Below are 56,470 nucleotides of genomic sequence, written 5' to 3' on the forward strand. Positions count from 1 at the left end.
TTTTTGTTTTTTGTTTTTTTTTTTTCTTTTTTTTTCCATTATTTTCCTTTTGACTAGAATTTGCCTCACCAACACCTTACACCGCGTCTTTGTGGCGGTCCGCGCTCGTCTTCAATCACCGATCGTCCGGGCGGCCGGCACGGTTCCCGCCCTCCGCGCCGACAAACGCGATCCGGAGGAGCGCAGGCCAGCCTCCTAGGACGCCCAAGGCGGTGTGTGCGGAGTGACGACTGGCGGGCAGCGAACGGCCCGCGCCCCTGGTCGGGCGCGGGCCGGCGGCTCGGGGTGTCCTACTTGGACGGCTCGGGCAGCTTGCAGTCGACCTTGGGGTTGGCGCCGATGTAGTTCAACGGCCCGGCCACGATGGTGACCAGGATGGTGCCGGCCTCGGCGCAGTTGGTGTCGTCTCCGCTGTAGTAGCCCCGCTGGCCCGCGGCGACCGCGCCGATCACCAACCAGATCACGACGATGACTCCGAGTATCGAGGTGCCGCGCATCGCTGCCTCCTGAAGGAATGTGGTGGATCTGAGGTGTACGCGTTGTACCCAATCGGGTCGCGCGGCTAACGGTGGTCGCCCACGACCCCGCCGGCTCATCCGTCCGGCCGATGCCATCGGCCCGTCGGTACCGCACCGGCATCGGCCGCCCGCACCGCGTACCGGTGCCCGGCTATCGGATCGACGACGGACCTCGCCGTCGCACGGGTCGCTGGACGTAGAACTGCGTCACGGCCTTGCCCAGGAGGACTCATGGACGCCCCGATACCGCCCCTGTACATCGACTGCCCGGAGGACGTCGCGGTCGCCGCCCGCGCGTTGGCCGGCGGCGCGGTCGTCGCGGCGGCGTTCGCCAACTTCTACGCCATCGTCACCCGCCCGGACGCCGCCACGGTGCGCCGGGTCAACCTGGCGAAGGGCCGCCCGATCAACCAGGTCGGCAGCGTCACCACCGGCGTCGGGCGGATTCCGGCGATGTTCGACTGGTCGCGGATCTCGCCCCGGTTGCCGGTGGGCCGGGTGCGGGCCCTGATGGACGCCCTCTACGGCGCCGGGCCGTTCGGCTTCCGGGGCCCGGCCACCGACGGGCTGCCCGAGCACCTGACCCAGGTCGACTGCGGTCTGCGCACCACCCAGGTCATCGCGCCCGGACTGACCTGCCCGTCGAACGCCTTCTTCGAGAGGGCGCTCGCCGAGACCGGCTCCGATCACCTCTACATCACCTCAGCGAACCGGTCCCGGCACCGCACCGGCGCGACCGACGAGCCGGCGCACTGGAAGTCCGGGGCCCTCGCCGCCGACTTCGCCGACCTCGACGACCTGGTGGTCCTCGTGCACCGCGACGAGGCGGCGGCCCGTGCCGCCTACCCCGGCTACCTCACCACCTCGGTGACCCTGCTCTCCTTCCACGCACCGGAGGGCGAGCTGGAGGAGCCGCCGGTGCTCACCGTGGACCGGCACGGCTCGCTGCACCTGGACGACGTACGCCGGGCCGCGGCGCCGCTCGGCCTGCAGGTGCGCCTCGGCGGTGCCGCCGGGCAGCGGCTGCGGGTCCGGGGGTACGCGGGGGCGCTGGTGTGAGGGGGACCGCCCGGCTCAGTGCGGTGGGACCGGCACCTCGGGTGGTCTGCCCCGACTGCGGCGATAGTCGGCGTAGGCGACGAAGGCCAGCACCAGCATGGCGCCGAGCGAGGCGAAGAACGGTGGCAGGAACAGCGCCGGCGACGCGATGGTCAGCAGCGCCAGGATGCCGCCCGGCCGGGACAGCGACACCCGGCTGAACACCTCGTACTCGAAGGCGGACCGGCCGGCCAGGAACAGCGCCGGGCCGCCGAGGATCACCGTCAGCCAGGCCGGTGGCGTACGGCCGGGGTGTTCGCGCAGCAGCAGCTCGAACCCGGAGGCGGTGGCCACCACTCCGGCGATCATCAGCAGATGGGTGTACGGCGCGCTGACCAGGAACCTGCTTGGTGACCGGGCCGTCTGGATGGCCACCGGCAGCAGCTGGCCGGACTTGTGGACGTAGATCCGCCACAGCAGCAGGGTGGTCCCGAACGCCACCGCGAACGCCCCGATGTTCACCGCCTCGGAGTGCGCCAGGCTGAACATGGTGCCGATGGTCAGGATGGCGTTGCCGAGGGCGATGATGAAGAACTGCTGGTACCGCTCGGAGAGATGCTCGGCGGTGACGTTGCGCTGCGCCTCCGGCACCACTCCGAGGCCCGGCACCGGGTACGCGAGCCGGAAGCCGACGTAGTCGATGGCGAGCGCGAGAGCCCAGCAGGCCAGCCGGGCATCACCACTGACGAACGCGCCGACGAGCCAGGGAATCGCCGACACCGCGAACCAGGTGAAGATCCGCGCCGCCCGGCGCTGGAACTGCGGGTCGTGACGCACGGTCGGCATCAGGAACAGCCCGCGCCCGAGGTGGATCGCCACGTAGGCGCCGGCGAAGACGAGACCCCGGGCGCCGAACGCCTCCGGGATCGCGGTCGTCATCAGCAGCGCGCCGAACATCACCGCGCTGATCAGCAGCTTGATCTCGGTTCGTTCCGGGTCGTACAGGTCGGTGACCAGAGTGGTGATCGCCCACGTCCACCAGACGGCGGCCAGCAGAATCAGCGCCTCGCCGGCCCGGTGCCAGTCGAGCCGCTCGACCAACTCGCGGGAGATGAGAGCGAGCGCGACCACGTACACCAGGTCGAAGAAGAGTTCGAGCAGCGTCACCCGGCGAGAGGCCTCCGGGTCGCGTGCCCGCACCCGGGCCTCGCGGGGCCCGGGCTCCGACGCGGAGTGGGGCACTGTCGCTCCTGCGGTGCCGGTCGACTCGGCGGACCATCCGGTCCACGTCGACCGACGCTAGCGAGCAGACGGCCGCGCTGCCCGGACTCGTCCGGTTTCCCCCCGAACGAGGGTGATCCCTCCGGCCTCCTGGACGTCCGGACGGCGCACTGTCCACGGTCGTGCGGCCGAGCCGATCACGGGCAGCGTGCGGTTGCCCGCCCGAACGGGCCGAGCCCCCGGCCGGCCGTCCCGTGGGAACGGCCGCCAGGGGCTCGATGTCACCGTCAGCCCTGGTCGCCGCCGGGCAGCACCGCGACCGCCTCGTCCGCGGCACCCGCCAGCACCCGCGCCTGCTGGGGCCAGGTCGCCAGGCTGGGCGCGGCCCGCAGGCCGGCGGCCCGGATCAGGTCCCGCAGCGCCGCCTCGTCCAGCTCGGCGAGCTGGCCGTACGTGCGGACTCCGGCGGACTGCAACGCCGCCGCCATCTTCGGCCCGACCCCCTGGATCCGGCGGAAGTCGTCGGCCGGGCCGGCGTCCGTGGCATCCGGTGCGCTGTCGGCGACCGAAGGCGCCAGCGGCGTGGCGGCCGGCCGGACCGGCGGCGTGGCCCGCGCCGGCTCGGCGTCGTCGGCGTCCGCCGACGTCGCGCCCGCCGCAACCGCAGCCGTCGTCTCGGCCGGGATGACCTCGGTGTACGCGACCTCGGCCTGCGGGGCGTCGGCCTGGGTGACCTCGGCCTGGGTGACCTCGGCCTGCGGGGCGTCGGCCGGCGTGACCTCGGCCGGCGTGACCTCGGTCTGCGGGGCGTCGGTTTGCGTGGCGTCGGCCTGGGTGGCGTCGGCTGGCGTGACCTCCACCGGCGTGACGTCGGCCTGGGTGGCCTCGGCCGGCGGGGCGTCGGTGTGCGGGATGTCGTCCGCCGGCTCGCGGGGAGCGACGATGGTCGCCGGGGCGGGCTGCTTCTCGGTCGCGGCAGGCTCCGGCTCGGGGCGCACGTCCGCCACGTCCGTGGCCGTCGCGGCCGGGACGGGCGGCGGGGCGTCGGTCAGGGCCATGTCGCCCAGGTCGACGGTGTTCGGGGTGTCCGCCGGGGCGGGATCGTCCGACGTGGTCACCGCGGCCGGAGCGCTGACCGTGTCGACCGGGGCCGGCTCGTCGACGAGCGCTACCGGGGCGGGGTCGACGGTCGCCGCCGGCCGGGCCTCGTCGGTGGTGGCCGGCGCCACCGGAGTGGCCACCCTGGCCAGGCCGGCGACCGGGTCACCGTCCACGATCGACGGACCCTGCCCGCTGGCCCGTGCGTCCTGCCGGCCGCGCAGCAACCACCCTGCGGCCAGGCCCAGCACCAGTGCCAGTACCACTATCAGCGAGTGTCCGATAGACCACTCCACGGCGAACCTCCCTCTCCTGTCGTCGGAAAAGTCACGAGAAAAACTCGCCGCAGCTTCGCACATGCGCTGTGACGACGACAGGAGGGATCGGTCGGGGAGGGTGTGGGTGGGACGAGCACCTCGCGGGGTGCGTGACAGGTGACGCAGCGTCGCGCCGGGACGCCCTCGCGCGGCAACCGACCCGGGCGCGGGGACGCCGTGCCCGGGTCGGTGGCGGCGGGGTTCAGTCCTGGTCGCCCTCGTAGGTGTGGAAGTCGTCGACGAACCGGCGACGCAGGCGCGGGACCCGGCTGGTCACTCCGAAGTAGCCGCGTGCGCCGAGCAGCGCGAGCCGACCCACCACCGGCCGGTACATCCGGTCGTCGCCGTTGGTGCCGCTGCGGTTGAGCGACTCGGTGACCCGCGCGAAGCCGTACGGCACCATCGCTGCCTCGTAGTCGGCCACGGCCTGCACCAGCGTCTTGTCGCCGTCGACGGCGCGGGTGAGCTGCTGGCAGAGCAGGCGGGCGTCGCGCAGCGCGGTGTTCGCGCCCACCCCGCGTCCCGGTGTCATGGTGTGGATGGCGTCGCCGAGCAGCGTGACAGTGGTGCTCTTCCAGGGCGGCACCGGCACGGAGGTGGCCACCCTGATCGGCAGGGCGCTGCCCGGATCGGCGCGACTGAGCAGTTCCCGCAGGTGCGGATGCCAGTTCGGGGTGAGGTCCAGGGCGAGCCCGATCAGGGCGTCACCCCGTAACTGCATGACATCGGCGGGAAAACGGCGGGCGGTGCTCCAGATGATCAGGTTGATGTTGTCGGTCGTGGTGTCGTGGGCCAGGCCGGGCCAGCCGCGCAGCAGAGCGGCGTCGGCGTCACCGACGCCAGGTTTGATCGCCCGGTCGGCGCCCCACTTGAACTCCATGACGTGCAGGACGCCCATCATTCCGCCGGTGCCGAAGATCAGCGAGATGCCCTGACGGACCCGCTCCGGAACGAGGTCGCGGGTGTGCGGGGTCAGCGGAATCCTCGTGGCGATGTTGACGGTGCCGGCGTCCCGGATGACCGCGTGCGGCAGGTACTGCCGGCGTACCGCCGAATGTGTGCCGTCGGCGGCCACCAGCAGGTCGCCGGTGGCGTTGGTGCCGTCGGCGAAGTACGCGGTGACGGTGCCGTCGTCGCGCTGCTCGTACCGGACGAAGGTCTTGTCGAAGTGCACCACGTCGGTCAGGCCGGTCAGCAGGACCTGGCGCATCGTCATCCGGGCCACCGAGTGCTCGGTGTGCACCGGGTCGGCATCCGGTCGCAGCGCGAACGAGGCGGTTTCGCTCAGCTTCTGGGTGACCACGTTGAAGTAGCGCGGCGGCCGGGCGCAGGTGGCCAGGAAGGTGGCGAACAACTCCGGGGGAAGGCACTCGCGCAGCGCCCGGCTACCGGTCGGGCCGATGCCCACCCGGTAGCCGAGCAGCCCTTCGGTGCGGTGGTGGTGCCGTTCGTAGACGGCGACGCTGATCCCGGCGCGGCGCAGGCCGTGCGCCAGGCACAGCCCGCCGGTGCCGGCACCGATGATCAGGACGTGGGGCGTCGTGGCGGACACGTCAGCCGGCCGGGTGCGCCGCGGTCGCGTCGACCGCGTCCCATCGGTAGAAGCAGGCGGCGATCGCGTCCTGTGGGGAGCGCCAGGTCGACAGGTACGGCGACGTGTGCGCGGCGAGCCGCTCGTTGACCTGCCGGAAGAGCGGATGGTTGCGGGCGGCGGCGAGCGCGTCCGGGTCGACGTCCGAGGTCTCGATCAGGTGCACGTACAGGTCGTGCAGGCTGTAGAGGGATCGGTGGACGACACCGGTGAGACCCGGCAACTCGGTCGCGTCGGACTCGGCGAAGATCTGCGCGACCCGACCCTCCGCGCCCGGGACGATCCGGCTGACGATCAGCAGACGACTCATGGAACCCCTTCCGCCGGTGGCCGCTTCCGGCCCTCGGGCCGGCGGTCACGTGCTCGTTTCGCCCACCGTCGCGCAGGGTGTGTCACCTCGCCGTCACGTGCGCCGGCCCGCCGGTGACGGCCGGCCGGAGACCTCCCGGCCGGTGCCCACCGGGCGGGAGGCCGCGCGGATCGGGGCGAGCGTGTCGTCGAGCAGGGCGCTCATCGCCGGGCTGGGCTCCAGCCGCAGCTCGCGGCGCAGCAGGTCGCGGTAGACGTAGAAGGCGTGCACGGCCTCGAAGGCGTTGCCCTCGGCGAGATGGATGCGGACCACCAGCCGGTGTGGCGTTTCGCGGAGCGGCTCGGCGGCCATCGCCTCCAGCGCGGCCTGCAACGCCTCGCCGTGCCGGCCCGCGACGAGGTGCTGCGCGGCCACCTGCTCCAGCATGTGCAGGCGCAGTTGACGCAGTCGCTCGCGTTCCAGCAGCACCCAGTCGTCGTACCAGCCGGGCAGCAGGTCGTGGCGGCCGGCGGCGAGCGCCCCGGCGGTGGTCCGCACGTCGTCGCCGTCGCGGACCCGGGCGGCCGTGCCGACCAGCTCGTCGACGTCCAATCGGACCGTCGGGTGCAGCCGGACCGTGTCGCCGGCGATGGTCATCGGGCAGCACGGGTCCTGTCGCAGCCGCCACAGCGCGGTGCGCAGCGACGACAGCGCCCTCTCCTCCGACGCGTCGGGCCAGAGCAGCCCGGCCAACTGGCTGCGAGGGGCGCCGGGGCGCAGCCCGATCAGCGCCATCACGCGCTGCAGACCGCGCGGCACGACGACCGGTGTGGTGTCGCGCAGGAGCCGGAAGCCGCCGAGCAGGTGCAGCGAGACGTCGGCGGCTTGAGGACCTCCGGCGGTCGGCATGGACGGATCAGCGGTCACGGCGGCACCCCCTGCGGAACGCTCGTCCCGACTGTCTGCTGTGTCCCGGATGGTTGCCCGTGACGCCGCTGTCGACCCCTGCGGTGGGGCGCGACCACGGCCACCCGGGCGCGGCGCCGCCCGCCGGAGCCGCCGGGCTGACCGCGGTGAAGATTATCAATCGCGGTCACGGTGAGTCAACGGCGGCGTCAGCCTTCTGTCGATAGGCAGGCAACCGTGAGATCGGTTCTGAACTGCTCAAACATTGATCGAGGGGCAGCGTGCACATAGCTGACTCACAGGTTGAATCAACGCAGCGTCACCATCCGGCGTCGCTGGCCGGTCGGTCGCGGTGACGCCGTCGTGACGAGGGCTGCCGCATCGTGTCGGCAGTCGTCCAGCGCGCCCGGGGGCTCACCCGCCGGCCGGACGCCGTGGGGGGAGGCCCAGCCATGGACCGATCGTTGATTGTCGCGAAGGTCGTCCCGACCGCCGAGGAACGGGTGGCCGAGATCTTCGCCGAGTCGGACGCGACGGAGTTGCCGCGCCTGGTCGGCGTCCGGCACCGCTCGCTGTACCGACTGCACGACCTCTACGTGCACCTGCTCGAAACCGAGCAACCGGCGCAGGGGGCCGTGGAGGCCGTCCGGGACCACCCCGAGTTCGTACGGGTCAGCGATCGGCTCCGGCCGTACGTCTCGCCGTACCTGCCGACCTGGCGTTCGCCGCGCGACGCGATGGCGCAGTGCTTCTACCGGTTCGACGCCGCGGACGCCGGGCGGCGCTCGTGACCGCCACCGCGCCTCGGGAGGAGCAGCTGTGGTCCCGCTGCGCCGGTTGCGCGAGCCTGCTCTACCGCAAGCGGCTGCGGCGCAACCTGGACGTCTGCCCGGAGTGCGGGAAGCACGCCCGGCTCGGCGCCCCGGAACGGTTGCGGCAGCTCGTGGACCCGGGGTCGCTGTGCCTCCTGCCCGACCTGCTGCCCGAGGTGGACCCGATCGACTTCGTCGACGTGCTGCCGTACCCGCACCGGCTCACCGCCGCGCGGGCCGGCACCGGCCTGCCCGAGGCGGTCGTCTGCGGCACCGCCACCATCGGCGGGCACCCGGCGGCCCTGGCGGTGATGGACTTCCGCTTCCTCGGGGGCAGCCTGGGCTGCGCGGTGGGCGAAATGATCACCCGGACCGCCGAGCGGGCGCTGGACGACCGCATCCCCCTCATCCTCGTCACCGCGTCCGGCGGGGCGCGGATGCAGGAGGGCGCGCTGTCGCTGATGCAGATGGCCACCGTCAGCCAGGCCATCGCCGCGCTGCGCGAGGCGGGTCTGCTCACGGTCAGCGTGCTCACCGACCCGACCTACGGTGGGGTGGCGGCGTCGTTCGCCACCAACACCGATCTGGTGCTGGCCGAGAGCGGTGCCCGGATGGGCTTCGCCGGCCCTCGGGTGATCCGCCAGGTCACCGGCCGGGCGCTGCCCGAGGGGTTCCAGACCGCCGACTTCCTGCTGCGCCACGGCCAGGTGGACATGGTGGTGCAGCGCCGTTCACTGCGCGGCCGACTGGCGGCGCTGCTCGCCGCCGCCGCTCCCGGTGGCCGCCCGGCCCGTCCGCCCGTACCCCGGCAGGAGCCGGCGTCGTACCGCGAGCGCCTGACCGGCGGCGGCCCGGTGGTGGACGCGACGCGCGGGGCGCCCGTCGACGGCAGCCCGCAGCCGGCGGGACGGGACGCGTGGGACACCGTGCGGATCGCCCGTCACCCGGGCCGACCGACCACACTGGACTATCTCGACTCCGTCTTCGACGGGTTCGTGGAGCTGCACGGCGACCGCCTCGGCGGGGACTGCCCGGCCGTCGTCGGCGGCGTGGCCCGGCTGGCCGACCGGCACGTGATGGTGATCGGCCACCAGAAGGGCCACACCACCGCAGAGTTGGTGGCCCGCAACTTCGGCATGGCCAGCCCGGCCGGGCACCGCAAGGCGCTGCGGTTGATGCGCCTCGCCGCCCGGCTCGGCCTGCCGGTGGTCACCCTCGTCGACACGCCCGGCGCCGACCCGGGCGTCAGTGCCGAGGAGCACGGCCAGGCGGCGGCGATCGCGGAGAACATCCTCGCCCTCACCGTGCTGCCCACCCCCGTGCTCGCGGTGATCACCGGGGAGGGTGGCAGCGGCGGCGCGCTGGCCCTGGCGGTCGCCGACCGGGTGCTGATGCTCCAGCACGCCGTCTACTCGGTGATCAGCCCGGAGGGCTGCGCGGCCATCCTCTGGCCGGACCGACCCGCGGCGCCGCAGGCCGCCCGCGCGCTCCGGCTGACCGCGCCCGAGCTGTGCCGCCTCGGCGTGGTCGACGAGATCGTGCCGGAGCCGGCGACGGCGGCGCACGACGACCCGGCGGAGACGGCCCAGCGGCTGCGCGCCGCGTTGCTGACCAACCTGCTGCCGCTGCTGGACGTGCCGCCCGCGATCCTGGTCCGCCAGCGCAGGCAGCGGTTCCGTCGGTTCGGCGCGGCCCGCGCCGGCACCCGGGCGGGTGCCCGGTGACCGCCGGACCGGGCGCCGACGTCGCCGCGACCGACAGCCTCGTCGGCCTCGACGACCGGCTCGGCGGGCACGACGAACCCCGTCGCGACACCCACCCGCCGCGCGACCCGAGCCCCGTCGCCACGACGTCGAACGGCGGCGTCCGCCTCGACGGGCGCCGCCCGAAGGACGAGCCCGGATCCGCCGACGACGCGGTGGACGGCGAGGAGGTGCTCGCCGGGCTGCGCCGGCAGGCACGGCACCTGATCGCCGAGTTGGCCGGGCCGGTGCGCCGCATCCAGTTGCGCAGCGGGCCGACGGTGCTGGAGGTGGAGTGGCACCCCGGCGAGGCGGCGGCACGGCCGGACGTACCCCCGGATCCGCCGCCGAGTGGGACGGCTCCCACCCCGCCGGTGTCGCTGATCCGGCCGCCGGTTCCCGGGCGTACGGCCGTCCGGGCACCCATCGTCGGCACCTTCTACCGGGCGCCGGAACCCGGCGCCGGACCATTCGTCGCGGTGGGCGACCTGGTCCGTCCGGGACAACCGGTCGCCATCGTCGAGGCGATGAAACTGATGAACGAGGTGACCGCCGACCGTGCCGGTCGGGTGGTCGCGATCCTCGTCGAGGACGGTCAGCCGGTGGAGTACGACCAGCCGCTGGTCGAACTGGATCCGGCCTGACGGCGCGGGTGAATGACCATGTTCGAGACCGTGCTGATCGCCAACCGGGGCGAGATCGCGCTACGGGTGCTGCGGGCCTGCCGCGAACTCGGCGTCCGGACGGCGGTCGTCTACTCCGCCGCCGACGCGGACTCGGCGGCAGTTCGCCTCGCCGACCAGGCCGTCCGGATCGGCCCGGCGTCGAGCCGCCGCAGCTATCTCAACGCCGCCGCCATCGTGGAGGCGGCCCGGCAGGTGGGCGCGCAGGCCGTGCACCCCGGGTACGGCTTCCTCTCCGAGGACGCCGACTTCGCCGAGATCTGCGCGGACAACGGGTTGATCTTCATCGGCCCGCCGTCCGCGGTGATGGCGGCGCTGGCCGACAAGTCGTCCGCGCGAGCCCTGATGAGCAGGGCCGGCCTGCCGCTGCCGCCGGGCAGTGTCGCGCCGGTGCCGACCGCCGCCGCGGCGGCCGAGGTGGCCGACGCGATCGGCTACCCGGTGATCGTGAAGGCCGCCGCCGGAGGTGGCGGCCGGGGGATGACCGTGGTGCACGCCCCGAGGGAGCTGGCCCGGGCGTACGCGCGGACCCGCGCCGCCGCGCAGGCCGCCTTCGGCGACGACCGGGTGTACGTCGAGCGGTACCTCACCACGGCCCGGCACGTCGAGGTGCAGGTGCTCTGTGACTCGCACGGCAACGGTGTGCACCTGGGCACCCGGGACTGCTCGGTGCAGCGCCGGCACCAGAAACTCGTCGAGGAGGCACCCGCCCCGACGCTGCCCGCCGCCACCCTCGACACCATCGCCCGGACGGCGCTGCGCGGTGCGCTGGAGGTCGGTTTCGTGGGCGCCGGAACGCTGGAGTTCCTGGTCGACGCGGAGGAGGCGTTCCACTTCCTGGAGATCAACTGCCGGATTCAGGTGGAGCACCCGGTCACCGAGATGATCACCGGGATCGACCTGGTGCACGAGCAGTTGCACATCGCCGCCGGGGTGCCGTTGCGCTGGCGGCAGGAGGAGATCCGGCTGCACGGCGTCGCCGTGGAGTGCCGGGTCAACACCGAGGACCCCGACCGCGACTTCGCACCCACCCCCGGCCGGCTGGAACGGTTCACCCCGCCCGGCGGCCCGTTCACCAGAGTGGACACCCACGCCCGCGCCGGCTACCTGGTCGGCCCCTGGTACGACTCCCTGCTGGCCAAGGTGGTGGTCTGGGCGCCCGACCGGGAGTTGGCGCTCAACCGGCTGGAGCGCGCCCTGGAGGAGTTCGACATCGCCGGGCCGGGCGTGCACACCACCATCCCGTTCGTCCGGCGGGTGCTCGACGACGCCGCGTTCCGCAAGGGCCGCTACACCACCGGCCTGGTCGACCGCCTGCTCGCCACACCACCTCCGACGCCCGCGCAGCGGTCGACGGCCACCACCGCAGCCCGCACCGCGACCGCCGCGGAGCCCGACGTACCCCACAGGAGGACCCGATGACCGTCACCCATGGTCGCCCGATGACCGCCGAGATCACCGACATCCTGGTGGCGCACTGCGGGCTGGACGCGGACGCCGCGGCCCGCGCGCCCGCCGCGTCGCTGGAGGAGTTGGGCATGGACTCGCTCGCCCTGCTGGAACTCTCCGCGGTCGTCGCCGACCGGTGGCAGGTGAGCATCCCGGAGCAGGCCGGGCAGCTGAGCATCCCGGCGGTGGCCGACCTGGTGGCCCGCCGCGCCGACCCGCCCGGGCACACCGAGAACTCCATCGTCATCGACGCGCCGCTGCCTGTGGTCTGGGAGGTCACCAACGACGTGGCGAACTGGACCGAACTGTTCACCGAGTACGCCGTGGTGGAGATCCTGCAGCGCGACGGGCACACGGTGCGGTTCCGGCTCACCATGTACCCGGACGAGAACGGCGTGTCCTGGAGTTGGGTCAGTGAACGAACCGCGGACCCGGTGAGCCGGCAGGTCCGGGCGTACCGGGTCGAGACCGGGCCGTTCGAGTACATGCGGATCCACTGGCGCTACACCGAGGAGGCCGGCGGCACCCGGATGGCCTGGACGCAGGACTTCGCGATGAAGCCGACCGCGCCGGTCGACAACGCGGCGATGACCGAGCGGATCAACACCAACAGCGTCATCCAACTCACGGTGATCAAGGACCGGGTGGAGCGGATCGCCCGGCACCGCGCCGAGCAGAGCGACCCCACCGACCGCGACGAGCCGACGGAGGCCGGCGATGAGTGACCTGAGCACCCGGCCGATCGCCGCCCAGGACGTACCCGCCGACCGTCGGCGCGGCGGTGAGCTGCGGGTGCTGCTCGGCCCTCGCACCGTCGGCAGCACGTCGGGCTTCCTCGGGGTGGCGACGCTCGCGCCGGGGGAGCGGATCGCCGAGCACTACCACCCGTACAGCGAGGAGTTCCTGTACGTGGCGCGCGGCGCGATCACCGTGGACCTGGACGACCAGCCCACGTTGCTGGCCGCCGGTGAGGCGCTGTTCGTGCCGGTCAACGTGCGACACCGGCTGCGCAACACCGGCGTCGAACCGGCCGAGGTGGTCTTCCACCTGGGCCCGCTGGCGCCCCGCCCCGAGTTGGGGCACGTCGACACCGAGCTGGTCGAGGCACCGTGAGCGGGCGTCGCACGGTGGTGACGGGCGTCGGGGTGGTCGCCCCCGGCGGGGCCAGCCGGGAACGCTTCTGGAAGACCATCACCGAGGGGCGTACGGCCACCCGGCGGATCAGCTTCTTCGACCCGTCGGCGTTCCGCTCGCAGATCGCCGCCGAGTGCGACTTCGACCCGGTCGCCGCCGGGCTGACCGACGCCGAGCGACGCCGGGCCAACCGGTACGTGCAGTTCGCGCTGGCCTGCTCGGCGGAGGCGGTCGCCGACGCCGGCCTGGTGCTCACCGACGCCGAGCGGGACCGCGCCGGGGTGGTGCTCGGCACCGCCGTGGGCGGCACGATGGCCCTGGAACAGGAGTACGTCCGGGTCAGCGAGCACGGTCGACGCTGGCTGGTCGACGCGGCGCTCGGTGGCCCGTACCTCTATCAGGCGTTGGTGCCCAGCAGCCTGGCCGCCGACGTGGCCTGCCGGCACGGGCTGCACGGCCCGGCGCAGGTCGTCTCCACCGGCTGCACCTCCGGCATCGACGCCATCGGCTACGCCCATCAGATGATCGTGGACGGCGAGGCCGACGTGGTGCTCGCCGGGGCCGCCGACTCGCCGATCTCGCCGGTCACCGTCGCCTCGTTCGACGCGATCAAGGCGACCAGCCCGGACAATGACGACCCGGCGCACGCCTCCCGCCCGTTCGACGCCGACCGGCACGGGTTCGTGCTGGCCGAGGGCGCGGCGGTGCTGGTGCTGGAGGAGGCCGGGCACGCCCGGCGGCGCGGCGCCCACGTCTACTGCGAGGTCGCCGGCTACGCCAGCCGTAGCAACGGCTACCACATGACAGGGCTGCGCCCGGACGGGCTGGAGATGGGCCTGGCGGTCACCGACGCGCTCCGGCAGGGCCGGATCGCCCCCGAGCAGGTCTCCTACATCAGCGCGCACGGCTCCGGCACCCGGCAGAACGACAGGCACGAGACGGCCGCGTTCAAGCGGGCGCTGGGCCAGGCCGCCTACCGGGTGCCGATCAGCTCGATCAAGTCGATGGTGGGGCACTCGCTCGGCGCGATCGGGTCGATCGAGATGGCGGCCTGCGCCCTCGCCATCGAGTTCGGCGTGGTGCCGCCAACAGCGAACTGGAGCACCCGCGACCCCGAGTGCGACCTGGACTACGTGCCGAACGAGGCGCGGGAGGTCCCGGTGGACGTGGCCCTGTCGGTGGGCAGCGGGTTCGGCGGGTTCCAGTCGGCGATGGTGTTCCGCCGCCTGACCGGAGCGGTGGCGTGACCGCCCGAGCGGTGGTGACCGGCATCGGGGTGGTCGCGCCCAGCGGCATCGGCGCGGACGCGCACTGGCGTACGGTCCTCGCTGGCACCCGCCGGACCGGGCCGATCACCCTGTTCGACCCGTCCGGCTACCCGACCCGCCACGGCGGGGAGGTGCCGGGCTTCGCCGCCGACTCGTACGCCGACAGCCGACAGTTGGTGCAGACCGACAGGTGGACGCACCTCGGGTTCGCCGCCACCCGGCTGGCGTTGGCCGACGCCGGTCTGCCCGACCGTGCACCCGACCCGTACGGCTACGCGGTGACCCTGGCCAGCTCGTCCGGCGGCAACCTGTTCGGCCAGCGGGAGCTGCAACGGCTCTGGGGCGGTACGTCGCGCACCGTCGGCGCGTACCAGTCGATCGCCTGGTTCTATGCCGCGAGCGTCGGGCAGCTCTCCATCCACCACCAGTTCAAGGGCCCGAGTGGGGTGCTGGTCGCGGAAGCCGCCGGTGGGTTGGACAGCCTCGCGCACGCCGCCCGGGCGGTGCGCCGGGGCACCCCGGTGGTGATCGCCGGGGCGACCGAGTGCCCGCTGAGCCCGTACGCGCTGGCCTGTCAGCTGCGCTCCGGGCTGCTCAGCGACGTCGCCGACCCGGCGCGGGCGTACCGGCCGTTCGACGCCACGGCCAGCGGTTACCTGCCGGCCGAGGGCGGCGCGGTGTTCGTGGTGGAGGAGTTGGGGCACGCGCTGTCGCGGGGCGCCCGGGTCTACGGCGAGGTGAGCGGTTGGGGCTCCACCCACGACGCCGCGCACACCACGGCGGACAGCGCCGGCGATCCGGCCCAGTACGCCCGCGCGATGCGGCTGGCCCTGGACCGGGCCGGCGTCGCGGCGGCCGGGATCGACGTGGTGCTGCCCGACGCCCTCGGCGTGCCCCGCTACGACCGCAGCGAGGCCGAGGCGCTGCGTGCGGTGTTCGCGGACCGGCCGCCCCCGGTGACCACGCAGAAGCCGCTCACCGGGCGGGCGCACCAGGGCGGGTCGGCGTTGGACGTGGCCACCGCGTTGCTCGCCTTCGCGCACGACACACTGCCCGCGTCCGCCGGCCCGGACGAGGTGGCCGCCGGGTGCGAGCTGGACTTCCTGCGGGAGCACCGCCGGCCGCGTGGTCGGCTCGCGCTGGTCTGCGCGCGGGGCTTCGACGGGTTCAACAGCGCGCTGGTCCTGCGGGGGGCCGCGCCGACGACGGGAGGAACGTCATGAGCGAGCAGCGGGCGCGGGTGGTTTTTCTGGTGCGGGTGCCGGTGCCGCGCACCGAGGCGTTCCTGGCCGCGTACGAGGAGGTCCGGCATCTGGTGGCCGGTGGTGTGCCGGGGCATCTGGTCGACCAGGTCTGCCGCTCGTCGACGGACCCGGAGCAGTGGCTGATCACCAGCGAGTGGGCGAGTCTCGCCGACTTCGAGAACTGGGAGCGCAGCCCCGAGCATCGGGACCTGGTGCGCCCGATGCGGGAGTGCTTCACCGACGCCCGCTCGCTGCGCTTTCACATCCACGCCCAGACGCCGGCCCTGGCCTGAGGGTCCGCACGCCGCCGAGTCGATCGCGCTCGATCCATGATGTAGTGGCCTCGCCCTCGGGTGGAGGCCACTACTTCGTGGTACGAGCCGGATCGGTACGACCGCGACGCCATCGGCCATCCGGCTCAGGGCGCGCGACGTCTGTACGAGGCGTCATTCACCGATCACACTGTGTCGGCACATCCGCCCGATGCTGCCCGTCGAACGGGCGGTCGGCAATCCGGCCAGCCGCCTCTATTGATCCAGCCATTTGCATCTGGCGATGGCTTTGCGGGCACCGTATGGTTCCCCGCAACACCCCGACAGGCGCACTCTATGGGCAGATTTGCCCTCATTGATGCTGGGCGGTGATCGACAGTGGTGGCAGAAAATCCTCCGGCGGCAGACCCCGGATGGGTGGACGAAGTTCTCCTCACCGGCCGCCCGACGGATGTTTGTCTCCGATTGCCCGAACCGATCGACCGGGCCACCCTGCACCGGCTGGTCACCGCCGCACAGGACCGCCTCACCGAGGCCGGACTGCGCCCCGGCGGCGCCGCCGCGCTGCGGCTGCCGCCCTCGCTGGCGTACGTGGTCAACCTGCTGGCCACCTGGCGCGCCGGCGGGCAGGCGATCCTGCTCGACCACCGGCTGACCGACCACGAGGTGGACCGGGCGCTGGCCCGGCTCACCCCGCAGGTGGTCGTCGCGCCCCTGCGGACCGGCGGCGGCGCGCTGAAGATCTTCGTCGACGTCACCGAGACCATCACCCGGTACGCCGACCGTCCGGCGGTCAGCGGCCACGCCGTCATCCAGCTCAGCTCCGGCTCCACCGGACCCTCCAAGGTGATCGGCCGCACCGCCGCCGACCTGGTCGCCGAGGTGCACCGCTACACCCGGATCGACGGGGTGGCGCTGCCCGGCGAGCGGATCATCCTGCTGCCGTCCATGGTGCACGTTCTGGGGCTGGTCGGAGGCCTGCTCTACGGCCTGCACGCCGGCGTCGAGTTGGTCCCGCCGCAGCGGCTCAGCGGCGACGCCGTGCTGGCGGCCATCGCCGCCGACCCGACGCCCGCCACCGTGCTGGGCGTGCCGTTCCACATCGGCCTGCTCGCCTCCACCCGACCCGCCGGCCCGCTGCCGCAGCTGCGGCGCATGACCACCGGCGGGGAGTTGGTGCCGGCGGCGGTGGCCCGGGCGTTCGCCGACCGGTACGGCGTGCCGCTGGGCAACATGTACGGGATGACCGAGGTCGGGGTGATCGGCACCGACCTGCACGGCACACACCGTCCGTCGATCGCCCCGGCGCCCGGCATCGAGGTCCGCGAGTCCGGCGGTGAGCTGTGGGTCTCCTGCCCGGCGTCGCCGTACGTCGGGCTCAGCGACGAGACCCGGTGGGCCGACGGCTGGCTGCGCACCCGCGACGCCGGCACCGTCGACCCCGACAGCGGCCTGGTCACCGTCCGAGGACGGCTCGACTCGCAGGTCTCCGTGGGCGGCCTGAAGGTCGACCTCACCGAGGTGGAGTCCACGGTCGCCGAGCTGCCCGGGGTGACCGCCGCCGTGGTGGTGTGGGACGACGGCATCACCGCGTACGTCCAACCCGACGGCCCGCTGTCCGAGGAGATGCTGGACAAGCTCCTGGCCGAACGGCTGGCCGGCTTCAAGCGCCCCCGGGTGCTGCGCCTGCTCGATCAGCTGCCCCGCACCACCACCGGCAAGCTCGTACGCTCGATCGACGCCCTGCGCGCGGCGGCCACACCGTGACCAGTCCACTGCACCACCTCGACGTCGACCGACGCCTGCGCCCGCACCGCGACCGCCACGACGAGACCCCCGCCCAGCTCCGGATGGCCGACCCGCAGGGGCTCGCCACCGGGCACCGGCCGCAACGACCGCCCTGGTGGTGGCATCGGCCGGAGCAGCCCGCCGTCGCGCAGACCCCGCCCGAGCGCCTTGCCGACCGCCTCCTTCGCGGTCCACAGCCGCAGGAAGTCCACCGCCCGTCCGGCCTCGGGCCGACCGGCGAGCCAGGCCAGCTCGGTCGGCGGAAACCAGCGGCGGGCCAGCGCGAGCGCCGGCAGCGGGCGGACCCGCTCCACGTCCACGCCGACCGGGCCGACGACGCGGGCGGCGACCACCACGATCCCGGCGGTGCGGCTGACGCTCACCGGCAGGGTCGCCCTCCCGTCGATCCGGACGAGCGGCCTTCCTCCGGTGTCGTGCGTCAGCACCACCTCCGACTCCGCACCGCCGAGCAGCGCGGCACCCGCCCGCCGCAGCAACCCTCCGGCCGGGCCCGGCTGACCGCCGGCGTCCCGACCGACCCACACGTAGGCGGTGTCCCGACCGGACATCGTCAGCTGGCCCACGCAGAGAGGGTATCCATGAGAGCCGAGGTCCGCGCCTTCGTCGTCGAGCAGCTCGCCGACATGAACTACGACGTCGAAGGGCTCGACGACGACACCACGCTCGGCCCGTCCGGCGTCGACCTGGAATCGCTCGCCCTGGCCGACCTGTCCGTCCGTGTCGAGGACCGCTACGGGCTGACGTTCGCCGACGACGAGTCGGAGAAGCTGGCCCTGATGACGGTCGGCGAGTTCACCACCATGGTCGCCGACCGTGTCGCCGAGGCGACGAGCGACAACGCCTGATGACCGGTCAGCCCGACCTGGGGCGAGCTGACCTGCTGACCATGCTCGCCGAACTCACCGCGAAACCCGCCACCGAGGTGCCCGACCGGATCGGGTCGATGGAGCTCGCCTGGCTGGTGCACCTCGTCGAGCAGCGCTACGAGCGGCGACTCGACCTCACCGACGACGACCTGGCCGGTATCCGTACCGTCGACGACGCCCTCGCGGTGTTCCGCGCGTCGTTGACCGCTCCCGCAGATGGCTGAGGCACGCGTCGCCCAGCTCACCGGTGTGCACGCGGTAAGCGCCCTGGGTCGGGGCGCGGACGCGCAGCTCACCGGCGTCCTGGCCGGCGCGGCGGCCTTCGCCCCGGTACGGCGCTTCGACACCGCAGCCCGCCGGGTCACCGTGGCGGCCACCCTGCCCGACGTCGGCACCCTCGCCGACGAGCTGGCCGCCGCGATCGACGCGGCCTGCGCGGCGGCCGGACTGGACCGCCCGCGACGGGCCGAGTGCGCGCTGCTGCTCGCCGTGCACGGCGGGCCGGTGGCGTCCGTGCTGGCCGGTCAACTGGCCGACCACTGTGGACTCGGCGGTCGTACCCGGGTCTACACCAGCGCCTGTGTGTCGGCCAGCACGGCGGTGGCCGACGCGGCGGCACTGATCGGCCGTGGTGACCTGGACCGGGTGGTGGTGGCCGCCGGTTACCTGGTCGAGCCGGACCAGTTCGCGCTCTTCGACGCCGGCCGCGCCCTCGCCGACGACGGGGCGGTACGCCCGTTCAGCGCCGGCCGGCGCGGGCTGCTGCTCGGCGACGGGGTGGCCGCGGTGGTCCTCGAATCCCGCGCGGTCAGCCGCCGCCGTGGCGTCGAGCCGCTGGCCACCGTGGTCGGCTGGGGACGCGCCGGGGACGCCTTCCACCCGTGCCAGCCGGACCCCAGCGGCACCGGGCTGGCCCACGCGGTCAGCTCCGCGCTGCGTCGGGCCGGGCTGCCACCGCAGGCCGTCGGCTACGTCAACGCCAACGCCACCGGCACCGCGCAGAGCGACGCGGCCGAGGCGGCGGCGCTGCACCGGGCGCTCGGCGGTCACGCCGCGCGGGTCCCGGTCAGCTCCACGAAGTCGGTGCACGGGCACGCCCTGGAGGCGTCCGGGTTGCTCGAACTGGTGGTCACCGCGTACGCGCTGCGTCACGGCGAACTGCCGGTCAACGCCGGCTGGCTGGCCCCCGACGAGGCGTGCCCGCTCACCGTCGTCACCGACGCGTCCCGCCGGTCGACCGCGACCCACGCCCTGACCCTCAACGCCGCCTTCGGCGGCGCCAACACCGCCCTGCTGGTGGGCACCCCGTGACCGCCCCCCACCACCCCCCGCGATCTTGCACTTCCTGCCCTGGCGAAGACGACAAAAGCCCCGATTCGGCGACCGAAACTGCAAGATCGCCGGGGGAGGGGGTGGGCGTGCGGGCGTGGGCTCGGTGGCCTGAGGTGGGCGACGGGGAGGCGCCGGGGGTGCCGGGGTTCGTGCACTCGGGGTTCGCGCCGATGGTGGTGGCCGTGGCGGAGCGGTGTCTGCGGCGGCGGTACGGAGCTGGGCCGGTGCCGGCGGGGGTGCGGACGGGGGTCGTGCTGGTCAGTGCCAGTGGGGACCTCGTCAGCGCCGAGCACGTGCGGGCCACGGTGGAGACCGGCGGGCGGGTTGGTCCGCTGTTCTTCTTCCAGTCCGTGCCCAACAGCGTCGCCGGGCACATCGCCGCCCGCTGGGGGCTGCGCGGTCCGGTGGTCTGCCTGAGCCCGACCGGTGACCCGTACGCCGACGGTGCTGCCGAGGCGGACCTGCTGCGGTACGACGGCGACGCCGACGAGGTGTTGCTGATCCTGATCGAACAGGCACCCGACACGCCCACCGAGGCGGTCGCGGTGCTGCTGGGTGAAGGAGCACAGCCATGAGGACCAGGGGACTACGCGGCGCGTTGGCCGCCGACACCGAGCTGGGCGCGGGCAACATGCTGGCCCGGGTGCTGGCGCACGGCGCCGACCCGGACGGACCGGGGTTGACGTTCGACACCGCCGTCGACGGGCACCCGGCCGAGGCGCCGCTCACGCTGGGCCGGCTCGACGAGCGGGTCGCCGCCCGCGCCGCCTGGCTGCACGAGCGCGGCGTACGCCCCCGCGACCCGGTCGCCGTCTGGGCCACCGCCGCCGCCGACATGGTGCTCAGCTTCCTGGCGCTGGCCCGGCTCGGGGCGATCCCGGCGCTGATGAACGGCAAGCTCCGTCCGGAGATCGCCGCCGAGTACATCCGCCGCCTGCGGGGCGTCGGTGTGCTCGCCGACGACGAACACACCGCGCTGCTGGCCGGGCACGATGTCGGCGTACCGCTGCTCGGCACGCCCGCGCGGGCCGGCACGGGCGACCCGGCCGCCGCCCCGGCGCACTACCGGCACCACCCCGACGACCCGATCGTGATCACCCACACCTCCGGGACCACGGGGGTGCCCAAGGCGGTGCTGCACTCACACGCCAGCCTCTTCGCCGCCACCCGGCACCTGCTCACCATGCCGCAGGCGCAGGGCACCAGCCGGATCCTCAACGCGCTGCCCGCCCCGCACACCGCGACGGTGCTGATGGTCAACCAGGCGCTGGGCAACCGAGCGGAGATGTTCCTGCTGTCCGAGCAGGGCGGTGAGCGGGTGCTGGACGCGATCCAACGGTGGCGTCCCGACGGGGTGTTCGGGTTCTCGGTCACCTGGGCCGAGCTGGCCCGGTTCGACCTGTCCGGGTACGACCTGGAGTCGGTGCGGCTCTGGTTCAACACCGGCGACGCCTCGCACGAGCCGCACATCCGCCGCCTCGTCGCGGTCGGCTCCCGGGACACCGTCACCCGCGACGGTGTGGTGCGGGTGCCCGGCTCGGTCTTCATCGACGGTCTGGGCTCCAGCGAGATGGGGCACTCCATGTTCCACATCACCCACCGCGCCGACACCGACCGGTACGGCCGCTGCATCGGTAGGCCGTACCGGTTCACCCGGGTCGCGGTGCTGGACGCCGACGGTGAGCCGGTGCCGGTCGGCGAGGTGGGTTTCCTGGGCATCGACTCGCCGTCGCTGTTCCGGGGCTACTGGAACGACTCGGTCACCACCTACCGGTTCCGCCAGCGCGGTTGGTACCTCACCGGCGACCTGGTCCGCGCCGACGCCGAAGGTCGCTACTACCACCTGGACCGGGCGGTCGACTCGGTCGACGTCGGCGACGGTCGGCGCTTCTACACCGCGCTGTCGGAGGAGCGGATCCTGGCCGCCTGCCCGGACGTCACCGACTGCACGGTGGTGATCGTCGCCGAGGCCGCCGGTGTGGTCACCGACGTGCTGCTGGAGTTGGCCGCCGGCGCGGACGACGCCGAGGACCGCACCGAACGGGTTCGCGCCGCGCTCGGCCCGGACGTCGGCGCCACGCTGCGCCGGGTGGTGCCGGTCCGCTCCGCCGACATCCCGGTCACTGTCACCGGCAAGGTCCGCAAGGTCGTCCTGCGCGAGCGCTACCTCACCGAGGCGTCGTCGTGACCGGGCGGTCCGGAGCGCCGTCGTGACCGCCCTGATCACCGGGATGGGCCTGTTCACGCCGGTCGGACGGGGCGTCGAGGAGACCTTCGACGCGCTGACCACCGGCCGGTCCGGGCTGACCCGCCCACCCGAGGGGCACCCGGCGCGCGAGTCACTCGACGTCGCCGGCCTGCTGCCCGACATCGACCCGCGCACCGTCGCGTCCGGGCCGGAGACCCGGGTGCTGGACCGGATCGTGGTGCTCGCGTTGCTGGCCGCCGCCGACGCGCTCGCCGACGCCGGCATCGAGGTGGGCCGCGACGTCGACCCCGACCGGATCGGGGTGATCGTCGGTGGTGTCGGCGGGATGGCCACCCTGGAGTCGCAGGTGCTGGCCCGCGCCGCCCGGGGCCGCGCGGCGGTCAGCCCGTACCTGCTCACCGGCATCCTGCCCAACATGCCGGCGGCGCGGATCGCCATCGCGCACGGCATCCGGGGCTACAGCTCGTCGGTCGGCACCGCCTGCGCCTCCGGCGCCCAGGCCATCGCCGACGCGGTCCGGCTGATCCGGGCCGGGGAGGCCGACGTGGTGGTCTGCGGTGCCAGCGAGGCCCCGCTCTTCCCGACCTTCGCCGACACGTTCGGCAACGCGCGGGCACTGGCCCGCGCCGGCGGCGACCCGGCCCGGGCGAGCCGGCCGTTCGACACCTCCCGCAGCGGGTTCGTGCTGGCCGAGGGCGCCGCGCTGCTGGTTCTCGAAGCCGCCGAGCACGCCGCCGCACGCGGCGTCACCGGGTACGCCGAGGTGGCCGGCTACGGGGCGACCACCGACGCGTACCACCCGACCGCGCCCCGCCCGGACGGCGCCGGCGCGGCGGCGTGCATCCGCCACGCGCTGCGCGGCGCCCGCGTGCCCGCGGCGGCGGTCGGCTACGTCAACGCGCACGGCACCGGCACCAAGCTCGGCGACATCGCGGAGACCACCGCCCTCGCGGACGTCTTCGGCGTCGGCGGCGTGCCGGTCAGCTCCACCAAGGCGCTCACCGGCCACCTGCTCGGCGCCTCCGGGGCGCTGGAGGCGGCGGCCACCGCGCTGGCGCTCGGTCGGGGGCTGCTGCCACCGACGTACCACCTCGACGACCCGGACCCGGCCTGCCCGGCGGACCACATCCGTGGCACGCCCCGCAAGGCCGACCCGGAGTACGCGCTGACCAACTCGTTCGGGTTCGGCGGCCAGAACGTGAGCCTGCTGCTCGCGCGCGTCGCCGAGCCGAGGAGGTGATCGACGCGGCATCCCGGGCGGGGCGCGTCCGGACGGCAACACGGGGGATCCGTGGGAAGGGCACAGGAGACATGGACATCCGTGGCATTGACCACATCGAACTCTACGTGGGGGACGCCCGGCAGGCGGCCTTCTACTTCAGCACCGCCGTCGGCTTCCAGCTCTGCGGCCAGGGCGGCCCGGAGACCGGGCTGGCGGGGCAGCGCTCACTGCTGCTCTGCCACGGTGACATCCGGTTGCTGCTCACCTCCGGGCTGAGCGCCGAGCATCCGGCGGCCCGGTACGTGCAGCGGCACGGCGACGGCATCGCGGTGATCGCGGTCGAGGTCGACGACGTCGCCGACGCGTACGCCGAGTTGGTGGGTCGGGGGGCGACCGGGGTGACGCCGCCGACCACCGTCACCGGCGCGGACGCCGAGGTGGTGACCGCCGAGGTGAACGGCTTCGCCGACGTGCGGCACCGCCTGGTGCAGCGTCGTGGCGACCGGAGCGACTTTCTGCCGGGCGTCATCACACCGTCCACGACGGACGCGCCACCACCGGTGCTCGTCGAGGTCGACCACCTGGCCGTCTGCGTGCCGCCCGGCGAACTCGACGAGACGGTCCGGCACTTCGAGCGGCTGTTCGACTTCTCCCAGATCTTCGAGGAGCACATCGAGGTCGACGGGCAGGGGATGAACTCCAAGGTGGTGCAGAGCCCGTCCGGGCGGGTCACCGTGGTGCTGCTGGAACCGGACAACACCCGCCGGCCGGGGCAGATCGACGCGTTCCTCGACCAGCACGCGGGCGGCGGCGTGCAGCACCTGGGGCTGCGCACCGACGACATCGTCGCCGCCGTCGAGGCGCTGGCGCGGCGCGGGGTGCGCTTCGCGGGCACCCCCGGGAGCTACTACGACTCCCTCGAAGCGCGGGTCGGCCGGGTCGACGGGCCGCTGGACCGACTGCGTGAGCTGGGCGTGCTTGTCGACTCCGACCACGGCGGCCAGCTGTTGCAGATCTTCGCCGAGTCGATGCACGTGCGCCGCACGCTCTTCCTGGAGCTGATCGAGCGGCGCGGCGCGAGTGGCTTCGGCAGCGGCAACATCAAGGCCCTCTACGAGGCCAAGGAACGGGAACTGGCCGCGGCGGCGGCCACACCACAGGGGGTGGGGGCATGACCGCGACGGAGTACGAGCCGACGCTGACCGCGCAGGAGCGGGCGCTGCTGCCCTCCGACGACGACGTGCGGCACTACGCCGAGCACGGCTGGTACCTGTCGAAGAAGCTCTTCACCGACGACGAGGTGGACGCCCTCACCGCCGCCGCGCGGCGCTACTACGACGGGGAGCGCGACCGTCGGCTGCCCGTCCGGCCGCCGAAGCTCGCCTACTGGGAGCCGTCCCGGGGGCCGGTGCAACGGCACAACGACTACGTCCACCACGAGCACGACGGGTTCGGCGCGATCCTGCGCAAGCCGCTGATCGGCGCGGTCGCCGCCCGGCTGGCCCAGGCCGACGAGATCCGGATCTTCCAGTCCACGCTGATCTACAAGCCGCCGATCTCCGGCGAACCGAGCAACATCGTGCCCTGGCACTTCGACAAGCACTACTGGGCGGCGTCGTCGTCGGAGAAGATGCTCACCGCGTTCATCCCCTTCCACGACTGCGGGGAGGAGATGGGCACCATCACCATGGTCGACGGTTCGCACCGGTGGAGGGAGTTCGGCGCGGACGACACAGTGGTGCGGCACTTCGCCGACCGCGACCACGGCCAGTTGGAGGCGATGCTGGCCGAGAACGCGGCGCACAACGACGCCGAAATCCGCAAGATCCCGATGGTGATCCCCAAGGGACACATGAGCTTCCACCACTGCCGCACCTACCACGGCAGCGGCCCCAACGTCAGCGGTCGCCCCCGACAGGCGATCTCGCTGCACCTACAGGACGGCGACAACGCCTGGCGGGAGTTTCCGCTCTCCGACGGCACGTTCGCCTCGTACAACCACGACGTGCTGGTCCGCCGCACCCACGACGGGCGGCCGGACTACGCGGACCCCGACTACTGCCCGGTCATCTGGCGCCACCGCGCCCAGCAGGGAGGCTGACATGTCACGGTACGACTGGGGTAAGACGCACCCGGGCATCGAGCGGTTGGAGCGGGCGGTGACCGAGCGGCGCGACGTCGTGGTCAAGCACCCCCTCTACGCCAACCTGGACACCCACGAGGCGCTTGTCACGTTCATGGAGCACCACGTCTTCGCGGTCTGGGACTTCATGTCCCTGCTGAAGTCGTTGCAGCGGCAGCTGACCTGCGTCAGCGTGCCGTGGATCCCGACCGGCCCGACCGGCAGCCGCCGCCTCATCAACGACATCGTCATGGTGGAGGAGAGCGACGAGCTGGACGGGGGCTACATCAGCCACTTCGAGCTGTACGTGCAGGGCATGGCCGAGGCCGGCGCGGATACCACCGCCGTGAACACCCTGATCGACCTGCTGCGCGCCGGCCGGCCCGTCACCGACGCCCTCGCCGAGGCCGGGGTGCCGGCGGCGTCGACCGCGTTCGCCGCCACCACCTGGCAGATCATCGAGTCTACCCCGGTGCACTGCCAGGCGGCGGCGTTCGCGTTCGGCCGGGAGGACCTGATCCCGGACATGTTCACCCAGGTCGTCGCGGTCAACGAGCGCAGCAACCGGCTGCACACGTTCGTCGACTACCTGGAACGGCACATCGAGGTCGACGGCGAGCAGCACACCCCGATGGCCATGCAGATGCTCGCCGACCTGTGCGGCGACGACGACACCAAGTGGCAGGAGTGCGCCGACACGGTGAACACCGCCCTCGCTGCCCGCGCCCGACTCTGGGACGACATCCTCGCCGCCATTGAGGGACCGGCGTGACCGACGCCGACCCGGTCCGGCTCTACCGCACCGTCCGGCTGATCCGCCGGTTCGAACAGCGGGCGGTGGAGCTGGTCCACGGCGGGCAGATCGTCGGCGGCATCCACCCGTACCTCGGTCAGGAGGGGATCGCCGCCGGCATCTGCGCCGCCCTCGGCGCCGACGACGTGCTCGCCGGCACCCACCGCGGGCACGGGCACGTGCTGGCCCGCGGCGCCGACCCGGCCCGCATGCTCGCCGAGCTGTGCGGCCGGGTCACCGGCCTCAACGCCGGGCGCGGCGGCTCGATGCACGCCGCCGACCTCAGCCTCGGCGTGCTCGGCGCCAACGCGATCGTCGGCGCATCCGGGGCGATCATCACGGGTGCGGTCTGGGCCCACCGTCGCCGGGGGCGCGACACCGTCGGGGTGAGCTTCTTCGGTGACGGCGCGGTCAACGAGGGGATGCTGCTGGAGGCGTTCAACCTGGCCGCGCTCTGGCGGGTGCCGGTGCTGTTCGTCTGCGAGAACAACGGTTACGCCACCACCATGCCGGTCGCCGGCGCGGTCGCCGGCAGCATCGCCGGCCGCGCCGTCGCGTTCGGCATCCCGGCGGTCCAGGTCGACGGCCAGGACCCCGAGGTGGTACGCGCCAGCGCGGCCGCCGCCGTCGACCGGATGCGCGCCGGCGGCGGCCCCGAGCTGATCGAGGCCCTCACCTACCGCTTCGACGCCCACCACACCTTCGAACACGCGGTACGCCTCGACTACCGCGCCCCCGACGAGGTGACCCGGGGCCGGTCCCGGGACCCGGTGCTCATCCAGGGCGAACGGCTCACCGACACCGACCGCGCCGCCGTCGACGCGGAGGTCGAGGCGACCCTCGACGCGGCGGTGCGGTACGCCCTGACCAGCCCGGAACCCGACCCGGCCGACGCGCTGGCGTACCTGTACGCCAGCGGCCTGACCGCCCGCACCGGAGGTGGCTAGTGCCCCGACTGTCGTACCGCCGGGCGTTGACCCGGGCCCTCGCGGACGAGCTGGCCCGCGACGAGGCGGTGTTCCTGCTCGGCGAGGACATCCAGGTCGGTGCCTCGCTGGTGACCACCGGGCTGGCCAAGCGGTTCGGCGTCGACCGGGTGCGCGACACCCCACTGTCGGAGCAGGCGTTCACCAGCTTCGCCACCGGGGCGGCGCTGGCCGGGCTGCGGCCGGTGATCGAGTTCCAGATCCCGTCCCTGCTGTTCCTGGTCTTCGAGCAGATCGTCAACCATGCCCACAAGTTCCCGCTGATGACCGGTGGGCAGTGCGCCGTGCCGGTCACCTACCTGGTGCCCGGCTCCGGCTCGCGTACCGGCTGGGCGGGGCAGCACTCCGACCACCCGTACAGCCTCTTCGCCCACGTCGGGGTGGTCACCGTCGTGCCCGCCACCCCCGCCGACGCGTACGGGCTGCTGGTCACGGCGATCCGGCACGACGACCCGGTGGTGGTGTTCGCCCCGGCCGGCGCGATGGACGTACGCGAGGACGTCGACGCCGTCGATCTGGCGTCGGTGCCGCTGGGTCGCGGCCGGATCCACCGCGCCGGCGACGACGTGACAGTGGTCGCGGTCGGGCACCTGGTGCACGACGCGCTCGCCGTGGCCGAGGACCTGGCCGACCAGGTCTCGGTGGAGGTGTTCGACCCCCGCACGCTCTACCCGTTCGACTGGGACGGGTTGGCCGAGTCGGTGGCCCGCACCGGGCGCCTGGTCGTGTTCGACGACGCCAACCGCTCGTGCGGGATGGCCGCCGAGATCATCGCGTCGGTGGTGGAACGGGTGCGGCTGCTCGCGCCGCCGCGCCGGGTCACCCGGCCGGACGGGGCGGTGCTCCCGTTCGCCCCGGCGCTGGACCGGGCGGTGCAGCCCGGCCGGGACCACCTCGCCACCGCCATCCACCTGACCATGAAGGACGGAACATGATCGACCCGAGCTACTCGTGGCCGCCGGCCGACCGCGCCTGGGCCGACCTGCCGGAGCCGGCCCGCCAGGCCATGGTGGCCAGTGGCGCGGCGGCCTGGGAGTCGGTCTTCCACGGCCGGGCGACCTACAACAAGCAGTGGCGGTTGGCCCGGCCCCCGGTGCTCAGCGCCGACGCGTGGCGGGAGCTGAACGAGGTCTGCGACCGGCTCGCCCACCTGATCCTCGACACCTGCCGCCGTCGGGTGGGCACCGCCGGGGAGCTGCGCCGGCTGCTCGGCGTACCGGCGGGGGAGACCCGGCTGCTCGACGAGTCCGAGCCGCTGACCGAGGCGTTGCTCGCCGCGTACCGGCCGGACGTGCTCTTCACCGACGGGGTGCCGAAGTTCGTCGAGTACAACATCGACAGCAGCCTCGGCGGCGGCTTCGACGCGGACACCGTGATCCAGCGGTTCGCCCAGCTCTACCGGGAGCGGGGCATCCTCGACGACCTGCCGGTGCGGGCCGCGCCGTCGCTGCTGGACCAGCGGTTCGTGGCGATCCGCGAGGAGTTGCGGCTGCCCGACGGTGCCCGGGTGGCGCTGCTGATGGACTTCGACGCCGACTACCCGGGCCTCGACGACCCCGAGACGTTCATCCGCATCCTCAGCCCTCTCGCGGTACGCGCCCGGGACTTCGGCATCGACCTGGTCATCGCCCCGGTGTCCACGGCCACCCTGGACGCCGACCAACGCCTCGTCGTCGACGGCGCGCCGGTCGACGCGCTGTTCCGGCTCTTCGTGCCCAACCGGGTCACCCCGACCGACGGCCTGGAGGCGGTGGCCGGGGCCCTGGCCGCCGGCACGCTGCCGATGTTCGTGTCGACGGCGGCCTGGCTGCTCGGCAACAAGACCACGTTCGCCTGGCTGTGGGAGGACGTGGACGGACTACCCGTCGCCGACCAGGCGCTGATCCGCCGTCATGTGCCGTACACCGTGCCGTTGACCGCCGCAGCGCTCGACCGGGCGATGGCCGAGCAGGCCGGGCTGGTGGCGAAGCCGGCCGACGGCTCCGCCGGGCACGGGGTGCTGATCGGCCCGGAGCTGAGCCCGGCGGACTGGGCCAACGGCCTACGCGCCGCCGTGGAGCAGGGCGGGACGATCCTGCAGGAGTACCTGCCGACCGACCGGGTGCCGATGGACTTCGTGCAGATCGAGACCGGCGAGACGGTCACGGCCGACGTCCCGTACACCCTGGCCCCGTACCTGTTCGGCCGCCAAGCCTCCGGCGCCCTGGCCCGGGTCGGCTACCCCGGCTGCGACGGAATCCTCAACCTGGCCCACGGAGTCCTCCTAACCGGAATCCTCCTCAAAACCTAACCCACCCCCACCCCCGGGCCGGCCCCCCGGTGATCATGGAGTTATTGCCACGACTCGCCGAGGTTGGGGGCAACAACTTCATGATCACCGGGGGGTCCGGGGGTGGGGTGGGGGCGGGTGGACAGGGCGCGGAGGGTTTCGGCTGTTGCTATGGCGTCGCTGCGGGCGCTGCCGTGGCGGCCGTCGGTGCTGTAGAGGGTCGGGTCCGCCGTCAGGGGATGGTCGGTCAGGTGGACGTGCAGGGTGCTCAGCCGCTCGGCCAGCCTTGCGGTGTGGGCGGACAGTCGGCGCATCCGCTCGGCGAGGCCGGCGCGCAGCGCCTCGGGGACCGCCGGGCTGTGCGACACGTCGAACATGCCGACCGTGATGACGTCGGCACCGGCCCCGCGCAGTGCGCTGATCATCGCGGTCAGCTCGGCGTCCACCGCATCGGCGTCGTAGGCCGGGTGGAAGGCGTCGTTGCCGCCGCAGACCACCAGCGCCAGGTCCGGCTCGAAGGCCAGCGCCGGGGCGAGCTGGGTGGCCCGCACCTGGTGCGCGCGCAGCCCGCGTCGGCCCAGATTCCGGTACGCCAGCTCGGGGCGGACGGCTGCCAGCTCGGCGGCGATCCGGTCGGCCCACTGCACGTCCGGGTAGCCCGGCGTCGGCTCGCACATGCCCTCCACCACACTGTCGCCGAGCGCCACGAACCGCCGCCACGGATGCCCGCGCAGCAGCTCGGCGGCCTCGCCGGGGCGCAGGCAGTACGGGTCCGTCGATTCGGTGAGCGTCGATGGCATGTCGGCACGCTAACCGACGCGGGACGCCTCGGCCATGGCCCGCTCAGCCGGTCACGGTGACCTCGGCCAGGTAGACGCAGGTCCGCTCCTCGTGGGAGGAGTAGTAGCTGACCCACAACAGGTCGTCGTGCCAGACCAGACCGGGATAGCTGGTGTCGCCGCCGGAGGGCAGCGCGACGAGTTCGGTCAGCTCGCCCCGTCCCGGGTCGACGGCGCAGATCGCGGTACGTACGTCGCCGTCGAGCAGGCGTACCCCGGCCAGCAGGCGTCCGTCGGGCAGCCGGAGCAGCGCCGGGCCGCCCACCTGGACACCCAGGTCGGTCCAGCACCAGTCCCGGTACGGCGGCACGGACCGGCCGAGCTGGGCGGTGGCGCTGTCCCCGTCGCGGCGCAGCAGGCAGAGGGCGGTGCCGTCCGGTTCGAAGACGAGCCCCGACTCGTTGGGATAGCCGGCCTCGAACAGGGTCGGCACCCACGGCTGAAGGTCGATGCCGTCGGCGCTGCGATAGAGGCGGGCGAGCCGGGGCTCCCGGGTGGCGTAGCCGACGCCGTACATCGCATCGTCGTGCCAGGCGGCCCGCCACACCCAGACACCCGGCTCACCGACCGGGATCGGGTCGCCCCAGGCGCGCCCGTCGCCGGAGAGCCAGGTCAGCGTGTCGAACGTCCTGCTGCTCGCGCCGGTGACGGCCGCCGCCAGGAGTTGCAGGCGTCCGTCGGGCCGTACGACGAAACGCGGGTCGCGCAGGTCGGCGCCGGCCTGGCGGATCGTCGTGGCGTCGGTCCACGATCGCCCGTCGGTGGAGGTCAGCACCCGGATCACGCCGTCGTCGAGGAGGTGGGTCCGACCTTCGCGGAAGGCGCAGAACCACCGTCCGTCGTGCCGGACGAGGTCGGTGAACGCGCTGTGCGGCGCGCGGTCGCCGATCCGGTGGACGGCGGCGACCTCGGCGGTGGTGCGGCGGGTGGGTGACGACGTCATGGGCGACTGCCTCCTGGCGCTGGGGGAGCGCGACGACGCTAGCCGCCGCCGACGACGCCCACACGGCCACGAGACGAACGCGCGTCGAACTCCCCGCCTGTCGGATAGGCGTCGCCGGCCCAACGGTGTCGGCGCGCTGAGCGGGGAAGGTGGTGTCGGGCGGTCACGATGGTGCAGAGGGCTCGCACCGCGTCCGCCGTGGATGCGTTCGTGCCGGTCACGTCGGTGCGGAGGTGGCAGCCGTGCTCAGTTCGTTCCTGCAGTCTTTGGCGACCAAACTGGTCGAGGAGATCCTCAAGCGGGTCGTCGAGTGGCTCGCGCCGAAGGCGCTGCGGTCCGTTCCGCATTCCGCCTCGCCGAACTGCCCGCGCTGCGGCGGGTACGGCGTCGCCCGCTGGGCGCCCGGTCGGGTGCGGCTGCTCTTCGTGCCGTCCCTGCTGGTCTTCACGTGGGGCTTCGCGGCCCTTCTGCTCGGCGTGCCGGCGACGGTGCTGGTCGTGGTCGGCGCGGTGTTGTCCGACGGCGTCGGCGCGATGACCGTCCTCGTCGCGCTGCTGGGTCTGCCGTTCGCCGCCACCGTCATGATCGCGGGGGCGTTGGGGCTGGCCCACTACCACAGCTACCCGCCGAAACGGTGCCACCGTTGCCAGGGCAGCTGGCCACGGCGTGAGCGCGACGAATATCTGCGGTCGACCCGGCCGGTGTTCACCTGTGGTTGCGGCCAGCGGCTCCGGGTGCCTCGGGCCGCCGGGGCGCGGCTGCGCTGCCCGCGCTGCGGCGCCGAACACGCCGTCCCGACCCCGGCGGGCCGCTGACGCGACGGGGGTGGAACCGACGATCACCTGCGTATCCTCGGCGGCGATCAGCCGCCGTCGGTCGCCGCAGCCGGGGTGGTGGCGGGGGTGGGGCGTCGTGGAGGGCTTGAGTCGTCCACACGGGTCAGCAGAGAGAACGCGCTGACCAGCAGGCTGGCCACGGCCATGGCCAGCAGCGCCGGGGTGAACCCGAGCGCGTCCACCGACCAGCCGCCGAGCAGCGCGCCGACCGGCAGCCCGACGAAGGCCAGCGAACCGGAGATGCCGATCACCCGGGTCTGCAGATCCGGCGGCACCCGTTCGTAGAGCGCCACCCCGAGCAGCGGGTTGACGGCCGCGATGCCGATTCCGGACAGGAAGGTCACCACGAGCACCACCGGCAACTCGTCGCTGATCGCCAACGCGACCAGCCGGGGTGCGCCGCCGACCATCGCGCCGATCAGGAACGTCAACCGGCGCGGCAGTCGGGGCCCGAGCGCGGTGAACAGCACGTTGCCCAGCAGCGCGCCCGCCGAGAACGTCGCCAGCACGACGCCGAGCCCACTCGGGCCGTGCAGTTCCCGGGCGACCCAGAACGGGATGTAGACAGCCACGCTGGCGTTGGTCACCATGTTCAGGGCCGAGACGACCCCCAGCATGCCCAGCAGGGGCCGGTCCCGCCCGAGGTACCCGAACCCGGCACGCAGCGCGCGCAGGTAGCTCACCGGCTCGGCGGCCTGCGCCGGGGCCGCCGGTGGCCGGACCAGGACGCCGATCAGCAGCGCGCAGATCCCGAAGCTGGCCGCGTCGATGAGGAGCGCCTCGGTCACCCCGAACGCGGCGATCAGCACGCCACCCACGGCCGCGCCGAAGAGGGTCACCACCCGGCTCAACCCGTCGTACGCCGAGGTCAGCCGGATCAGCGGCACCCCGGCGGCCTCGGCGACCGGCCGGAACATGACGTTCTTGACCCGGTCCCCGATGCCGCGCAGCGCGCCGGCCACCGCGACCAGCGCCACCAGCGGGGCGAACCCCAGCCACGGAGTCAACGCGACGACGACCATGGCCACCGCGCTGCCCGCGTCACAGATGATCGAGGTGCGGCGCAGCCCGATCCGGTCCGCCCACGGCGTGCCCAGCGCACTGGACAGCAGGTACGGCAGCGTCTCGGCGAACGCGACCAGGCCCATCTTGGTGGGGCTGCCGGTGGTTACGAGGACCAGCCACGGGATGGTCACCACCGAGATGCGGGTGCCCAGGTTGGAGATCAGGTCCGCGCTGACCAGGACGGCCAGCTGCCGACGGGGGGTCACGCCCCGACCGTCGCCGCCCGACGGGCGGCGTAGTCCTCGCGCAGCGCTCGTTTGTCGATTTTTGCCGACCGGTTCAGCGGCAGCCGGTCGGTGAACTTCACCCCGGCTGGCGCCCACATTTCGTTGAGCTCGGTGGTGACCAGGTCGATCAGCTCCGCGGCGGTGACCGTGGCGCCCGGGGCCGGCACCACGTACGCGTACGGGACCTCGCCGACCGCGTCGTCCGGCACGCCGATGACGGCGGCGGCCCGTACCTGCGGATGCCCGGCCAGCACGTCCTCGATGGGGCGGCAGAAGATGGCCCAGTTCCGACGATGCGTGACGATCATGTCGTGTGCCCGGTCGACGAGGTAGAGGTAGCCGTCGTCGTCCAGGTGGCCGATGTCGCGGGTACGCACCCAGCCGTCGACAAGCGTCTGCGCGGTCAGCTCCGGTTGACCGTGGTAGCCGGCGAAGCTCAGCCGGGTGTGCACCCACACCTCGCCGTCGCGGCCCGTCGGCAGCACCGCACCGTCGTCGTCGCGGATCTCGATGCGTACGTCGCCGTAGGGGCGGCCGCAGGAGCGCAGCCGCTCCGGGTGCTCCGGATCGTCGGTCAGGCCGGGCAGCGCGGTGATCACGACGGCCTCGCTGAGGCCGTACACGATGCGCAGCACCGGGCCGAACCGCGCGATGGCCTGGCGCAGCCGGGCGGGCGCGGCGGGCCCGGCGCCCACGTTGAACATGAACATGGCGGAGAAGTCGGCGCCGACCAGCGCCGGGTGGTCCAGCAACTCGTAGAGCATCGGCGGGGTGACGAACGTGGAGTTGATCCGCTCGCGCCGCACGGTGTCCACGAAGGCCACCGGGTCCCAGTCGTCGCGCAGCACCAGCACCCCGCCGGTGAAGAGGTTGAACAGGGTGGTGATCTGGCCGCTGGCCAGCCACATCGGCGAGTGCGACAGGTGCCGCAGCAGCGGGAACCCGGCGGCGCGGAAGTCCGCGGCCAGCGTGAGGATCTGGTCGTAGAAGCTCTCCCGGTGGTGCACCAGCTTGGGGCTGCCGGTGGTGCCGCTGGTCTGTAGGAACGACTCGGGCGCCGGCACCCGCGCCGGCGGCGCCACGGCCTCGCCGGCGTCGGCGGTGAGGTCCGGGCCGGCGCCTCCGGGGCCGAGGCAGCACACCGGGGTGCCGGGCAGGGCGGCGGCCAGCGCCGGACCCAGACTGGCCGGGTCCCGCGCGTCGTAGACCAGGGCGTCGGGGCGGGCCAGCCCGATGAACTCGTCGACCTCCCGGCGGGCCGTGACCGGGGCGACCCACATCGTTCGGCAGCCGATCAGGTGCAGGGCGAGTTGCAGCAGCGGCCCCTCCACGGCGTTCGCCACGGTCACCAGCACCGCCGCGCCCGGCCGCACGCCCTGCCGGGTCAGCGTCGCGGCCATCGCGCGCACCAGCGCGGCAGCCTCAATGTACGTGAGGCGACGGCCCCCGCCGACGAGCGCCTCCCGGTCACCGAAGCCGGCGAAGAGGTCCAGCGCCCTGTCCACGTAGGTCGTCCCGTGCCCGGGTCCGTCAGTCATCCGGCAGCCCCCATCCACGAAAGCGGCGGTCTCCGGGCAGCACCCCGGTGACGACGTGGCGGTGGGCACCCCTCGGGCGACCGCACCGTCGCCTGCGAGCCTAGGCCGGCGAGGGCCGCCCGGGACCGGGCCGACGGGCGGTCCAGCAGGCCCGGCGGACATTTGATGGCGTCGATCAGGTCGATTGACGCTCATCATCGGCGGCGGCTAGGTTTCTGGACCATCGTCCAGGCAGGAGCTGTCAGCGGACGGCCCTGGGCTTCCACACGATGGAGGTTCGATGTCAATCCCGAAGAGATGGCACGTCATCGCCGCCGCGGCCGTACTGCTGGTCGCCGGAACACCCGCTGTCGTCGCGAGCGCCGGCCCGTCCGGGACCGCCGGCCGACCTGACCAGGCCGTATGGGCGGGCAGTTGGGCCGCCGCGGTCACCCGGGGCAACTCGGTCGGGCTGACCAACACCGGCCTGAACGACCAGAGCGTCCGGATGGTCGTGCACGTCTCGGTGGGCGGCCCGGCGCTGCGGGTCCGCCTGAGCAACCTCTACGGCGAGCAGGCGGTCGAGGTCGGTCGGGCCACCATCGCCCGTCCGAACACCGCGACCGTCGACGACGTCTCCGACATCGACCCGGCCTCGCTGCGTCCGCTGCGCTTCAACGGCGGCGCCTCGGCGACCATGCTCCGGGGCGCGGAGCTGCTCAGCGACCCGCTGACCTTCCCGGTCGCGGACGACAGCGACCTGGTGATCACCCTGCACTTCCCGACGCCGACCGGACCGACGACCTTCCACGGTCAGTCCCAGCAGAACAACTTCATCGGCGCGGGCGACCTGACCGGTGCCGCCGACGGTGCGGGCTTCACCATCCGGCCCACCTGCTGCTGGTTCTTCCTCTCCGGAGTCGACGTGCAGCGCAAGGCCAGCCCCGGCGCGCTGGTCGTGCTCAGCGACTCCATGGGTGACGGCAACGGCAGCACCGTCAACGCCAACCGGCGCTGGCCCGACCTGCTCTCCGACCGGCTGCTCGCCGACCGGCCGGACAAGCGCACCCCGGGCGTGCTCAACCTGAGCCTGGCCGGCAACCGGCTCAACCACGAGGGCACCGAGCCGGGCGACGGCAACTACCCCGGTTACTTCCAGCTCGGCCCGAACGCGGCGGCCCGCCTCAACGAGGACGTCTTCGCCCAGACCGGCGTGCGGACCGTCGTCACCCATTTGGGCATCAACGACATCTGGATGTCCAACGACTCACCCGAGGCGATCATCGCCACCCTGCGGCAGATCAACCAGCAGCTCCAGCAGCGCGGGCTGACCAGCCTGGTGGCCACGCTGACGCCGTACGAGGGGCACGGCGCGCCGGGCGTGTGGACGCCGCAGAAGGAGGCCACCCGGCAGGCGGTGAACGCCTACCTGCGCGGCAGCCGGGAGTTCGACGGGCTGCTCGACTTCGACCGGGTGCTGCGTGACCCGGCGCGACCCAGCCAGCTGCGGCCCGCGTACGACTCGGGGGATCACATCCACCCGAACGACGCCGGCAACAAGGCGCTGGCCGACTCCGTGCCGCTGCGGCTGCTCGGGCTGTGACACCGGCAGGGGGCGGCGGATGACGCGCCGCCCCCTGTGCCGGCATCGGGAGAGGATCCCGGTTGGAGGGACCACTCGCGATGCCCCGGCTGGCAGTCACCGAGAAGCCGCCGTACAGCGGCAGTCTCTTCCTGCGTGGCATCGACAAGCTGCTGGTCAGCACCGGCGGATAGGAGACCCGCATGGCCCTGCACCCGGAGGTGGCGGCCTACCGGGCCGCGCGTGCCGCGGCCGACACGCCGCCGCTGTACACCCAGACCCTGCCCGAGGCACGCGCCGCGGACCTGGCGGCGATCCGCGCCGGGGGCGGCGCGGTCGAGCCGGTGACCGAGGTACGCGACGAGCTGATCCCCGGCCCCGCCGGGGACCTGCCGATCCGGGTGTACCGGCCGGCCGGCCGGGGACCACTGCCCACCCTGCTGTACTTCTTCGGTGGCGGGTGGACGCTCGGCAGTGTCGACACCGCCGACGGCATCTGCCGACGGCTGGCCAACGCGGTGCCGTGCCAGGTGGTGACCGTCGGCTACCGGCTGGCTCCGGAGCACCCCTTCCCGGCCGCGGTGCACGACTGCCACGCGGCCACCGCCTGGATCGCCGACAACGCCGACCGGCTCGGCGCGGACCCGGATCGGTTGGCGGTGGGCGGGGACAGCGCGGGCGGGAACCTGGCCGCCGCGGTGACCCTGCTCTGCCGCGCGGACGGGCCGGCCCTCGCCGCGCAGCTGCTGGTCTACCCGAACACCGACCAGAGCGGCGAGCCGGAGGGCCCTGTCGGCGACGACCCGGCGCTGTTCAACAGTCGGTCGGTGGCCTGGTACCGCGCGCACTACCTGACCGATCCGGCGCACGCCCGGGACCCCCTCGCATCGCCGCTGCTCGCCGACGACCTGTCGGGCCTGCCCCCGGCGCTGGTGGTCACCGCCGAGCTGGATCCGCTCTGCGCCGAGGGGCAGCGCTACGCCGAGCGGCTGCGCGCCGCCGGGGTGCCCACCCGCCTCGACCACTACCCGGGGATGATCCACGGCTTCTTCGCCATGCCCGGCACGTTCACCGACGGCCGGCGGGCACAGCGCGTCGCGGCGACGTTCCTGCGCGAGGTGTTCGGGCTGCCGCCCGAACCGGCCGACGCGGCGGGGGTGCGTGGTGCCTGAGCGGGTACGCGCCGAGACGCCGCCGGTGTCGTTCGACGACTACGCCGGGCGCGCCCGCGCGGTGCTGGCCCCGGACGTGTGGGACTACGTGGCCGGTGGCAGCGCGGCCGAGGTGACCCTGGCCGCCAACCGGACCGCGCTGGACCGGGTCGCGGTGCTGCCCCGGGTGCTGCGCGCCAGCCACACCGTGGACCTCGGCACCCGGCTGCTCGGCCGCCCGTACGCGATGCCGGTCGGGGTGGCGCCGATGGCGTACCAGCGGCTCGTGCACCCGGACGGGGAGCTGGGCCTGGCGGCGGCGGCCGGCGCGGCCGGGGTGCCCTACCTGGCGAGCACGTTGAGCAGCACGCCGATCGAACAGGTCGCGGGCGCGGGCGCGGAGGTCTGGTTCCAGCTCTACTGGCTGCGCGAGCGCGCCCTGGTCCGCGACCTGCTGGACCGGGTCGTCGCGGCGGGGTGCCGGGCGCTGGTGGTCACCGTGGACGTCCCGGTGCTCGGCCGGCGCCCCCGTGACCTGCGCAACGCGTTCCAGTTGCCCCCCGACGTGGTCGCCGCGAACCTGCCGCAGGGCCGCGACGCGCTGGCGCACAGCGGCGCGCCCGGCGTGTCCGCGATCGCCGCGCACACCGACGCGTCGTTCGAGTCGGCCCTGCGGTGGACGGATCTGGCCTGGCTGCGCGAGCACGTCGACCTGCCGCTGGTCGTCAAGGGGGTGCTGGACCCCCGGGACGCGATCGAGGCGGTGCGGGTCGGCGCGGACGCGGTGGTCGTGTCCAACCACGGCGGTCGGCAACTGGACGGGGTGCCGGCCAGCGTCACCATGCTGCCGGAGGTCCTCGCTGCGGTCGGTGACCGCTGCCAGGTGCTGCTGGACAGCGGCATCCGCGGCGGCACCGATGTGCTGCGGGCGCTCGCGCTGGGTGCCGCCGGGGTGCTGGTCGGCCGGCCGATGCTCTGGGCGCTGGCCGTCGGGGGGCAGCAGGGCGCGCGGGACGCGCTGGCGTTGCTCGCCGCCGAACTGCGCGACGCCCTCACCCTGGCCGGCTGCGCCGACCCGGCGGCGGCGGCCGATCTGCGTACGCTCGGGGCGGGTTGAGCGGGCGTGACCACCGAAGCGGTCGACCTGCTCGTCGCCGACCTGCACCCCGCGCTGGGTGACCCGGCGCTGACGTCGATGAACTTCCTCAACGAGGTGTCCGAACGCTATCCGGCGGCGGTGTCGCTGGCCGCCGGACGGCCGTACGAGGAGTTCTTCGACGTGGCGGCGGTGCACCGGCACCTGGAGACGTTCCACCGGCACCTCGTCGACGATCTGGGCCACCGGCCCGAGCAGGCCCGGCGGCTGCTGCTGCAGTACGGCCGGACCAAGGGCATCGTGCACCACCTGATCGCCCGCAACCTCGCCGTCGACGAGCAGATCACGGTCGACCCGGAGGCCGTGGTGGTGACCGTCGGCTGCCAGGAGGCGATGTTCCTGGTGCTGCGGGCGCTGCGGGCCGGGCCGGCCGACGTGCTGCTCGCGGTCGCCCCGACCTACGTCGGGCTGACCGGCGCGGCCCGGCTCGTGGACCTGCCGGTGTGGCCGGTCGCCGGTGGACCAACCGGGGTGGACCTGGCGGACCTCCGGGCCCAGGTGCGCCGGGCACGCGAGCAGGGCCACCGGCCGCGGGCCTGCTACGTCATGCCGGACTTCGCCAACCCGTCCGGGGTCAGCATCGACACCGCCGACCGGCGGAGGCTGTTGGCGCTGGCCGCCGAGGAGGACCTGCTGCTGCTGGAGGACAACCCGTACGGGCTGTTCCCCGTCGACGACGGGCCGCGCCCGCCCACCCTCAAGGCGCTGGACACCGACCGGCGGGTGGTCTATCTCGGCTCGTTCGCGAAGACCGTGCTGCCCGGCGCGCGGGTCGGCTACGTGGTGGCCGACCAGCGGGTGGCGGGTACGGACGGCCGGGTCGGCCCGCTCGCCGACCAACTCGCCATGATCAAGAGCATGGTCACGGTGAACACCTCGCCGATCGCGCAGGCGGTGATCGGTGGCCGTCTGCTGGAGCACGGGTGCAGTCTGGTGCCGGCGAACACCCGGGAGCGGGCCGCGTACTCCCGGAACATGCGCCACCTGGTCGCCGGCCTGGCCCGGCGCTTCCCGGCCGACCCGGACCGGCCGGCGGCGGTGCGGTGGACAGTGCCCGCCGGTGGGTTCTTCGTGGTGGTGACCGTGCCGTTCGAGGTCGACGACGCGCTGCTGGATATCTCGGCGCGCGACTACGGGGTGCTCTGGACGCCGATGGCGCACTTCTACGACGACACCGTGCCGGTGCGTGCGCTGCGGTTGTCGGTCAGCGCGGTGACACCGGAGCAGATCGACGTGGGGCTCGACCGCCTCGCCGCCCTGATCACCGACGTGCTGGCCCGCTCTGCGGATTGACACACCGCGTTCACCGGATAGCAATGTGCGACGGCCGATTCACCGCCGTCCTTGTTGGACGGTCATAATGGGACGCATGGTTGCCTGGGAGTACGCCTTGCTCGTCCGTCGCTATCAGGGACAGGGCCGCAATTTTCACGTCTCGTTCGTCTGGTACGGCCCTGACGGGTCACGCAAGGACATCACGGCCTTCGGGGACACCGCCATCGCGCACCTCAACCGCGCCGGCCGGGAGGGCTGGGAGCTGGTCTCCGCCGCCGAGGACGTCAACAACGTCCAGGGCAGCACCGAAGTCCACCGCTACCACCTAAAACGCCCCCTAGCCTGACCGCCCCCGCCCCACCCCGCCGCCTGCCCGCCCCACCCCTGCCCGCGTCGATCATGGAGTTGTGGTGGTGGACGAAAGTCGCCCACCGGCCCTTATCGGGCACCACAACTCCATGATCGACGCGACTGGCTGGTTGGGGCAGCGCTTTAGGACAGGTTGATGCTGGGGTAGAGGGGGTGCGGGGCCAGCAGGTCGGTGGCCTGGCGGGACACCTTGTCGGCCAGGGCCGGGTCGAGGGTGTACTTGGCCTTCGATCCGGTGCCGTCGGCGTTGGCGCCGGCGGTGGTGTGGGTCAGCACCGTGTGGATCAGCTCCGCCGTCTGGTCCATCTCGGCGGTGCCGAGCCCCCGCGTGGTCAGCGCCGGGGTGCCGATCCGGATGCCGGACGTGTACCAGGCGCCGTTCGGGTCCTGCGGGACCGAGTTGCGGTTGGTGACGATGCCCGAGTCCAGCAGAGCCTGCTCGGCCTGCCGGCCGGTGAGCCCGTAGCCGGACACGTCGATCAGCACCAGGTGGTTGTCGGTGCCGCCGGTGACCAGCTTCGCGCCGCGCCGCAGCAGCCCCTCGGCCAGGGCCTGCGAGTTGGCCACGATCCGGGACGCGTAGTCGGCGAAGTCGGGGCGGCGGGCTTCGGCGAGGGCGACCGCCTTGGCGGCCATCACGTGCGGCAGCGGACCACCGAGCACCATCGGGCAGCCCCGGTCCACCTGGTCGGCCAGCTCCGGCCCGCAGAGCACCATGCCGCCACGGGGGCCGCGCAGCGACTTGTGGGTGGTGGTGGTGACGATGTGCGCGTGCGGCACCGGGTCGAAGTCGCCGGTGAAGACCTTGCCCGCCACCAGGCCGGCGAAGTGCGCCATGTCGACCATGAAGGTCGCGCCGACCGAGTCGGCGATCTCCCGCAGGATCCGGAAGTTCACCTTCCGGGGGTACGCCGAGTAGCCGCCGACCAGGATCAGCGGCTTGAACTCGCGGGCCGCCTCGGCCACCCGGTCGTAGTCGATCAGGCCGGTCGTCGGGTCGGTGCCGTAGCTGCGCTGGTCGAACATCTTGCCGGAGATGTTCGGCCGGAAGCCGTGGGTCAGGTGACCGCCCGCGTCCAGCGACATGCCGAGCATCCGCTGGTTGCCCAGCTCACGGCGCAGCGCGAACCAGTCCGCCTCGGTGAGGTCGTTGACCTGGCGCACCTGCGCCTTCTTCAGCGCGGGGGCCTCCACCCGGTCGGCGAGCACCGCCCAGAACGCGACCAGGTTGGCGTCGATGCCCGAGTGCGGCTGCACGTACGCGTGCGCGGCGCCGAACAGTTCGCGGGCGTGCTCGGCGGCGAGGGCCTCGACGGTGTCGACGTTCTGGCAGCCGGCGTAGAAGCGGCGCCCGACGGTGCCCTCGGCGTACTTGTCGCTGAACCAGTTGCCCATGGCCAGCAGGGTGGCCGGGGAGGCGTAGTTCTCGCTGGCGATGAGCTTGAGCGACTCTCGCTGGTCGGTCAGCTCGGCGCCGATGGCGTCGGCGACCCGCGGCTCGACAGCCCGGATCACCTCAAGGGCACTCCGGAATGCGGTGGACTCGGCGTTGTGCGACATACGACCTCCTACAGACGTGCGGAAGGCCCAGGCGCTCGGCAAAAACGTCCTCGTGACGGGGCCGCTCCCTGATGGTTGTCCATCCCCACGCGCCAGTAACGGCCCGCGCCGATCCTACCGGGCCGGCCACGGCCCACCCGGCCGGCCTCCGGACGTGACCACCGAAGGTGCCCGGACGACTGCCGAGCCGGTGGGGACGAGGCAGCCGTCCGGTCAGACGGTGGCGAGGGTGCGGGGGATCTCGTCGAGCAGTTCCCGGGCCAGGAAGCCGATCCGCCCGTACCGGGGGATCAGCCGTTGACCGCTCACCGCGTGCGCGAAGGCCCCCCAGCAGGCGGCCTGCGCCGGGTCGGTTCCCCGGGAGAGCAGCCCGGCCAGCAGGCCGGCGAGCACGTCCCCGCTGCCGGAGGTGCCGAGCCCGGCGTCCCCGCTCTCCTCCCGCCACCCGCGCCCGTCCGGGGCGGCCACATGCCCGTAGAGCGACACGACGGCCTCGTACCGGGCGGCCAACTCGGCGGCCTCGGCGTCCAGGTCGTCGCCCGGGTCCCGGCCGAGCAGGTGCCCGGCCTCGGTGACGTTGGGGGTGAGCACCACCGGGCGGCCCGAGCCGACCAGCAGCGTCGGCTCGTGGCTGAGCGCACCGAGGGCGTACGCGTCGAGCACCAGCGGGGTGCGCGGCCCCGCCGCGCCCAGGACCAGGCCGAGCAGCTGGACGGTCTCGTCGATGCCCGTGAGGCCGGGGCCTAGGGCCACCACGTCGGCCTGGCCGACCAACTCGTCGAGTTGGCCGCCCCGGTCGGCGACGACGGCGCCGTCGGAGGTCTCCGGCAGTCCGACCACCAGCGCCTCGGGCACCTGGATGCTCAAGGTGGCGGCGGTGGACTCGGCGGCGGCGAGCTGGAGCACCCCGGCGCCGGCGCGCAGCGCGGCCACCCCGGCGAGCAGCACCGCGCCGGGGGTGAAGCGGGAGCCGCCGACCACCAGCACGGTGCCCCGGCTCTCCTTGCCGCCGGTCGGCACCGGCAGCGCCCACTCCCGCAGCAGTCCCGGCGTGATCACCTGCACCTCAGACCGGCTCGGCATGGACCTCGTCCTCCCTGGTCGGCTCGGCGCCCTGCCGGCGCAGGTGGCCGATCTCGTTGAAACCGCCCAGCGTCAGCCGGCCCTGGGCGTCGGCCGACCAGTCGGTGATCGAGCAGTTGGCGATGACGTGCTCGCGGGTCAGCTCCATCAGCTCCGGCTCGGTCAGCCCTTCGACCAGGTAACGCAGCAGGAACACCAGCGCGTCGTGGCCGAAGAGCAGCACCCGCTGACCGGCGTGGTCCCGGCGCAGGTCACCGAGGAGGCCCCGCAGGCGCAGCGCCACGTCGGTCCAGGCTTCGCCGCCGGGCGGCCGGTAGTAGAACTTGCCCAGCCGGGCGCGGCGCTCGGCCTCGTCCGGAAACCGCTGACGCACCCCGTGCCCGGTCAGGCCGTCGAGGATGCCCAGCTCCCGGTCGCGCAGCCGTTCGTCCCGGCTGACCGGGACCCCGGTGTCGTGCAGCGCCAGCTCGGCGGTGGAGACCGCCCGCAGGTACGGCGAGACCACCGCCACGTCGGGGCGGCGGTCCTCGGGCAGCCCGGCGAGCCAGCGGCCGGTCGCCCGGGCCTGCTCCTCGCCGGTGGGGGAGAGCGGCACGTCGGCGTCGCGGTGACCGAGCCCGATCAGCTCCGCGCCGGTGGCCTCGGCCCGGGTGGCCGCCACGTTCGCGGTGCTCTCCCCGTGCCGGATGATCCAGAGCGTCGACAGTTCCGCCATGCCCGACCCCCTACCCGGGTGCCGCCGACGGTAACCGTGTCACGGCCGGCACCGCGCCGGCCGTCGTGTCGCTCAGCCGCGCCGTTGCAGCAGTGCCACGGTCAGCCCGGTCACGTGTGTGACGCGGACCACGTCGTAGCGCTCGGCGAGCGCCGCCGACTGCTTCTTCGGCAGCCCGGTCAGCGGTGCGTCGGTGACGGTCGGCAGCAGCACCCACAGTCGGGGCTCGTCTCGCAGGCAGCGGGCCGGGTTGGCGCAGTCCGCGCCGAACAGTTCGTCGCGCTGGGCCGCCGACCGCTGCTGGAAGACGTTGCGGGGGGAGACGTCGTCAGGGAGGTAGTAGCGCACCCCGGGCTCGTGCATCCACCACCACGGGCCGCCCGCGACGAGGCCGTCGCCGGGCTGGTAGCCGGCTTCGATGACGCGCGCCGCCTCGGAGTAGGACAGCGGCGTGAACGCCCGCGCCTGGGGGTACGTGTACCAGCCATGCGAGAACTCGTCGCGCAGCGCGAGCTGACCGGGCACGGACAGGGCCGCGAGCACCACCAGCGACGCCGCCACCAGCGGCGCGCGGCGCAGCGCGGCGATCCCCGCGCCGGCGAGCACCGCCCAGGCCGGCACGAGGAAGAGCAGGTACTTGGAGAAGAAGTAGTTGATGTCGCCGGTCGAGGCCAGCAGGATCACCGGCAGCGGCAGGACGGCGATCACCGCCGCCATGACGGTCCGGGACGCGGCGTCGCGCCGCAGGTGGGTCAGGACGCCCACCACGGCCAGCGCGGTCACCGCGACGGCCAGCAACGTCGAGCCGAGGACCTGCTCCCAGACCGTCCAGGGCGCGCTGTCCGGGATCCAGCTGATCTGCCGCCCCGCCTGCTTCATGCCCCGCAGGATCACCGGCGCGGCGATGCCCGCCCCGGCGGCGGAGGCGAGCACGAACCAGGCCAGCGACCACCAGCGGCGCTGGCGCCAGCAGTGCAGGAGAACGGCCACACCGTGCCCGAGCAGCAGGGTGAGCGCCACCACGTTCACCAGGCCGATTCCGGCCACGGCGAGCACGTACGCCGCCCACCGCAGCCACCCCGGCCGCTCCAACGCCCGGAGCAGGAACAGGGTGGCCACGGCCCCGGCGAGGACGACGAAGGCGTACGAGCGGGTCTCCTGGCCGAACCGGGTGACGGTGGGCACCAGGGCGAAGACGAAACCGGCGGCGACCCCCGCCGTCTGACCGAAGACCCGCCGCCCGACAAGCGCCACGCACGCGGTCGCCAGGATCATGGCCAGCGCCGACGGCAGGCGCACGGCGGCCGGCCCGGTGCCGAACAGGGTGGTCCAGCCGTGCATGAACAGGTAGTACGCCCCGTGCACGGCGTCGACGTTCGCCAGCATGCCGATGATCTGCCCGGTGGAGCGGGTCGCCACGTCGACGGTGACCAGCTCGTCGTGCCACATCTCCGGGCTGCCGATGCGCCAGCCGACCGCGAGGGCGGCGAACGCCGTCGGCCAGAACCAGACGCTCAGCGCCAGCCGACGCAGGAGTGGCAGTGACCGGCCGTCCGGTCCGGTGGTCGGCGAGGGCGAACCCACGTCGGTCTGCGCGGGAGGCGCGTCCGTGGTGACGGCGCGGTCTGACATCGGCATCCGATCGGGGGGCGTGCGGAGCGGGCGCGACGATGATAGCCGTCACCGGGCCCGCCGTCGGACCCCTCACCGTGGCGTGGCCCGCAGCGGTGTCGCGGCGCGTCGCGTCGGCGGTTCGCCCGTCACCGATCCGGACGGGATGCCTGATAATGTGGCCCGCGCCTGTCGCGCACTTCCACCACGCACAGTTAGGCCTGCGGACCGATGATTGTCGACATCATGCTGCCGTACTACGGGAGTGTGCCCCTCATGCAGGCGGCGGTACGCAGCGTGATGGCACAGAGTGACCCTGGTTGGCGCCTGACGGTAGTCGACGACGGCCGGGAGCCGGGGGTGCCGGAGTGGTTCGCGGGCATCACCGACGAGCGGGTCCGCTACCAGCGCAACGAGCGCAACCTCGGCGTCACCGGCAACTACCGCAAGTGCGTCGGCCTCGCCGAGCACGAGTACCTGGTGATGATGGGCACGGACGACATCATGCACCCCAACTACGTCGCGACCGTGCGATCGGTGATCGAGGAGTACCCGGGCGTCTGCATGATCCAGCCCGGGGTCGAGATCATCGACGCCGACGGCAACGTGGTCAACACGATGGTCGACGAGGCCAAGCGGCGGCTCTACGCCCCCCGGATCGAGACCCGGGAGCTGATGGGCGGCGAAGACCTGGCGGCCAGCCTGCTGCGCGGCTGCTGGTTCTACTTCCCGTCGATCTGCTGGCGGACGGACGCGCTCAAGACCGTCAACTTCCGCGACGAGTTCCAGGTCATCCAGGATCTGGCCCTGGTGATCGACCTGGTCCAGCGGGGCGAGCAGATGGCTGTCGACAGCACCCTCTGCTTCCAGTTCCGCCGACACGCGGTCAGCAAGTCCGCCGCCGACGCGGTCAACGGCTCCCGGTTCACCGAGGCACGGGCCTACTTCGTCGACGTCGCACGGCGGATGGACGAGCAGGGCTGGCCCCGGGCGGCCCGGGCGGCCCGCCGCTACACCTCGTCGCGACTGCACGCCATCACGCTGCTGCCGGCGGCCGTCCGGTCGGGCAAGATGACCGGCGTGCGCAGCCTGTCGCGGCACGCGTTCGGGCCGGGCCGATGAGCGACAGCCAGGGGAGCGGCATGAGCGTCAGACCATGGCACCGTGGCGAGGACGCCGGGCCGTCCCTGCGGGTGGCGGTGCTCGGCGGTACGGGCTTCCTCGGTCGTCCCATCTGCCGTGCGCTGGCCGACCAGGGGCACGCCGTGGTCGCCGTCGCGCGCCAGCCGAGGGACCTCGGCCCGGGGGTGGTGGTCCGCGCCCTGGACCTGGCCGCCGCCGACGTCGACGAGATCACCGACGTGCTGCGGGAGCTCGACTCCGACGTGGTGATCAACGCGGCGGGTGGGATGTGGGGGCTGACCGACGAGCAGATGCTCGCGGTCAACGTCACCCTGGTCGAGCGGCTGATCGAGGCCGCCGGCCGGTTGCCCCGGCGGGTCCGGGTGATCCAGCTCGGCAGCGTGCACGAGTACGGGCTGGTCCCGGTCGACACGTCGATGCCCGAGACGCTGCCCGCCGCCCCGGTCATGCCGTACGGCGGGTTCAAGGTGCGCTGCACCACCGCGGTCGCCGAGGCCGACCGGCGGGGTCTGATCGAGGGCGTCACGCTGCGGGTCGGCAACGTCATCGGCGCCGGCCAGCCCGGGCACAGCCTGCTCGGCGTGGTCGCGGGAAAGCTGCGCGATGCCCAGCGGGCCGGTGAGCGGGCCCGACTGGAGTTGGCCCCGCTGGGTTCCCGCCGTGACTTCGTCGGGCTCAGCGACGTCGTCGCCGCCGTGTTGCTGGCCGCGGTCCGACCCCAGGCGGCCGGTCGCGTGATCAACATCGGTCGGGGGGTGGCGGCCAGCGCGCGTGATATGGTCCAGCTTCTCATCGATGTGAGTGGGGTCCCGACCGACCTCATCGAGGGCGAGCGCACCGGCCCGGCCGAGACGACCTGGCAGCGGCTGGACGTCGGGTTGGCCGCCGAGGTGCTCGGCTGGGCGCCGAGCGATGATCTGCACACCGAGATGAAGCAGTTGTGGGAGCACGCCGGCGCCGAGGTGCCCGCCTGATGGTCGAGAGGTTCCTGGCCGCATGACTATCCCCGCCCTCGTCCGGTCCCGCGGCACGCTGGCCGACATGCTCTCCGGCCGCAGCAACGGCATCGGGCTGATCCGGCTCTGCCTCGCGGTGGGCGTCGTGCTGTCGCACTCCAAGCCGCTCGGCTTCGGCGCCAGCGACCTCGGCTACCACCTCACCGGTCGGCAGACCAACGTCGGCACCATGGCCGTGTACGGCTTCTTCGTGCTCTCCGGCCTGCTGATCACCCGCAGCGCCCGGCGTACCGGCATCATCCGCTACACGTGGCACCGCGCCCTGCGCATCTTCCCCGGTCTCTGGGTCTGCCTGCTGATCACCGCGTTGGTGGTCGCCCCGCTGGTCGCGCTGCGCGAGCACGGCACCACCGGCGGCTTCTTCGACAACGCCTGGGACCGGGGCGGCCCGCTGGCGTACCTGCAGGCGAACTGGTGGACCGGCGTCCGTCAGTACGGCATCCAGGACCTGCTCAAGGAGACCACCCCGTGGGGTGAGAAGAGCAATTCCAGCGTCTTCAACGGCGCGCTGTGGTCGCTCAAGTACGAGATGTTCTGCTACGTCGTGGTGGGCGTGCTGGCCGTGACGGCGGTGCTGCGCAACGCCCGCCGGTTCGTGCTGTTCCTGACCGTCGCCCTCTACCTGAGCATCCTGCAGGACTGGGTGAGCTCGGGGCGGGTGAGCGGCCCGGTGTCCACGGCGGCCTGGACCTTCGACTCGCCCCTGGTGGGCGTCATGAGCTTCCACTACATCGTCTACCTGGGCTTCCTGTTCGCCTTCGGCGCGACCCTGGACCTCTACCGGGAGCGGGTGCCGATCAACGACGCGCTCGGCATCGGCTCGGCGCTGGCACTCGGGCTGTCGCTGCTCTTCGGCGGCTTCTTCGTCATCGGGCTGCCCGCGTTCGCGTACCTGCTGGTCTGGCTGTCGGTGCGGATGCCGCGTCAACTGCACTGGGTGGGTCGCAAGAACGACTACTCGTACGGCATCTACATCTACGGGTTCATCTTCCAGCAGGTGATGGCGAGCCTCGGCTGGAGCCGCTGGGGGTACGTGCCGTTCGCGGCGATGTCGGTGGCGGCGGCCTTCGCCGCGGCGTTCGTGTCCTGGAAGCTGGTCGAGCGGCCGGCGTTGCGGTTGAAGGACTGGACGCCGGGCTTCGTGGCCCGCCGGTCGTCGCAGACGGTGCCGGTCGAGCAGCAGACCGCGGTTGCCGAGGAACCACCGTCGACGCCGCCGGTGTCGGTCGGCGACGCGACGCAGGAGTTGCCGCAGCAGCGCGCCACGCTGGTCCCCGGCCGGTAGCCCGCCGGCCGGCAGTCGGCGTCGTACCCTCGGGGGCGTGGCCACGGCGGCGGAGGAGATCCGGGTGGGGGAGCGGCTGGTCCGCGTCTCCAGCCCCGACAAGCCGTACTTTCCGGAGCGTGGGCTGACCAAGCTCGACGTTGTCCGCTACTTCCTGGCGGTGGGCGACGGCATCCTGCGCGCGTTGCGCGACCGGCCGACCATGCTGGAACGCTGGCCGCGCGGCGTTTTCGAGGGCGCGACGATCGCCACCCGGCAGACCAACCGGGGCGACGCCTTCTATCAGAAGCGGCTGCCAGCGGGCGCGCCCGACTGGGTGCGCACCGCGCACATCACCTTTCCCAGTGGCCGCACCGCCGACGAGGTCGCGCCCAGCGAACTGGCCGTGGTGATCTGGGCGGCCAACCTGGGCACCCTGCGCTTTCACCCGTGGCCGGTGACCGCCGCCGACGTGGAGCGCCCCGACCAGCTGCGCATCGACCTGGACCCGATGCCGGGCGTCGGCTTCGAGCAGGTGGTGCCGGTGGCCCGGGAGGTGCGGGCGTTCCTCGCCGAGTTGGGCCTGACCGGCTACCCGAAGACCACCGGCGGGCGGGGCCTGCACATCTACCTGTCGATCGAGCCGCGGTGGAGCTTCGGCGAGTGCCGCCGGGCGGTGCTCGCGCTGGGCCGGGAGATGCAGCGCCGGCTGCCGGAGCTGGTCACCACCACCTGGTGGCGCGACAAGCGGGACCGGCCGGTGTTCGTCGACTACAACCAGATGTCGCGGGACCACACGATGGCCTCGGCGTACTCGATCCGGCCGACGCCCCGGGCGTTGGTGTCGGCGCCGCTGGACTGGGCGGAGCTGGACGACGCCCGGCCGGAGGACTTCGACGTGCTGTCCGTGCCGGCCCGGTTCGCCGAGCGGGGTGACCCGCACGCCGGCCTCGACGGCGAGCGGCACTCGTTGGAGCCGCTGCTGGCGCTGGCCGACCGGGACGGCGTGGAGGCTCCGCCGGAGCGCTGAGCGGTCACGCCCAGGGGCTGCCGGCCCCGTCGAACTCCTCGTAGACCAGCCAGGTGCGGGTGGACAGCACTCCGGGGATGCTCTGCACCCGGCCCAGCACCACGTCCCGCAGCGCGGCATTGTCCGGCGCGCGGACCAGCGCGAGCACGTCGTGGTCGCCGCCGAGCAGGGCGGCGTGCTCGATGTAGCGCACCTGGGCCAGCTCGGCCGACACCTCCCGCCAGGTGTTCTGCTGGATCGTCAACGCGATGTACGCCGAGGTGCCCAACCCGGCCGCCTCGGGCGCCACCTGGGCCCGGAACCCGGTGATGACCCCGTCGCGCAGCAGGCGCTCCACCCGGGCGTACGCGTTGGTGCGGGAGATGTGGATCCGTTCGGCCAGGGTCCGCACCGAGGTCCGCCCGTCCCGGGCCAACTCGTCGAGGATCCGGCGGTCCACCTCGTCCAGCGCTCGGGCCGAACGTCCCGATCCGATGGCGCGGCCCACCCCGTCGGCGGCCTCCTGGCTCACCGAAGCGCCCTTTCCATGCCGATCGTCCCGCCTTCGCCGTGGATCTTGAGTCAATCATCCGATGGCGGAAGCATAGGCCCACCACACGTCCCAGGAGGTCCCGCCGTGACGACCACACCCCAGGCGGTCCGCAGGGCATCCCCGCGCACCCGTCGGGCGGCCACCCCGCCCGACCCGGCGCGCCCGCTGCTGCCGACCGCCGAACCGGTCCGCCTGCTCGACCAGCGCGGCACGCCGCTGCCCGCCCGCACCGACTATCCGGAGCCGCCCGTCGAGGCGCTGCGCGAGCTGTACCGCCGGATGGTGCTCGGCCGCCGGTTCGACACCCAGGCGACCGCCCTGACCAAGCAGGGCCGGCTGGCCGTCTATCCGTCCTCCCGAGGCCAGGAGGCCTGCCAGGTCGCCGCGGTGCTCGCGGTCCGGGACACCGACTGGGTGTTCCCCACCTACCGGGAGTCGATGGCGCTGGTCGCCCGGGGCATCGACCCGGTCGAGGTGCTCACCCTGCTGCGCGGCGACTGGCACTGCGGCTACGACCCGACCGAGGTGCGGACCGCGCCGCAGTGCACCCCCCTGGCGACGCAGTGCGTGCACGCCGCCGGGTTGGCGCACGGTGAGGCGTACCAGGGCCGCGACACCGTGGCGCTGGCCTTCATCGGCGACGGCGCGACCAGCGAGGGCGACTTCCACGAGGGCATCAACTTCGCCGCCGTGTTCAAGGCGCCGGTCGTCTACTTCGTTCAGAACAACCGGTACGCCATCAGCGTCCCGCTGTCCCGGCAGACCGCCGCGCCGTCGCTGGCGTACAAGGGCGTCGGCTACGGGGTGCCCAGCGAGCAGGTCGACGGCAACGACCCGGTGGCGGTGCTCGCCGTGCTGACCCGCGCGGTGGAGCACGCCCGCGCCGGCAACGGGCCGTTCCTGGTGGAGGCGCACACCTACCGGATGGAGCCGCACACCAACGCCGACGACGCGACCCGCTACCGCGACAGCGCCGAGGTCGACGCCTGGCGTGACCGCGACCCGGTCGCCCGCCTGGAGACCTACCTGCGGGCGCGCGGGGTGCTCGACGACGCGGCGGTCGCCGAGGTCGCCGAGGTCGCCGAGGCGTACGCGGCGGACCTGCGGGCCCGGATGAACACCCAACCCACCGTCGACCCGCTGAGCCTCTTCGACCACGTCTACGCCGAGCCGACTCCGCAGTTGGTCGAGCAGCGCGAGCAGGTACGCGCCGAACTGGCCGCCGCGAGCGACGAGGACGGTGCCGCCTGATGGCCACCACCATGGCGAAGGCCCTCAACACCGCGCTCGCCGACGCCCTCGCGGCCGACGATCGGGTCGTCGTCTTCGGTGAGGACGTCGGCCAGCTCGGCGGCGTCTTCCGGATCACCGACGGCCTCCAGGCCCGCTTCGGTGAGAAGCGCTGCTTCGACACGCCCCTCGCCGAGGCCGGCATCGTCGGCTTCGCCGTCGGCCTGGCCATGTCCGGGCTGCGGCCGGTCGTCGAGATGCAGTTCGACGCGTTCGCGTACCCGGCGTTCGAGCAGATCGCCTCGCACGTGGCGAAGCTGCGCAACCGGACCCGGGGGGCGCTGAGCGTGCCCATCGTCATCCGGGTGCCGTACGCCGGCGGCATCGGCGGGGTGGAACACCACTGTGACTCGTCCGAGGCGTACTACGCGCACACCCCCGGCCTGAAGGTCGTCACCCCGGCGACCGTGGCCGACGCGTACTCGCTGCTGCGCGAGGCGATCGACGACCCCGACCCGGTGGTCTTCATGGAGCCCAAGAAGCTCTACTTCGCCAGCGCCGAGGCTGAGCTGCCGACGCGCGCCGAACCGTTCGGCCGGGCCGTGGTGCGCCGGCCGGGACGCGACGCCACCCTGGTGGCGTACGGGCCGGCGGTGCCGGTGGCGTTGGAGGCCGCCGAGGCCGCCCGCGAGGAGGGCTGGGACCTGGAGGTGGTGGACGTACGCACCATCGTGCCGTTCGACGACGCCACCATCACCGCTTCGGTGCGGCGTACCGGCCGGTGCGTGGTGATCCAGGAGGCGCCCGGGTTCGCCGGTGTCGGCGCGGAGATCGCCGCCCGCGTGCAGGAGCGCTGCTTCCACGCGCTGCACGCGCCGGTGCTGCGGGTGGCCGGGCTGGACATCCCGTACCCGGCGCCGATGCTGGAGCACACCCACCTTCCCGGGGTGGACCGGGTGCTCGACGCGGTGGCCCGGTTGCAGTGGGACGACCAGCCGGACGCGCGCTGGTCGACGCAGGGCAGCGCGGCATGACCACGGTCGAGCGGACGCAGGTCTTCCTCCTGCCCGACCTGGGCGAGGGGCTGAGCGAGGCCGAGATCGTCGAGTGGCGGGTGGCCGTGGGTGACGTGGTCACGGTCGACCAGAGCGTGGTCGAGGTGGAGACCGCCAAGGCGGTCGTCGACGTGCCCTGCCCGTACGCCGGACGGGTGGTGACCCTGCACGGCGCGGCCGGTGAGGTCCGTCCGGTCGGCCAGCCGCTGATCACCATCGCCCCGCTGGACGGCGACGGCGACGAGCCGGCCGGGCACGCCACCTACCGTGAGGAGGAGCGGGCCGGCTCCGGCAACGTGCTGATCGGGTACGGCACCGGGCACGGCGGCGCGACCCGCCGTCGACGCCGGCCCCGGCTGGCGGTGGCGCCCGAGCCGACCGACTCCCCGCAGGGCGCGGCACCTGACACGGCCGCCGGGAGCAGCCCGGCGGACGGCACAGGCCCGGCCGCACGCGCCGCGGTGCCGGGCGCGGCGCTGGTCATCTCGCCGATCGTCCGGCGGCTGGCCCGCGACCGGGGCGTCGACCTGAGCACGGTACGCGGCACCGGCCCCGGTGGAGTGATCCGTCGCGCCGACGTGGAGGCGGTGCTGGCCCCGCCCGCGGCCCGGCTCGCCGCCGCTCCGGACCCGCACGTCGCCCCGGCGACCGCCGGGGACAGCGACGTGATCGTTCCGCTCACCGGCGTGCGCAAGGTGATCGCGGACAAGCTGTCCCGCAGCCGGCGGGAGATCCCCGAGGTGACCATCTGGGTCGACGTGGACGCCACCGGCCTGCTGGAGACCCGGGCCGCGATCAACGCGGCGACCCCGGACGCGCCGGTGAGCATCCTGGCCCTGCTGGCCCGGATCTGCCTCAGCGGGCTGCGCAGGTTCCCGCAGCTCAACGCCCGGGTCGACACCGAGGGGCAGCGGATCGTCCAGTCCGCAGGCGTGCACCTGGGTATCGCCGCGCAGACCGACCGGGGTCTGCTCGTTCCGGTGCTGCGCGACGCCCAGCGGCTCACCACCGCCGAGTTGGCCGCCGAGCTGGCGGCCACCACGGCGCAGGCGCGGGCGGGCACGCTGCCGCCGGCCCGGCTGACCGGCGGCACGTTCACGCTCAACAACTACGGGGTGTTCGGCGTGGACGGCTCCACACCGATCATCAACCACCCGGAGGCGGCCCTGCTCGGCGTGGGCCGGATCGTGGACAAGCCGTGGGTGGTCGACGGGCAGTTGGCCGTGCGCAAGGTGACGCAGCTGAGCCTCACCTTCGACCACCGGGTCTGCGACGGCGGGGTGGCCGGCGGCTTCCTGCGGCACGTCGCCGACTGCGTGGAGCGCCCGGCGCTGCTGATCGCCGCCGTCTGAGACGACGTACCCCGGCCCCGGCGCCGCCCTGTGCGGGCGCCGGGGCCGTCCGCGTCCCGGGGGTTTCCCGGACGTCGGATCGGGAAGTCGGCTCCGCCGGAGCGCACCAGGCGCGTCGAAGGGAGTCGGTCCGTGACGTACCAGGAGCTTCGTAATGCCGTCCGGGAGCGACGACCCGCCTCGGCCGGCGCTCCACTGCACTGCGACGCGCGGGAGTACGGCCTGCGCGGCGACGGCGAGACGAACGACCAGCCGGCGCTGGCCGCCCTCGTGGACCGCCTGGGCGCCGGCTACGCGTCGGACGGGCGAGCCCGGGTCATCTACTGCCCACCGGGCATCTACTCGATCCGGGACGCCGGCACGGTGTGGCGCAGCGGCGTCTCCCTGATCGGGGCGGGCCCGGCGGCGACCCGGTTCCTGCTCAGCAACGAGGGCAACCGCACCGACCCCACCCCGTTGGCGTTCTGGACCACCCTGCAGCACGGCGCCGACCGGGACCGGCACATCGCCGACTGCACCTTCGCCGACTTCGAGATCGACGGATCCGGCGTGGCGATGGCCGAGTACAACTACCTCGCCAAGGGCCTGGGCCTGCAGTACATGGTGCGCGGTGTTTTCCGCAACCTCTTCATCCACCACACCGCGGCCACCGGCCTGGGCTGCGACTTCCTCCAGGACAGCCTGATCGACGGCGTGGTGGTGGTCGGCTGCGGCCGGCTGGACAACGGCGAGCAGATGGGCGGCGCCGGCATCGGTGTGGGCATCGGCGGGTGGGGCGACATGGAGCGGTTGACCATCGCCAACTGCACCACCCTGGCCAACGGCACCAACGGCATCTTCCTGGAGCTTCAGAAGGACTACTGGACGCCGCCACGCGGCTACCGCATTATCGGCTGCCACAGCCAGGGCAACCGGTTCGGGATCTCCGACTGGGGCGCCGACGGTCTCATCGTCTCCGCCTGCACGATGGTCGGCAACCTGGAGGCCGGCTTCGACATCTCGGCGCAGGGCACGGCGGGCGTGGCCGGACGGGGTGGGCTGCTCAGCGACTGCGTCATCGACGGCAACCTCCGCGACGGCGTCAGCATCGGCAACAGCCCCGGCCCGTACACCATCCGGGGCAACCGGATCAGCGGCAATGGCCGGCACGGCTATCACGGGCACGACCTCGGGCGTGGTTACCTGGGCCCGATCCGGGACGTGGTGATCGAGAGCAACGAGTTCTGGAACAACGGGCTGGACGCCGTCCGGATCGACCACCAGATGACCGACGCGGTGCTGCTGAACAACCGGATCCGCAACAACGGCCAGCAGCGCGCCGACGGCACCGGCGGCGCCGGCGAGAGCGTCCGCTACGCCGAGCGGTCCGTGGTGGACCGGGCCGCCCACTGGCCAACCGACGGGCACCGGGGAAAGGTCCTGCGGGTCGGGCGGTCGGTGGCCGTGGTCGCCTCGAACACCGGCGAGGAGCTGGTGCTGGCACCGGTCCGGCCCGACGCGATAAGCGCGTGGAGTGGCGACGTCCCGCCACCGGGCTGCCGGTACGAGCTGTCCGCGGCACCCGGGCGGCGGGCCGGCATCACCATCGACGCGGCGTTCGACTCGGCCACGATTCGCGGCAACCGGATCTGGGACAACCACGAGGACAAGACCCAGACCCACGGGTTGTGGATCACCGAGCGGGGCAGTTGCGTGGACTGCCGGGTCGAGGACAACGACCTCGCCGGCAACGCCGAGGACGGGATGCGGCTGGACACTCCGCCGGTGGGCGGACGCTGGCGCGACAACCACGTCGACAGCGACTGGGCCTGAGCGACTGGATCTGGGCGGGCTGCTCGGCGGCAGCCTGGGCCTGAGCGGGCGTCCGGTGGCGGCGACCGGAGTGGTCCGGCCGCCGCCACCGTCAGTCCGCGTCGGTCAGCCGGCCAGGCCGGCCACCGGGTCGGGATCCAGCACGACAGTCGCCGTACCGGTCTGCGCCGGCACGCCGGGATCGGTCGGCGCGTCGGTGTACTCCGCGACGAAGACCGCGGTCAGGTTGTCGGCCCCACCGTGCCCACCGTCGACGAAGGTGGCGATGGTCCCGGAGCACCCGGTCGCCGAGGAGAGCGGATGCCCGTGCTCATCGTGGCCGAGCACGTAGGTGACCTTCACCCGCGAGCAGTCCACCGGCAGGTCGTCGGTGACCCGCACCTCGTACGCGACCGTCTGCCCGAACTGGAAGGGCTGCCCGGCCACCGGGGCGACGAACTCGACGACCGGCGCGCGTGGCCCGACCAGCAGCGGCAGGGTGGCCGCGGCCGACCGTCCGGTGCGGTCGGTCACCTTCACCGTCGGGGTGTACGCCCCGTTCTCCTGGAACGTCCAGGTCGGGTTCGCCGCGGTGCTGTCCACCGAGCCGTCCGCGTTGAAGTCCCACGCGTAGCTGAGCCGGTCGCCGTCCGGGTCCGTGGTGCCGGCGCTGGAGAACGCCACGGTCAACGGCGCCTGCCCGGCGGTCGGGGTCGCGCTGATCTTCGGGATCGGCGTGCGGTTGCCACGGACGAAGTCGATCCGGGACAGCTGGGCGTCCGGGTTCTCGGCGAAGTAGCCGTCGCCGTACTCCAGCACGTAGAGCGCGCCGTCCGGGCCGAACTCCATGTCCATCGGGTTGTCCACCACCAGGGACGGCACCACCGACCGGATGTCCTTGACGTCACCGCGCGAGTCGAGTCGGAACTCCTTGATGT

Annotated in this window: 54 protein-coding genes, 1 pseudogene and 1 riboswitch (1 of these 56 cut by a window edge); of the genes and pseudogenes, 38 read left to right on the plus strand and 17 right to left on the minus strand. The window is 73.2% G+C overall.

Annotated elements, in window-relative coordinates; genetic code table 11:
* The coding region (locus ABZ780_RS30345) for a hypothetical protein (RefSeq protein ID WP_357488231.1) at positions 1-199 on the plus strand (199 nt) is incomplete at its 5' end.
* A gap of 91 nt (positions 200-290) precedes the next feature.
* Here ABZ780_RS30345 and ABZ780_RS30350 read toward each other — a convergent pair.
* Positions 291-497, minus strand: coding sequence for a hypothetical protein (locus tag ABZ780_RS30350; protein ID WP_306271566.1), 207 nt, complete (start codon positions 495-497; stop codon positions 291-293).
* 252 nt (positions 498-749) lie between these two features.
* Here ABZ780_RS30350 and ABZ780_RS30355 point away from each other — a divergent pair, with 252 nt between their 5' ends.
* Positions 750-1,577: a hypothetical protein gene (locus ABZ780_RS30355; RefSeq protein WP_357000644.1), complete on the plus strand. Its 828-nt coding sequence runs from the start codon at positions 750-752 to the stop codon at positions 1,575-1,577.
* 15 nt (positions 1,578-1,592) lie between these two features.
* Here the strand turns inward: ABZ780_RS30355 and ABZ780_RS30360 are convergent, their stop codons facing one another.
* The 5 genes and pseudogenes from ABZ780_RS30360 to ABZ780_RS30380 all read right to left on the minus strand — a co-directional run bounded on the left by ABZ780_RS30360 (position 1,593) and on the right by ABZ780_RS30380 (position 6,999).
* Complete coding sequence (locus ABZ780_RS30360; RefSeq protein WP_357488232.1) at positions 1,593-2,798, minus strand: low temperature requirement protein A; 1,206 nt, start codon at positions 2,796-2,798, stop codon at positions 1,593-1,595.
* A 266-nt stretch (positions 2,799-3,064) separates the two neighbouring features.
* Positions 3,065-3,382, minus strand: a pseudogene (locus tag ABZ780_RS30365) (helix-hairpin-helix domain-containing protein); the annotation flags it as partial.
* Positions 3,383-4,394: 1,012 nt separating this feature from the next.
* A complete protein-coding gene (locus ABZ780_RS30370; protein WP_357488233.1) occupies positions 4,395-5,744 on the minus strand; it encodes an NAD(P)/FAD-dependent oxidoreductase in 1,350 nt (449 codons plus the stop codon).
* Between the two features lies 1 nt (position 5,745).
* Positions 5,746-6,093, minus strand: coding sequence for a TcmI family type II polyketide cyclase (locus tag ABZ780_RS30375; RefSeq protein WP_357488234.1), 348 nt, complete (start codon positions 6,091-6,093; stop codon positions 5,746-5,748).
* A 93-nt stretch (positions 6,094-6,186) separates the two neighbouring features.
* Positions 6,187-6,999: a BTAD domain-containing putative transcriptional regulator gene (locus ABZ780_RS30380; protein WP_357488235.1), complete on the minus strand. Its 813-nt coding sequence runs from the start codon at positions 6,997-6,999 to the stop codon at positions 6,187-6,189.
* Positions 7,000-7,430: 431 nt separating this feature from the next.
* On the opposite strand from ABZ780_RS30380, the gene ABZ780_RS30385 reads away from it, so the two are divergent.
* From ABZ780_RS30385 to ABZ780_RS30430, 10 genes are all read left to right on the plus strand, one after another.
* Positions 7,431-7,769: a TcmI family type II polyketide cyclase gene (locus tag ABZ780_RS30385; protein WP_357488236.1), complete on the plus strand. Its 339-nt coding sequence runs from the start codon at positions 7,431-7,433 to the stop codon at positions 7,767-7,769.
* A complete protein-coding gene (locus tag ABZ780_RS30390) occupies positions 7,766-9,514 on the plus strand; it encodes an acetyl-CoA carboxylase carboxyltransferase subunit alpha (protein ID WP_357488237.1) in 1,749 nt (582 codons plus the stop codon). Before ABZ780_RS30385 ends, ABZ780_RS30390 begins: the two co-directional genes overlap by 4 nt.
* Positions 9,511-10,176 (plus strand): biotin/lipoyl-containing protein, encoded by a 666-nt coding sequence (locus tag ABZ780_RS30395; protein WP_357488238.1) that lies wholly within the window; start codon positions 9,511-9,513, stop codon positions 10,174-10,176. The genes ABZ780_RS30390 and ABZ780_RS30395 overlap by 4 nt, the downstream gene beginning before the upstream one ends.
* An 18-nt stretch (positions 10,177-10,194) precedes the next feature.
* A complete protein-coding gene (locus ABZ780_RS30400; RefSeq protein ID WP_357488276.1) occupies positions 10,195-11,637 on the plus strand; it encodes an acetyl-CoA carboxylase biotin carboxylase subunit in 1,443 nt (480 codons plus the stop codon).
* The gene (locus tag ABZ780_RS30405) at positions 11,634-12,389 is read left to right on the plus strand and encodes an SRPBCC family protein (protein ID WP_357488239.1); all 756 of its coding nucleotides are present in this window, start codon (positions 11,634-11,636) and stop codon (positions 12,387-12,389) included. The genes ABZ780_RS30400 and ABZ780_RS30405 overlap by 4 nt, the downstream gene beginning before the upstream one ends.
* Positions 12,382-12,777: a cupin domain-containing protein gene (locus tag ABZ780_RS30410; protein WP_357000665.1), complete on the plus strand. Its 396-nt coding sequence runs from the start codon at positions 12,382-12,384 to the stop codon at positions 12,775-12,777. Before ABZ780_RS30405 ends, ABZ780_RS30410 begins: the two co-directional genes overlap by 8 nt.
* Entirely contained in the window at positions 12,774-14,045 is a 1,272-nt protein-coding gene (locus ABZ780_RS30415) for a beta-ketoacyl-[acyl-carrier-protein] synthase family protein (RefSeq protein ID WP_357488240.1), read from the plus strand. Before ABZ780_RS30410 ends, ABZ780_RS30415 begins: the two co-directional genes overlap by 4 nt.
* Positions 14,042-15,289 carry a beta-ketoacyl synthase N-terminal-like domain-containing protein gene (locus tag ABZ780_RS30420; protein WP_357488241.1) on the plus strand — a complete coding sequence of 416 codons (1,248 nt, stop codon included), beginning with the start codon at positions 14,042-14,044 and terminating at the stop codon, positions 15,287-15,289. The genes ABZ780_RS30415 and ABZ780_RS30420 overlap by 4 nt, the downstream gene beginning before the upstream one ends.
* The gene (locus tag ABZ780_RS30425) at positions 15,286-15,603 is read left to right on the plus strand and encodes an antibiotic biosynthesis monooxygenase family protein (RefSeq protein ID WP_357000675.1); all 318 of its coding nucleotides are present in this window, start codon (positions 15,286-15,288) and stop codon (positions 15,601-15,603) included. The genes ABZ780_RS30420 and ABZ780_RS30425 overlap by 4 nt, the downstream gene beginning before the upstream one ends.
* A 357-nt stretch (positions 15,604-15,960) precedes the next feature.
* On the plus strand, positions 15,961-17,349 hold the full coding sequence (locus tag ABZ780_RS30430) for a class I adenylate-forming enzyme family protein (RefSeq protein WP_357488242.1): 1,389 nt from the start codon (positions 15,961-15,963) through the stop codon (positions 17,347-17,349).
* On the opposite strand, the gene ABZ780_RS30435 is transcribed toward ABZ780_RS30430, so the two are convergent.
* Positions 17,277-17,939 (minus strand): 4'-phosphopantetheinyl transferase superfamily protein, encoded by a 663-nt coding sequence (locus ABZ780_RS30435; protein WP_357488277.1) that lies wholly within the window; start codon positions 17,937-17,939, stop codon positions 17,277-17,279. The genes ABZ780_RS30430 and ABZ780_RS30435 overlap by 73 nt on opposite strands.
* Positions 17,940-17,969: 30 nt before the next feature.
* On the opposite strand from ABZ780_RS30435, the gene ABZ780_RS30440 reads away from it, so the two are divergent.
* The 12 genes from ABZ780_RS30440 (at position 17,970) to ABZ780_RS30495 (ending at position 29,211) form a co-directional block, all read left to right on the plus strand.
* Positions 17,970-18,236, plus strand: a complete 267-nt coding sequence (locus ABZ780_RS30440; RefSeq protein ID WP_007460627.1) for an acyl carrier protein — start codon at positions 17,970-17,972, stop codon at positions 18,234-18,236.
* Positions 18,236-18,481: an acyl carrier protein gene (locus ABZ780_RS30445; protein ID WP_357000681.1), complete on the plus strand. Its 246-nt coding sequence runs from the start codon at positions 18,236-18,238 to the stop codon at positions 18,479-18,481. Before ABZ780_RS30440 ends, ABZ780_RS30445 begins: the two co-directional genes overlap by 1 nt.
* On the plus strand, positions 18,474-19,568 hold the full coding sequence (locus ABZ780_RS30450; RefSeq protein ID WP_357488243.1) for a beta-ketoacyl synthase N-terminal-like domain-containing protein: 1,095 nt from the start codon (positions 18,474-18,476) through the stop codon (positions 19,566-19,568). Before ABZ780_RS30445 ends, ABZ780_RS30450 begins: the two co-directional genes overlap by 8 nt.
* A gap of 101 nt (positions 19,569-19,669) precedes the next feature.
* Positions 19,670-20,164 (plus strand): beta-ketoacyl synthase chain length factor, encoded by a 495-nt coding sequence (locus ABZ780_RS30455; RefSeq protein ID WP_357488244.1) that lies wholly within the window; start codon positions 19,670-19,672, stop codon positions 20,162-20,164.
* Complete coding sequence (locus tag ABZ780_RS30460; protein ID WP_357488245.1) at positions 20,161-21,777, plus strand: class I adenylate-forming enzyme family protein; 1,617 nt, start codon at positions 20,161-20,163, stop codon at positions 21,775-21,777. The genes ABZ780_RS30455 and ABZ780_RS30460 overlap by 4 nt, the downstream gene beginning before the upstream one ends.
* A 22-nt stretch (positions 21,778-21,799) precedes the next feature.
* Positions 21,800-23,038, plus strand: a complete 1,239-nt coding sequence (locus ABZ780_RS30465; protein WP_357488246.1) for a beta-ketoacyl-[acyl-carrier-protein] synthase family protein — start codon at positions 21,800-21,802, stop codon at positions 23,036-23,038.
* A gap of 71 nt (positions 23,039-23,109) precedes the next feature.
* Positions 23,110-24,195: a 4-hydroxyphenylpyruvate dioxygenase gene (gene hppD, locus ABZ780_RS30470; protein WP_357000694.1), complete on the plus strand. Its 1,086-nt coding sequence runs from the start codon at positions 23,110-23,112 to the stop codon at positions 24,193-24,195.
* Positions 24,192-25,121 (plus strand): phytanoyl-CoA dioxygenase family protein, encoded by a 930-nt coding sequence (locus ABZ780_RS30475; RefSeq protein WP_357000696.1) that lies wholly within the window; start codon positions 24,192-24,194, stop codon positions 25,119-25,121. The genes hppD and ABZ780_RS30475 overlap by 4 nt, the downstream gene beginning before the upstream one ends.
* A 1-nt stretch (position 25,122) precedes the next feature.
* Positions 25,123-25,914 (plus strand): DUF3050 domain-containing protein, encoded by a 792-nt coding sequence (locus ABZ780_RS30480; protein ID WP_357488247.1) that lies wholly within the window; start codon positions 25,123-25,125, stop codon positions 25,912-25,914.
* Positions 25,911-26,882, plus strand: coding sequence for a thiamine pyrophosphate-dependent dehydrogenase E1 component subunit alpha (locus tag ABZ780_RS30485; protein WP_357488248.1), 972 nt, complete (start codon positions 25,911-25,913; stop codon positions 26,880-26,882). Before ABZ780_RS30480 ends, ABZ780_RS30485 begins: the two co-directional genes overlap by 4 nt.
* A complete protein-coding gene (locus tag ABZ780_RS30490; RefSeq protein ID WP_357488249.1) occupies positions 26,882-27,856 on the plus strand; it encodes a transketolase C-terminal domain-containing protein in 975 nt (324 codons plus the stop codon). Before ABZ780_RS30485 ends, ABZ780_RS30490 begins: the two co-directional genes overlap by 1 nt.
* Positions 27,853-29,211: a hypothetical protein gene (locus tag ABZ780_RS30495; RefSeq protein ID WP_357488250.1), complete on the plus strand. Its 1,359-nt coding sequence runs from the start codon at positions 27,853-27,855 to the stop codon at positions 29,209-29,211. Before ABZ780_RS30490 ends, ABZ780_RS30495 begins: the two co-directional genes overlap by 4 nt.
* A gap of 41 nt (positions 29,212-29,252) precedes the next feature.
* On the opposite strand, the gene ABZ780_RS30500 is transcribed toward ABZ780_RS30495, so the two are convergent.
* Together ABZ780_RS30500 and ABZ780_RS30505 are read right to left on the minus strand one after the other, a co-directional pair.
* On the minus strand, positions 29,253-29,990 hold the full coding sequence (locus ABZ780_RS30500) for an SGNH/GDSL hydrolase family protein (RefSeq protein WP_357488251.1): 738 nt from the start codon (positions 29,988-29,990) through the stop codon (positions 29,253-29,255).
* A 43-nt stretch (positions 29,991-30,033) separates the two neighbouring features.
* A complete protein-coding gene (locus tag ABZ780_RS30505) occupies positions 30,034-30,972 on the minus strand; it encodes a sialidase family protein (RefSeq protein ID WP_357488252.1) in 939 nt (312 codons plus the stop codon).
* A 242-nt stretch (positions 30,973-31,214) separates the two neighbouring features.
* On the opposite strand from ABZ780_RS30505, the gene ABZ780_RS30510 reads away from it, so the two are divergent.
* The gene (locus ABZ780_RS30510; protein ID WP_357488253.1) at positions 31,215-31,787 is read left to right on the plus strand and encodes a hypothetical protein; all 573 of its coding nucleotides are present in this window, start codon (positions 31,215-31,217) and stop codon (positions 31,785-31,787) included.
* Positions 31,788-31,834: 47 nt separating this feature from the next.
* Here ABZ780_RS30510 and ABZ780_RS30515 read toward each other — a convergent pair whose 3' ends face one another.
* Positions 31,835-33,079 (minus strand): MFS transporter, encoded by a 1,245-nt coding sequence (locus ABZ780_RS30515; protein WP_357488254.1) that lies wholly within the window; start codon positions 33,077-33,079, stop codon positions 31,835-31,837.
* Positions 33,076-34,638 (minus strand): AMP-binding protein, encoded by a 1,563-nt coding sequence (locus tag ABZ780_RS30520; RefSeq protein ID WP_357488255.1) that lies wholly within the window; start codon positions 34,636-34,638, stop codon positions 33,076-33,078. The genes ABZ780_RS30515 and ABZ780_RS30520 overlap by 4 nt, the downstream gene beginning before the upstream one ends.
* Positions 34,639-34,945: 307 nt before the next feature.
* Here ABZ780_RS30520 and ABZ780_RS30525 point away from each other — a divergent pair, with 307 nt between their 5' ends.
* The 5 genes from ABZ780_RS30525 (at position 34,946) to ABZ780_RS30545 (ending at position 40,127) form a co-directional block, all read left to right on the plus strand.
* Entirely contained in the window at positions 34,946-36,220 is a 1,275-nt protein-coding gene (locus ABZ780_RS30525) for an SGNH/GDSL hydrolase family protein (RefSeq protein WP_357002746.1), read from the plus strand.
* Between the two features lie 182 nt (positions 36,221-36,402).
* Positions 36,403-37,371, plus strand: a complete 969-nt coding sequence (locus tag ABZ780_RS30530; protein WP_357000722.1) for an alpha/beta hydrolase — start codon at positions 36,403-36,405, stop codon at positions 37,369-37,371.
* Complete coding sequence (locus ABZ780_RS30535; protein WP_357488256.1) at positions 37,364-38,467, plus strand: alpha-hydroxy acid oxidase; 1,104 nt, start codon at positions 37,364-37,366, stop codon at positions 38,465-38,467. The genes ABZ780_RS30530 and ABZ780_RS30535 overlap by 8 nt, the downstream gene beginning before the upstream one ends.
* 6 nt (positions 38,468-38,473) lie before the next feature.
* The gene (locus ABZ780_RS30540) at positions 38,474-39,799 is read left to right on the plus strand and encodes a PLP-dependent aminotransferase family protein (protein ID WP_357488257.1); all 1,326 of its coding nucleotides are present in this window, start codon (positions 38,474-38,476) and stop codon (positions 39,797-39,799) included.
* Positions 39,800-39,866: 67 nt separating this feature from the next.
* On the plus strand, positions 39,867-40,127 hold the full coding sequence (locus ABZ780_RS30545; RefSeq protein ID WP_357000729.1) for a hypothetical protein: 261 nt from the start codon (positions 39,867-39,869) through the stop codon (positions 40,125-40,127).
* Positions 40,128-40,273: 146 nt separating this feature from the next.
* On the opposite strand, the gene ABZ780_RS30550 is transcribed toward ABZ780_RS30545, so the two are convergent.
* From ABZ780_RS30550 to ABZ780_RS30565, 4 genes are all read right to left on the minus strand, one after another.
* Complete coding sequence (locus ABZ780_RS30550; protein WP_357488258.1) at positions 40,274-41,710, minus strand: glycine hydroxymethyltransferase; 1,437 nt, start codon at positions 41,708-41,710, stop codon at positions 40,274-40,276.
* 18 nt (positions 41,711-41,728) lie between these two features.
* A riboswitch (ZMP/ZTP riboswitch) is annotated at positions 41,729-41,820 on the minus strand.
* A gap of 103 nt (positions 41,821-41,923) precedes the next feature.
* Complete coding sequence (locus ABZ780_RS30555; protein ID WP_357488259.1) at positions 41,924-42,793, minus strand: NAD(P)H-hydrate dehydratase; 870 nt, start codon at positions 42,791-42,793, stop codon at positions 41,924-41,926.
* A complete protein-coding gene (locus ABZ780_RS30560; protein ID WP_357000738.1) occupies positions 42,777-43,508 on the minus strand; it encodes a histidine phosphatase family protein in 732 nt (243 codons plus the stop codon). Before ABZ780_RS30560 ends, ABZ780_RS30555 begins: the two co-directional genes overlap by 17 nt.
* A 72-nt stretch (positions 43,509-43,580) precedes the next feature.
* A complete protein-coding gene (locus ABZ780_RS30565) occupies positions 43,581-45,140 on the minus strand; it encodes a glycosyltransferase family 39 protein (RefSeq protein ID WP_357488260.1) in 1,560 nt (519 codons plus the stop codon).
* A 210-nt stretch (positions 45,141-45,350) separates the two neighbouring features.
* Here ABZ780_RS30565 and ABZ780_RS30570 point away from each other — a divergent pair, with 210 nt between their 5' ends.
* The 4 genes from ABZ780_RS30570 to ABZ780_RS30585 are packed head-to-tail and all read left to right on the plus strand — an operon-like array spanning position 45,351 to position 49,572.
* A complete protein-coding gene (locus ABZ780_RS30570; RefSeq protein WP_357000744.1) occupies positions 45,351-46,241 on the plus strand; it encodes a glycosyltransferase in 891 nt (296 codons plus the stop codon).
* A 20-nt stretch (positions 46,242-46,261) separates the two neighbouring features.
* Entirely contained in the window at positions 46,262-47,236 is a 975-nt protein-coding gene (locus ABZ780_RS30575) for an NAD(P)-dependent oxidoreductase (protein WP_357488261.1), read from the plus strand.
* A 22-nt stretch (positions 47,237-47,258) separates the two neighbouring features.
* Positions 47,259-48,563: an acyltransferase gene (locus ABZ780_RS30580; protein ID WP_357488262.1), complete on the plus strand. Its 1,305-nt coding sequence runs from the start codon at positions 47,259-47,261 to the stop codon at positions 48,561-48,563.
* A gap of 37 nt (positions 48,564-48,600) precedes the next feature.
* Positions 48,601-49,572 (plus strand): DNA primase small subunit domain-containing protein, encoded by a 972-nt coding sequence (locus ABZ780_RS30585; protein ID WP_357488263.1) that lies wholly within the window; start codon positions 48,601-48,603, stop codon positions 49,570-49,572.
* 4 nt (positions 49,573-49,576) lie between these two features.
* On the opposite strand, the gene ABZ780_RS30590 is transcribed toward ABZ780_RS30585, so the two are convergent.
* A complete protein-coding gene (locus ABZ780_RS30590; protein ID WP_357002748.1) occupies positions 49,577-50,011 on the minus strand; it encodes an Lrp/AsnC family transcriptional regulator in 435 nt (144 codons plus the stop codon).
* A 177-nt stretch (positions 50,012-50,188) separates the two neighbouring features.
* On the opposite strand from ABZ780_RS30590, the gene pdhA reads away from it, so the two are divergent.
* The 4 genes from pdhA to ABZ780_RS30610 all read left to right on the plus strand — a co-directional run bounded on the left by pdhA (position 50,189) and on the right by ABZ780_RS30610 (position 55,553).
* Positions 50,189-51,355, plus strand: a complete 1,167-nt coding sequence (gene pdhA / locus ABZ780_RS30595) for a pyruvate dehydrogenase (acetyl-transferring) E1 component subunit alpha (protein WP_357488264.1) — start codon at positions 50,189-50,191, stop codon at positions 51,353-51,355.
* Complete coding sequence (locus tag ABZ780_RS30600) at positions 51,352-52,368, plus strand: alpha-ketoacid dehydrogenase subunit beta (RefSeq protein WP_357002751.1); 1,017 nt, start codon at positions 51,352-51,354, stop codon at positions 52,366-52,368. Before pdhA ends, ABZ780_RS30600 begins: the two co-directional genes overlap by 4 nt.
* Positions 52,365-53,741, plus strand: a complete 1,377-nt coding sequence (locus ABZ780_RS30605; protein ID WP_357488265.1) for a dihydrolipoamide acetyltransferase family protein — start codon at positions 52,365-52,367, stop codon at positions 53,739-53,741. Before ABZ780_RS30600 ends, ABZ780_RS30605 begins: the two co-directional genes overlap by 4 nt.
* A 132-nt stretch (positions 53,742-53,873) precedes the next feature.
* Positions 53,874-55,553 carry a right-handed parallel beta-helix repeat-containing protein gene (locus tag ABZ780_RS30610; protein ID WP_357488266.1) on the plus strand — a complete coding sequence of 560 codons (1,680 nt, stop codon included), beginning with the start codon at positions 53,874-53,876 and terminating at the stop codon, positions 55,551-55,553.
* A 105-nt stretch (positions 55,554-55,658) separates the two neighbouring features.
* Here the strand turns inward: ABZ780_RS30610 and ABZ780_RS30615 are convergent, their stop codons facing one another.
* Positions 55,659-56,470, minus strand: the end of a protein-coding gene (locus ABZ780_RS30615) for a PQQ-dependent sugar dehydrogenase (protein ID WP_357000761.1). 1,294 nt of this gene lie beyond the right edge of the window; the window shows 812 of its 2,106 coding nt (coding positions 1,295-2,106); its start codon lies beyond the right edge, outside the window; it ends in the stop codon at positions 55,659-55,661.

It is taken from the genome of Micromonospora sp. NPDC047467 (assembly GCF_040643095.1).
Taxonomy (GTDB): Bacteria; Actinomycetota; Actinomycetes; order Mycobacteriales; family Micromonosporaceae; genus Micromonospora.

Coding starts and splice junctions, on each gene's coding strand:
- ABZ780_RS30505 (WP_357488252.1), bottom strand. CDS start 30,972: ATGACGTCGTCACCCACCCGCCGCACCACCGCCGAGGTCGCCGCCGTC.
- ABZ780_RS30475 (WP_357000696.1), top strand. CDS start 24,192: ATGACCGCGACGGAGTACGAGCCGACGCTGACCGCGCAGGAGCGGGCG.
- ABZ780_RS30385 (WP_357488236.1), top strand. CDS start 7,431: ATGGACCGATCGTTGATTGTCGCGAAGGTCGTCCCGACCGCCGAGGAA.
- ABZ780_RS30580 (WP_357488262.1), top strand. CDS start 47,259: ATGACTATCCCCGCCCTCGTCCGGTCCCGCGGCACGCTGGCCGACATG.
- ABZ780_RS30565 (WP_357488260.1), bottom strand. CDS start 45,140: ATGTCAGACCGCGCCGTCACCACGGACGCGCCTCCCGCGCAGACCGAC.
- ABZ780_RS30445 (WP_357000681.1), top strand. CDS start 18,236: ATGACCGGTCAGCCCGACCTGGGGCGAGCTGACCTGCTGACCATGCTC.
- ABZ780_RS30480 (WP_357488247.1), top strand. CDS start 25,123: ATGTCACGGTACGACTGGGGTAAGACGCACCCGGGCATCGAGCGGTTG.
- ABZ780_RS30545 (WP_357000729.1), top strand. CDS start 39,867: ATGGGACGCATGGTTGCCTGGGAGTACGCCTTGCTCGTCCGTCGCTAT.
- ABZ780_RS30355 (WP_357000644.1), top strand. CDS start 750: ATGGACGCCCCGATACCGCCCCTGTACATCGACTGCCCGGAGGACGTC.
- ABZ780_RS30575 (WP_357488261.1), top strand. CDS start 46,262: ATGAGCGTCAGACCATGGCACCGTGGCGAGGACGCCGGGCCGTCCCTG.
- ABZ780_RS30460 (WP_357488245.1), top strand. CDS start 20,161: ATGAGGACCAGGGGACTACGCGGCGCGTTGGCCGCCGACACCGAGCTG.
- ABZ780_RS30550 (WP_357488258.1), bottom strand. CDS start 41,710: ATGTCGCACAACGCCGAGTCCACCGCATTCCGGAGTGCCCTTGAGGTG.
- ABZ780_RS30375 (WP_357488234.1), bottom strand. CDS start 6,093: ATGAGTCGTCTGCTGATCGTCAGCCGGATCGTCCCGGGCGCGGAGGGT.
- hppD (WP_357000694.1), top strand. CDS start 23,110: ATGGACATCCGTGGCATTGACCACATCGAACTCTACGTGGGGGACGCC.
- ABZ780_RS30555 (WP_357488259.1), bottom strand. CDS start 42,793: ATGCCGAGCCGGTCTGAGGTGCAGGTGATCACGCCGGGACTGCTGCGG.
- ABZ780_RS30530 (WP_357000722.1), top strand. CDS start 36,403: ATGGCCCTGCACCCGGAGGTGGCGGCCTACCGGGCCGCGCGTGCCGCG.
- ABZ780_RS30400 (WP_357488276.1), top strand. CDS start 10,195: ATGTTCGAGACCGTGCTGATCGCCAACCGGGGCGAGATCGCGCTACGG.
- ABZ780_RS30605 (WP_357488265.1), top strand. CDS start 52,365: ATGACCACGGTCGAGCGGACGCAGGTCTTCCTCCTGCCCGACCTGGGC.
- ABZ780_RS30520 (WP_357488255.1), bottom strand. CDS start 34,638: ATGACTGACGGACCCGGGCACGGGACGACCTACGTGGACAGGGCGCTG.
- ABZ780_RS30425 (WP_357000675.1), top strand. CDS start 15,286: ATGAGCGAGCAGCGGGCGCGGGTGGTTTTTCTGGTGCGGGTGCCGGTG.
- ABZ780_RS30560 (WP_357000738.1), bottom strand. CDS start 43,508: ATGGCGGAACTGTCGACGCTCTGGATCATCCGGCACGGGGAGAGCACC.
- ABZ780_RS30495 (WP_357488250.1), top strand. CDS start 27,853: ATGATCGACCCGAGCTACTCGTGGCCGCCGGCCGACCGCGCCTGGGCC.
- ABZ780_RS30450 (WP_357488243.1), top strand. CDS start 18,474: ATGGCTGAGGCACGCGTCGCCCAGCTCACCGGTGTGCACGCGGTAAGC.
- ABZ780_RS30350 (WP_306271566.1), bottom strand. CDS start 497: ATGCGCGGCACCTCGATACTCGGAGTCATCGTCGTGATCTGGTTGGTG.
- ABZ780_RS30435 (WP_357488277.1), bottom strand. CDS start 17,939: ATGTCCGGTCGGGACACCGCCTACGTGTGGGTCGGTCGGGACGCCGGC.
- ABZ780_RS30440 (WP_007460627.1), top strand. CDS start 17,970: ATGAGAGCCGAGGTCCGCGCCTTCGTCGTCGAGCAGCTCGCCGACATG.
- ABZ780_RS30410 (WP_357000665.1), top strand. CDS start 12,382: ATGAGTGACCTGAGCACCCGGCCGATCGCCGCCCAGGACGTACCCGCC.
- ABZ780_RS30570 (WP_357000744.1), top strand. CDS start 45,351: ATGATTGTCGACATCATGCTGCCGTACTACGGGAGTGTGCCCCTCATG.
- ABZ780_RS30405 (WP_357488239.1), top strand. CDS start 11,634: ATGACCGTCACCCATGGTCGCCCGATGACCGCCGAGATCACCGACATC.
- ABZ780_RS30500 (WP_357488251.1), bottom strand. CDS start 29,990: ATGCCATCGACGCTCACCGAATCGACGGACCCGTACTGCCTGCGCCCC.